The organism is Haloechinothrix alba (assembly GCF_900188115.1).
Taxonomy (GTDB): domain Bacteria; phylum Actinomycetota; class Actinomycetes; order Mycobacteriales; family Pseudonocardiaceae; genus Haloechinothrix; species Haloechinothrix alba.
This window is the reverse complement of record NZ_FZNW01000013.1, coordinates 56584-114254: the sequence shown is the minus strand read 5'-3', so window position 1 is coordinate 114254 and position 57671 is coordinate 56584. Positions and strand designations below refer to the sequence as shown.

At 66.9% G+C, this 57671-nt stretch carries 50 protein-coding genes (2 of these 50 only partly in view); 23 read left to right on the top strand and 27 right to left on the bottom strand.

Annotation, left to right across the window (positions count from 1 at the left end):
- The 5 genes in view from CHB84_RS14075 to tal are tightly spaced (at most 27 nt apart) and all read right to left on the bottom strand, a layout consistent with a single transcriptional unit that may run on beyond the window.
- Positions 1-975, bottom strand: the 5' end (the start) of a protein-coding gene (locus CHB84_RS14075; protein WP_245818739.1) for a bifunctional FO biosynthesis protein CofGH. 1401 nt of this gene lie to the left of the window's left edge; 975 of the gene's 2376 nt are visible here — the first part of the coding sequence; it begins with the start codon at positions 973-975; its stop codon lies off the left edge, out of view.
- On the bottom strand, positions 954-1970 hold the full coding sequence (fgd, locus tag CHB84_RS14070; RefSeq protein WP_089302102.1) for a glucose-6-phosphate dehydrogenase (coenzyme-F420): 1017 nt from the start codon (positions 1968-1970) through the stop codon (positions 954-956). Before fgd ends, CHB84_RS14075 begins: the two co-directional genes overlap by 22 nt.
- Positions 1948-3642, bottom strand: coding sequence for a glucose-6-phosphate isomerase (gene pgi / locus CHB84_RS14065; protein WP_089302101.1), 1695 nt, complete (start codon positions 3640-3642; stop codon positions 1948-1950). The genes fgd and pgi overlap by 23 nt, the downstream gene beginning before the upstream one ends.
- Complete coding sequence (gene gnd / locus CHB84_RS14060; RefSeq protein WP_245818737.1) at positions 3642-4655, bottom strand: phosphogluconate dehydrogenase (NAD(+)-dependent, decarboxylating); 1014 nt, start codon at positions 4653-4655, stop codon at positions 3642-3644. The genes pgi and gnd overlap by 1 nt, the downstream gene beginning before the upstream one ends.
- Before the next feature lie 27 nt (positions 4656-4682).
- Positions 4683-5789 (bottom strand): transaldolase, encoded by a 1107-nt coding sequence (tal, locus tag CHB84_RS14055; RefSeq protein WP_089302053.1) that lies wholly within the window; start codon positions 5787-5789, stop codon positions 4683-4685.
- A gap of 221 nt (positions 5790-6010) precedes the next feature.
- Between tal and CHB84_RS14050 the strand changes: the two genes are divergently transcribed.
- Positions 6011-6796 carry a DeoR/GlpR family DNA-binding transcription regulator gene (locus CHB84_RS14050; protein WP_089302099.1) on the top strand — a complete coding sequence of 262 codons (786 nt, stop codon included), beginning with the start codon at positions 6011-6013 and terminating at the stop codon, positions 6794-6796.
- A gap of 110 nt (positions 6797-6906) precedes the next feature.
- On the opposite strand, the gene CHB84_RS14045 is transcribed toward CHB84_RS14050, so the two are convergent.
- The gene (locus tag CHB84_RS14045; RefSeq protein ID WP_089302052.1) at positions 6907-7866 is read right to left on the bottom strand and encodes an AraC family transcriptional regulator; all 960 of its coding nucleotides are present in this window, start codon (positions 7864-7866) and stop codon (positions 6907-6909) included.
- A 202-nt stretch (positions 7867-8068) separates the two neighbouring features.
- Between CHB84_RS14045 and CHB84_RS14040 the strand changes: the two genes are divergently transcribed.
- The 5 genes from CHB84_RS14040 (at position 8069) to CHB84_RS14020 (ending at position 12817) form a co-directional block, all read left to right on the top strand.
- A complete protein-coding gene (locus CHB84_RS14040; RefSeq protein ID WP_089302051.1) occupies positions 8069-9043 on the top strand; it encodes an LLM class flavin-dependent oxidoreductase in 975 nt (324 codons plus the stop codon).
- A gap of 84 nt (positions 9044-9127) precedes the next feature.
- A complete protein-coding gene (locus tag CHB84_RS14035; protein WP_176439959.1) occupies positions 9128-9619 on the top strand; it encodes a cupin domain-containing protein in 492 nt (163 codons plus the stop codon).
- A 48-nt stretch (positions 9620-9667) separates the two neighbouring features.
- The gene (locus CHB84_RS14030) at positions 9668-11233 is read left to right on the top strand and encodes an acyl-CoA synthetase (RefSeq protein ID WP_089302049.1); all 1566 of its coding nucleotides are present in this window, start codon (positions 9668-9670) and stop codon (positions 11231-11233) included.
- Positions 11217-11642 carry a Zn-ribbon domain-containing OB-fold protein gene (locus CHB84_RS14025; RefSeq protein WP_089302048.1) on the top strand — a complete coding sequence of 142 codons (426 nt, stop codon included), beginning with the start codon at positions 11217-11219 and terminating at the stop codon, positions 11640-11642. The genes CHB84_RS14030 and CHB84_RS14025 overlap by 17 nt, the downstream gene beginning before the upstream one ends.
- A complete protein-coding gene (locus CHB84_RS14020) occupies positions 11639-12817 on the top strand; it encodes a thiolase family protein (protein WP_217898554.1) in 1179 nt (392 codons plus the stop codon). The genes CHB84_RS14025 and CHB84_RS14020 overlap by 4 nt, the downstream gene beginning before the upstream one ends.
- A gap of 506 nt (positions 12818-13323) precedes the next feature.
- On the opposite strand, the gene pgl is transcribed toward CHB84_RS14020, so the two are convergent.
- From pgl to CHB84_RS22940, 9 genes are all read right to left on the bottom strand, one after another.
- Positions 13324-14106: a 6-phosphogluconolactonase gene (gene pgl, locus CHB84_RS14015; protein WP_089302046.1), complete on the bottom strand. Its 783-nt coding sequence runs from the start codon at positions 14104-14106 to the stop codon at positions 13324-13326.
- 211 nt (positions 14107-14317) lie between these two features.
- Positions 14318-15304 carry an LLM class flavin-dependent oxidoreductase gene (locus tag CHB84_RS14010; RefSeq protein ID WP_089302045.1) on the bottom strand — a complete coding sequence of 329 codons (987 nt, stop codon included), beginning with the start codon at positions 15302-15304 and terminating at the stop codon, positions 14318-14320.
- Positions 15305-15353: 49 nt separating this feature from the next.
- Positions 15354-15959, bottom strand: coding sequence for an SRPBCC family protein (locus CHB84_RS14005; protein ID WP_089302044.1), 606 nt, complete (start codon positions 15957-15959; stop codon positions 15354-15356).
- On the bottom strand, positions 15956-16459 hold the full coding sequence (locus tag CHB84_RS14000) for a (2Fe-2S)-binding protein (protein WP_089302043.1): 504 nt from the start codon (positions 16457-16459) through the stop codon (positions 15956-15958). Before CHB84_RS14000 ends, CHB84_RS14005 begins: the two co-directional genes overlap by 4 nt.
- Complete coding sequence (locus CHB84_RS13995) at positions 16456-17406, bottom strand: FAD binding domain-containing protein (protein ID WP_245818736.1); 951 nt, start codon at positions 17404-17406, stop codon at positions 16456-16458. Before CHB84_RS13995 ends, CHB84_RS14000 begins: the two co-directional genes overlap by 4 nt.
- Positions 17331-19718, bottom strand: a complete 2388-nt coding sequence (locus CHB84_RS13990; protein ID WP_245818735.1) for a xanthine dehydrogenase family protein molybdopterin-binding subunit — start codon at positions 19716-19718, stop codon at positions 17331-17333. Before CHB84_RS13990 ends, CHB84_RS13995 begins: the two co-directional genes overlap by 76 nt.
- 200 nt (positions 19719-19918) lie before the next feature.
- Complete coding sequence (locus CHB84_RS13985; protein WP_217898552.1) at positions 19919-21481, bottom strand: hydantoinase/oxoprolinase N-terminal domain-containing protein; 1563 nt, start codon at positions 21479-21481, stop codon at positions 19919-19921.
- Positions 21465-22559, bottom strand: a complete 1095-nt coding sequence (locus CHB84_RS13980) for an S-methyl thiohydantoin desulfurase family protein (RefSeq protein WP_089302041.1) — start codon at positions 22557-22559, stop codon at positions 21465-21467. The genes CHB84_RS13985 and CHB84_RS13980 overlap by 17 nt, the downstream gene beginning before the upstream one ends.
- Positions 22556-22729 carry a hypothetical protein gene (locus CHB84_RS22940; protein WP_176439957.1) on the bottom strand — a complete coding sequence of 58 codons (174 nt, stop codon included), beginning with the start codon at positions 22727-22729 and terminating at the stop codon, positions 22556-22558. The genes CHB84_RS13980 and CHB84_RS22940 overlap by 4 nt, the downstream gene beginning before the upstream one ends.
- A gap of 113 nt (positions 22730-22842) precedes the next feature.
- Here CHB84_RS22940 and CHB84_RS13975 point away from each other — a divergent pair, with 113 nt between their 5' ends.
- The 12 genes from CHB84_RS13975 to CHB84_RS13920 all read left to right on the top strand — a co-directional run bounded on the left by CHB84_RS13975 (position 22843) and on the right by CHB84_RS13920 (position 37126).
- Positions 22843-24405 (top strand): PucR family transcriptional regulator, encoded by a 1563-nt coding sequence (locus tag CHB84_RS13975; RefSeq protein WP_176439956.1) that lies wholly within the window; start codon positions 22843-22845, stop codon positions 24403-24405.
- Between the two features lie 297 nt (positions 24406-24702).
- Positions 24703-26307 (top strand): purine-cytosine permease family protein, encoded by a 1605-nt coding sequence (locus tag CHB84_RS13970; protein ID WP_089302039.1) that lies wholly within the window; start codon positions 24703-24705, stop codon positions 26305-26307.
- Positions 26308-26404: 97 nt separating this feature from the next.
- Entirely contained in the window at positions 26405-27286 is an 882-nt protein-coding gene (locus CHB84_RS13965; RefSeq protein WP_089302038.1) for an AAA family ATPase, read from the top strand.
- An 18-nt stretch (positions 27287-27304) separates the two neighbouring features.
- Positions 27305-28486, top strand: coding sequence for a vWA domain-containing protein (locus CHB84_RS13960; RefSeq protein WP_089302037.1), 1182 nt, complete (start codon positions 27305-27307; stop codon positions 28484-28486).
- Between the two features lie 102 nt (positions 28487-28588).
- Positions 28589-29389, top strand: a complete 801-nt coding sequence (locus CHB84_RS13955) for an alpha/beta fold hydrolase (RefSeq protein ID WP_089302036.1) — start codon at positions 28589-28591, stop codon at positions 29387-29389.
- Positions 29386-30357 (top strand): DUF1028 domain-containing protein, encoded by a 972-nt coding sequence (locus CHB84_RS13950; RefSeq protein WP_176439955.1) that lies wholly within the window; start codon positions 29386-29388, stop codon positions 30355-30357. Before CHB84_RS13955 ends, CHB84_RS13950 begins: the two co-directional genes overlap by 4 nt.
- Positions 30358-30415: 58 nt before the next feature.
- Positions 30416-30976: a YybH family protein gene (locus CHB84_RS13945; RefSeq protein WP_089302034.1), complete on the top strand. Its 561-nt coding sequence runs from the start codon at positions 30416-30418 to the stop codon at positions 30974-30976.
- Between the two features lie 120 nt (positions 30977-31096).
- Positions 31097-32236: an XdhC family protein gene (locus CHB84_RS13940; RefSeq protein WP_089302033.1), complete on the top strand. Its 1140-nt coding sequence runs from the start codon at positions 31097-31099 to the stop codon at positions 32234-32236.
- 333 nt (positions 32237-32569) lie between these two features.
- Positions 32570-33430 (top strand): FAD binding domain-containing protein, encoded by an 861-nt coding sequence (locus CHB84_RS13935; RefSeq protein WP_141134690.1) that lies wholly within the window; start codon positions 32570-32572, stop codon positions 33428-33430.
- An 8-nt stretch (positions 33431-33438) separates the two neighbouring features.
- Positions 33439-33912: a (2Fe-2S)-binding protein gene (locus CHB84_RS13930; RefSeq protein WP_089302031.1), complete on the top strand. Its 474-nt coding sequence runs from the start codon at positions 33439-33441 to the stop codon at positions 33910-33912.
- Positions 33909-36221 (top strand): xanthine dehydrogenase family protein molybdopterin-binding subunit, encoded by a 2313-nt coding sequence (locus CHB84_RS13925; protein WP_089302030.1) that lies wholly within the window; start codon positions 33909-33911, stop codon positions 36219-36221. The genes CHB84_RS13930 and CHB84_RS13925 overlap by 4 nt, the downstream gene beginning before the upstream one ends.
- Before the next feature lie 188 nt (positions 36222-36409).
- Positions 36410-37126, top strand: a complete 717-nt coding sequence (locus CHB84_RS13920; protein WP_089302029.1) for a DUF6008 family protein — start codon at positions 36410-36412, stop codon at positions 37124-37126.
- Between the two features lie 26 nt (positions 37127-37152).
- On the opposite strand, the gene CHB84_RS13915 is transcribed toward CHB84_RS13920, so the two are convergent.
- The 5 genes from CHB84_RS13915 to CHB84_RS13895 are packed head-to-tail and all read right to left on the bottom strand — an operon-like array spanning position 37153 to position 44312.
- The gene (locus CHB84_RS13915) at positions 37153-38478 is read right to left on the bottom strand and encodes a lysine N(6)-hydroxylase/L-ornithine N(5)-oxygenase family protein (protein ID WP_089302028.1); all 1326 of its coding nucleotides are present in this window, start codon (positions 38476-38478) and stop codon (positions 37153-37155) included.
- Entirely contained in the window at positions 38475-39047 is a 573-nt protein-coding gene (locus CHB84_RS13910; protein ID WP_089302027.1) for a GNAT family N-acetyltransferase, read from the bottom strand. Before CHB84_RS13910 ends, CHB84_RS13915 begins: the two co-directional genes overlap by 4 nt.
- Entirely contained in the window at positions 39044-40852 is a 1809-nt protein-coding gene (locus tag CHB84_RS13905) for an IucA/IucC family protein (RefSeq protein WP_089302026.1), read from the bottom strand. Before CHB84_RS13905 ends, CHB84_RS13910 begins: the two co-directional genes overlap by 4 nt.
- Positions 40849-42420, bottom strand: a complete 1572-nt coding sequence (locus CHB84_RS13900; protein WP_245818733.1) for a pyridoxal phosphate-dependent decarboxylase family protein — start codon at positions 42418-42420, stop codon at positions 40849-40851. The genes CHB84_RS13905 and CHB84_RS13900 overlap by 4 nt, the downstream gene beginning before the upstream one ends.
- A 38-nt stretch (positions 42421-42458) precedes the next feature.
- Positions 42459-44312: an IucA/IucC family protein gene (locus tag CHB84_RS13895; protein WP_089302025.1), complete on the bottom strand. Its 1854-nt coding sequence runs from the start codon at positions 44310-44312 to the stop codon at positions 42459-42461.
- 177 nt (positions 44313-44489) lie between these two features.
- On the opposite strand from CHB84_RS13895, the gene CHB84_RS13890 reads away from it, so the two are divergent.
- A complete protein-coding gene (locus tag CHB84_RS13890) occupies positions 44490-45905 on the top strand; it encodes an MFS transporter (protein WP_089302024.1) in 1416 nt (471 codons plus the stop codon).
- Here CHB84_RS13890 and CHB84_RS13885 read toward each other — a convergent pair.
- Genes CHB84_RS13885 through CHB84_RS13875 form a run of 3 tightly spaced genes read right to left on the bottom strand, consistent with a single transcriptional unit; the run spans position 45866 to position 49760 of the window.
- Positions 45866-47908, bottom strand: coding sequence for an iron ABC transporter permease (locus tag CHB84_RS13885; RefSeq protein ID WP_089302023.1), 2043 nt, complete (start codon positions 47906-47908; stop codon positions 45866-45868). The two genes, CHB84_RS13890 and CHB84_RS13885, sit on opposite strands and share 40 nt — an antisense overlap.
- 19 nt (positions 47909-47927) lie before the next feature.
- The gene (locus CHB84_RS13880; RefSeq protein WP_089302022.1) at positions 47928-48911 is read right to left on the bottom strand and encodes an ABC transporter substrate-binding protein; all 984 of its coding nucleotides are present in this window, start codon (positions 48909-48911) and stop codon (positions 47928-47930) included.
- A gap of 45 nt (positions 48912-48956) precedes the next feature.
- Positions 48957-49760, bottom strand: coding sequence for an ABC transporter ATP-binding protein (locus CHB84_RS13875; protein WP_089302021.1), 804 nt, complete (start codon positions 49758-49760; stop codon positions 48957-48959).
- A 68-nt stretch (positions 49761-49828) separates the two neighbouring features.
- On the opposite strand from CHB84_RS13875, the gene CHB84_RS22415 reads away from it, so the two are divergent.
- On the top strand, positions 49829-50122 hold the full coding sequence (locus CHB84_RS22415; protein ID WP_141134689.1) for a hypothetical protein: 294 nt from the start codon (positions 49829-49831) through the stop codon (positions 50120-50122).
- Here the strand turns inward: CHB84_RS22415 and CHB84_RS13870 are convergent.
- Positions 50039-51517, bottom strand: coding sequence for an MFS transporter (locus tag CHB84_RS13870; protein WP_089302020.1), 1479 nt, complete (start codon positions 51515-51517; stop codon positions 50039-50041). The two genes, CHB84_RS22415 and CHB84_RS13870, sit on opposite strands and share 84 nt — an antisense overlap.
- 72 nt (positions 51518-51589) lie before the next feature.
- Here CHB84_RS13870 and CHB84_RS13865 point away from each other — a divergent pair, with 72 nt between their 5' ends.
- Entirely contained in the window at positions 51590-52528 is a 939-nt protein-coding gene (locus CHB84_RS13865; protein WP_089302019.1) for a LysR family transcriptional regulator, read from the top strand.
- A gap of 41 nt (positions 52529-52569) precedes the next feature.
- On the opposite strand, the gene CHB84_RS13860 is transcribed toward CHB84_RS13865, so the two are convergent.
- On the bottom strand, positions 52570-53595 hold the full coding sequence (locus CHB84_RS13860; RefSeq protein WP_089302018.1) for a TerC/Alx family metal homeostasis membrane protein: 1026 nt from the start codon (positions 53593-53595) through the stop codon (positions 52570-52572).
- 325 nt (positions 53596-53920) lie between these two features.
- Between CHB84_RS13860 and CHB84_RS13855 the strand changes: the two genes are divergently transcribed.
- Positions 53921-54181 carry an antitoxin gene (locus tag CHB84_RS13855; protein WP_089302017.1) on the top strand — a complete coding sequence of 87 codons (261 nt, stop codon included), beginning with the start codon at positions 53921-53923 and terminating at the stop codon, positions 54179-54181.
- A gap of 27 nt (positions 54182-54208) precedes the next feature.
- Here the strand turns inward: CHB84_RS13855 and CHB84_RS13850 are convergent, their stop codons facing one another.
- Positions 54209-55558, bottom strand: a complete 1350-nt coding sequence (locus CHB84_RS13850) for a DUF2252 domain-containing protein (RefSeq protein WP_089302016.1) — start codon at positions 55556-55558, stop codon at positions 54209-54211.
- A 137-nt stretch (positions 55559-55695) separates the two neighbouring features.
- On the opposite strand from CHB84_RS13850, the gene CHB84_RS13845 reads away from it, so the two are divergent.
- The gene (locus CHB84_RS13845; protein WP_089302015.1) at positions 55696-57375 is read left to right on the top strand and encodes an alkaline phosphatase D family protein; all 1680 of its coding nucleotides are present in this window, start codon (positions 55696-55698) and stop codon (positions 57373-57375) included.
- On the opposite strand, the gene CHB84_RS13840 is transcribed toward CHB84_RS13845, so the two are convergent.
- Positions 57341-57671, bottom strand: the 3' portion of a protein-coding gene (locus tag CHB84_RS13840; RefSeq protein WP_089302014.1) for a S1C family serine protease. Its footprint extends 1043 nt past the window's final position; 331 of the gene's 1374 nt are visible here — the last part of the coding sequence; the start codon falls outside the window, past its right edge; it ends in the stop codon at positions 57341-57343. The genes CHB84_RS13845 and CHB84_RS13840 overlap by 35 nt on opposite strands.

The window sequence follows — 57671 nt, the reverse complement described above, 5'->3', positions numbered from 1 at the left end:
GGTGACGCCGCGCAGCCGCTCCAGTTCGGGCCAGGGGCGTTCGGGGTTGACGTGATCGCGCGTGACCGGGGAGACCCCACCCCAGTCATCGATGCCGGCCTGCAGCAACGACTCGAGCTCGCCCTCGTCGGAGAGGTTGGGGGGCGCTTGCACGTGGATCTCGGCGGGCAGCACGAGCCGAGCCAGCGCGATCGCCTGGAGGAACTCCTCCTGCGGGCACGCCGGGGCGTGACGCATGGCTGTGCCGGGTTTGGGCAGGAAGTTCTGCACGATGACTTCCTGCACGTGCCCGTAGCGCCGGTGGGCCGCGGCGATGGCCTCCAGCGCGGCCAGCCGGTCGGCTGCGGTCTCGCCGATACCGACCAGGATCCCGGTGGTGAACGGGATCGCCAGCTTCCCGGCCTCCTCCAGGGTGGCCACCCGCCGCGCGGGGTCCTTATCCGGCGCCCCGCGGTGAGCCGCCAGATCGTCGCGCAGCGACTCCAGCATCATGCCCTGGCTCGCGGTGACCGGACGCAGCCGGGCGAGCTCGTCGGCGCTCAAGGCCCCGGCGTTGGCATGGGGCAGCAGCCCGGTCTCGGACAGCACCAGCCGGCACATCGCCACGAGGTAGTCCACGGTCGAGCCGTAACCGTGCTCGGCCAGCCACTCGCGCGCAGCCGCATACCGCAGCTCGGGCCGTTCCCCGAGAGTGAACAGCGCTTCGTGGCACCCGGCCCGGGCACCACGTTCGGCCAGTTCCACCACCTCGTCCGGACTCATGAACGGCGACTCGACAGTGCCAGGGGCGGTGGCGAAGGTGCAGTAGCCGCACCGGTCCCGGCACAGCGTCGTCAGCGGGACAAACACCTTCGGCGAATAGGTGACACGCGCACCCACACCCCGGTCACGGACCTGGCGAGCAGTGGCCATCAGCCGATCCAACGGCTGTTCCAGTAACCCAGTATTGCCGCTCATGCTTGCGTTCCTTCCCACTGGCGTAGCTTGGGCACGACGTCGGCGGCGAACTGTTCGAGGAACCGCTGCTGGTCGTGACCGGGCCCGTGCACCACCAGGTGGGTGAACCCCGCCTGCAGGTAGGGTTCGATCCCGCGCAGGGCCTCATCCGGGTCCGCGGCCACGATCCAGCGCTGCCGCACCTGCTCGATCGGCAGATCGTCGGCCAGTCGCTCCATCTCCTCGGCAGTGGTGACCGAGTGTTTCTGCTCGGCTGTCAGCGACAGCGGCGCCCAGAACCGGCAGTTCTCCAGGGCCCGTTCGTAGTCGCGGTCGTAGGAGATCTTGATCTCGATCATGCGGTCGATGCCCGCGGCGTCCCGCTCGGCGGCAGCCGCGCCTTCTTCCACGGCTGGCTGCAGCTTGTCGGTGTAGAGCTCCATGCCCTTACCGCTCGTGCAGATGAACCCGTCGGCGGCGCGACCGGCATAACGGGCGACCATCGGCCCACCCGCGGCGACGTAGACCGGCACCGGGATCTCCGGCCGGTCGAAGATGCTGGCGTGCGACAGCGTGTAGTAGTCGCCGTCGAAGGTAATGTCGTCGTCGGTCCACAGCTGTCGCATCAGGCGCACCGACTCGCGCAATCGGGCGAAGCGTTCCTTGAACTCCGGCCACTCACGGCCACTCACGGCCACCTCGTTGAGCGCCTCCCCCGTCCCGACGCCGAGCATGACCCGGCCGGGATACAAACATCCCATGGTCGCGAAGGCTTGGGCCACCACTGCGGGGTTGTAGCGAAACGTCGGCGTCAGCACAGAGGTGCCAAGCTGCACGCGCCGGGTGCGCTCGCCGACCGCCGTCATCCACGACAACGCGAACGGCGCGTGCCCTCCGGTACGGCGCCACGGCAGGAAATGGTCCGAGACCACGACGCTGTCCAGACCCACCTCCTCAGCCAGCACCGAGTACTCGACCAGGTCGCGAGGTGCGAACTGTTCGGCTGAGGCCTTATACCCGATCTTTAGTGGCATCGCCGGATCCCTTCCAGTTGGGGTCGACACCGCCCGCTGCGATCGCGGGCCGTGTCTGGTGTACATGGGTGCGGTAGTGGTCGATCAGGGCGTGGGTGGAACTGTCGTGCCGCGGCTGCGGTTGGGCGGACTGCAGGTCGGCCAGCACGTCGCCGGCCAGTGTCTTGCCGAGCTCGACGCCCCACTGGTCGAACGGGTTGATTCCCCAGATCCAGCCCTGGGTGAAGGCCTTGTGCTCGTACAGCGCGACGAGCTGGCCGAGCGTGTAGGGCGTCAGCCTCGGCAGAAGCAACGTAACGCTCGGCCGGTTGCCGGGGCACACCCGGTGAGGGCGCTGCCAGGCCGGCACGCCTGCCTCGGCGAGCTCGTCCTCGGTCCTGCCGAAGGCCAGTGCCTGCCCCTGAGCGAGGAGGTTGGCGATCAACATGTCGTGATGCTCGGTATGACCGTGAGCGGGCTCGAGCACCCCGATGAACTCGCACGGCACCAGGCAGGTTCCCTGATGCAGCAGTTGGAAGAACGCGTGCTGACCGTTGGTGCCCGGCTCGCCCCACACCACCGGGGCGGTATTCCCCTGCACCGGCCTGCCGGTACGGTCCACGGACTTGCCGTTGCTTTCCATCTCGAGCTGTTGCAGATACGCGGGAAAGCGAGCCAGCCGCTGATCGTAGGGCAGCACCGCGTGGGTGGTGGTGCCGAAGTAGTTGCGGTACCACACCCCGAGCATGCCGAGCAGTACGGGTAGGTTGCGTCGCAGCGGTGCGGTGCGGAAATGTTCGTCCATGCTGTGAGCGCCGGCCAGCAACCGGCGGAACTGGCCGGGCCCGATGGCCAGCATCAGCGACAGCCCGATCGCCGAATGCAGCGAGCAACGGCCACCCACCCAGTCCCAGAACTCGAACATCGCCTCGGAAGCGATACCGAACGCGGCGACCGCGTCGCGATTGGTCGAGACCGCCACGAAATGGTGCGCGACCGCCTCGGCATCGCCGAGGGCCTCGACCAACCATGCACGCGCCGTACGCGCGTTGGTCAGTGTCTCGGCAGTGGTGAACGTCTTGGACGAGACCACGAACAGGGTGTGGGCGGGATCGACCCGCCGCAGAGTCGCGGCGAGGTCGTGACCGTCGATATTGGAGACGAAATGCACCTCGATGTCGTCGCTGACATCGGCCGACAACGCCTGATACGCCATCGCAGGGCCGAGATGGGACCCTCCGATGCCGATGTTGACCACCGACCGGATCCGTCCACCGGTGTAGCCGCGCCACTGCCCGGCGCGCACCCGATCCGCGAAGGAACCCATGCGGTCCAACACACGGTGCACTCGAGAGATCACGTCGTACCCGCCAACCGTCAACGTTGCGTGCGCGGGCGTACGCAACGCGGTATGCAGCGCTGGTCGCGCCTCGGTACAGTTGACGGGCTGCCCGCTCAGCAGGTCCTGGATTCCCTGTTCGAGATGCCTTTCCCGCGCCATCCCGGCCAGCAGGTCGATCGTCTCGGCTGTGACGTGCGTCTTGGCATAGTCCAGGTACAACCCGTCGTACTCGGCCACGAGCTCCGAGCCACGCTCGGAATCCCTGGCGAACAGCTCCCGCAGGTGCCTCCCGCGCATCGCGTGATGATGCACCTGCAACCGCGCCGCGGCCGGCCCTGCATCCGGCCGCATCACGAGCCTTGCCTTTCCTGATGCCCGCCGAAGGCATGCCGCATCCCCGACAGCACGCGATCGGCATAGCCGCGGTCGCGACGCGAGCTGAACCGTTCGTACAGCGCCGCGGTCAGCACGTACGCCGGCACCCCCTCGTCCACCGCCGTTTGCACGGTCCAGCGTCCCTCGCCCGAGTCCGCCACATGCCCGGAGTACCCCTCCATCTGCGGGTCGTCCCGCAGCACCCCGGCGGTCAGATCCAACAGCCAGGAACTGATCACACTCCCGCGCCGCCACACCTCGGCGATGCGCGCTACATCCAGCTCGTAGCCGTAGAACTCGGCGTCGTCCGGCCGCACCCCGGCGCCGTCGCCGATGCCGGCACGCTGCAGGATCTCCAGCCCTTCGGCCAGCGCGGCCATCTGACCGTACTCGATACCGTTGTGCACCATCTTGACGAAATGTCCCGCTCCCGCGGGCCCGCAGTGCAAGTACCCCAGCTCGGCCGTGCCGACGCCGTCGACCTGCCCGTTCGACCGCGACCCGGCCGCCCCGTCCACGCCCCCGGGGGCCAACGCGCGAAAGACAGGATCCAGCCACCGTACCGTCGCAGGCTCGCCGCCGATCATCAGGCAGAAACCCCGTTGCAGCCCGTACACCCCACCGCTGGTGCCCACATCCACGAAATGGATCCCACCGGTATCGAGCTCACGGGCACGCGTCACGGCATCGCGATAGTAGGAATTACCACCGTCGATCACCACATCACCGGCATCCAGCGACGCCGCCACCTCGTCGAGCACTCCGCCGGTGTGCTCCACCGGAACCATCAGCCACACCACCCGCGGGGTGGTCAAACCGGCCACCAGCTCGGCAAGCGACGACGTCGTTGGAACCCCTTCGGCTCGCAACGGCTCCACTGCCTCAGGATCCGAGTCATAGACCACGCACCCGTGCCCGGCCCGCGTCAGCCGCCGCGCCAGATTCGCGCCCATCCGGCCCGCTCCGACCATGCCCACCTGCATCGCCATCTCCCAACTACCGTTCTCGCCGATGTGTCACCGCACGCGGGCGATCGTCTTGTCGACATCCTCCAGCAGCCCGTTCCACGACTCCTGGAACGCGGCCACACCTTCGCTTTCCAACCGACGCACAACCTGGTCGTAGTCGACACCGGCCGCGGCCAGCCGCCGAAACACGCTCCGGGCTTCGTCATAGCTACCCCGAACGCGATCACCGCCGATCACACCGTGGTCGGACACCGCCCGCCGCGTAACCTCCGGCATCGTGTTCACCGTCTGCGGCGCCACCAGCTCGGTCACGTAGCGCGTGTCGTCATACGCCGGATCCTTCACCCCTGTCGACGCCCACAACGGGCGCTGCGGCCTCGCACCGGCCCGCTCGAGGTGCCGCCACCGATCACTGCGGCAGACATGCTCGAACCGCTCGTAGGCCAACCGTGCGTTCGCGATCGCAGCCTGCCCCCGCAACGCCGCGGCCTCCGTGGTGCCGGCCGCATCCAGCCGCCGATCCACCTCGGCATCCATCCTGCTGACGAAGAACGACGCCACCGACCCGATCCGCGACACATCCCGGCCCGCCTCGTACGCGGCCTCAAGGCCCTCCAGGAACCGCACCAGCACCGCCTGGTAACGATCCACCGAGAAGATCAACGTGACATTCACGCTGATTCCCTGACCCAGGCACGCCGCGACAGCAGGCAGTCCCGCCGCCGTCGCCGGAATCTTGATCAACACGTTCGGCCGGTCGACCATCCACCACAACAGTCGCGCCTCAGCCACCGTGCGCGCCGTATCGTGTGCCAGCCGCGGATCCACCTCGATCGACACCCAGCCATCACGGCCATCACTGACGTCATGCACCCCACGCAGGACATCGCACGCCCACCGCACATCAGCCGTGGTCAACACGCGCACCACCTCGTCGGCCGAGAACCCCAGCTGCGCCAGGTCGACGAGTTCATCGGCGTAGGCGACATCCTCGCTCAACGAGCGATGAAAGATCGTCGGGTTCGTCGTCACGCCCGTGATCTGGCCACTCCGTACCAGCGCCTCCAGGTTGCCGGACCGTAGACGCCTCCGGCTCAACTCATCCAGCCAGACCGCCACACCGTTGGACGCCAGCTCCCGCAACGCCTCACCCATCCGGCGACTCCCTCCACACTCGCACAGCTCGACCACGATGTGCACGATTTCGTGCATGCATGTGAGCTACAGTGTGCATCAGTTCATCAGGTTCTTGTCAATATCGCACACAAAAGCCAGGGAAAACAGTCCGAACAACCGTATCCCAGGAATTTCTCCCTCCTGCACAAGCTGATACGGTGTGCACGAAACCGTGCACCATGGTCCGCTGGAGGGACTCCATGCTCGCTAGTACGCGTCGACGCGAGATCCTGCACCGGCTCCTCGCCGACGGCTATGTCGAGGCCAGGGAACTCGCCAACCGCATGGGAGTCGACACCTCGACCATTCGCCGGGACCTCGACGCTCTCGCCCGCGCCGGTCAGGTGCAACGCACCCACGGCGGCGCTCGCCCGACCCCCGGCGTAGCAGGCGAGCTGCCCTACGCCATGAAAGAGACCGAACGGCGCAGCGAGAAGACCGCGATCGCTGCTGCCGCCGCAGCCCTCGTACGGCCCGGCGACACCGTCATCCTCGACAGCGGATCGACCACCTACGAGGTCGCCGCCGCCCTGCGCACCCACGAGAGCCTGACCGTGATCACCAACGACCTGCGCATCGCCAAGTTCGTCGCCACCGTCCCCGACATACGGTTGCTGGTCACCGGCGGTGAACTGCTCGGATCGGTATACACACTCGTCGGCGACCGCGCCGAAAGCTTCCTGGCCGACTACGCCGCCGACTGGACCTTCCTCGGCGCCGATGCCATCCACCCTGCGGCCGGCATCACCAACACCAACACCCTCGAAGTCCCCATCAAACGCGCGATGATCGCCGCGGCCGTCTCCACCATCGTCGTCACCGACAGCTCCAAGTTCGGTCACCATACCCTGGCCAAAGTGGCCGCCCTCGACGAGATATCCCAGATCATCACCGATTCCCAGCTGCCAACCGGCACAGCGGAACAGTACGGCGACCAGCTCACGCGCACGTCCTACCTGACCGAAACAGAGTCCAGCGCCGGATAGCTACACAACGGCACCGTGCGGGAACACACGCCACCGGCAGCGCCCAACGGCACCGGAAACGTGCCGGCACAGGTGTACCCCCCGGTGCCCGCAGCGCCAGGAGTGCACGCCTACCGCGGCTTCTCGTGACGGATCTCGCGTGGTGCGACGCCGTAGCGCTTACGAAAAGCGATACTCAGCGCGCTGCCGGACGAGAAGCCGGCAGCGTGCGCATGCCGGGTGATGGTCCAGTCCTGGTATGCCGGGTTCTGTAGCCGTTCCCGTACCAGTCGCAACCGCTCTTCCCGGATGAGATCCCTCGGCGTTGTACCGGCCAGCTGCAGGGATAGCTGCACCTGACGCAGCGACCAGCCGAGCGCGTCGGCCACCGTGCGACCCGACAGATCGGGCCTGGCGGAGTGTTCGCGAACGTAGCGTCGCACGGCCTCCGCGACATCGACCAGATGGTCCGGGGAGTCCGGCCGATCGTCGCCCGTCACGAGCATGCACAGCAGCTCGGCCAGCCGGTCACAAACCGCGTCGAACTGGCACGGAGTTACCGTGTCGCGTTCCTCGATCAGCCCGATGATCAGGTCGTGAACGACTCGGCCGAGCCCTCGACGTAGATCCACCGGTGCCGCCACCGGCGCGGCTCTGTTCAATCGCCGGTCGATCTCACGGCCGGGGATCGTCATGATCAGACCCCGGCACGCCGAGTCGTGCCAGATCTCGAACGGGGCATTCATGGTGAACAGCGCGCCGGTCCCTACGCGCATAGCAGCCTGCCGACCGTTCTGGCGCACGAGCAACTCGCCGCCGATCGGAAGCGCGAACCTGTAGTGCTCGTCCGGGTCATACCTGATCTGCTGAGCCGTGCGGTGTAGCCGCTCCTCCGCCGCATGCCACCCGGCCAACTGGTAGTTGACGCTACGCAGTCGAACCGATCGACCGCCGAACCCTTCCGGGTAGGCGAACTGATAACCCATCCGGCAGTGGTACGAGTTCACCAACTCGCTCCAGTAGTCGGTGCGCTCCTGAAAGGCTACATCCTCGGTGGAACTCGACTCCACTACATACGCATCACATGTCATCGGCATCATCCTTCAGCGAGGCCGTTCAGTTCCGGACTACGAGTACCTCATTGTATCGCTGGCTTCCAGCACAGCACGAGTTCCGCGTGCGTTCGCCGCAGGTTTGCGCGTCGAGAAAGCACCTATGCGCGTATGAACAGGCACCGGTACCCGATGCAGGCCTACGTTCGTACCAACTCGGCAATTCGAAGGAGGCAATTCGATGTCGTTAACGATGTCGTGCGCATTCACGACGTCTCTGCAAACTCCCGAGCATGTGCGGATCGCGGAGGAACTGGGCTACGAGCGCGCATGGCTCTACGACTCGCCCGCCGTGTGTGCCGACGTGTGGACACAGCTGTCTCGCTCGGCAGAACGCACCGAGAACATCTCGCTCGGGCCCGGCGTACTGGTCCCCTCACTGCGCCACCCCATGGTAACGGCGACCGCGATCGCCGAACTCGTCGAGCACGTGGGACAGGAGCGTGTTGTGGTCGGCGTGGGCAGCGGTTTCACCGGCAGGCTCGCACTCGGGCAGCGGCCGTGCACGTGGGCGTACGTCGCGGACTACATCAGGGCACTCAAGGCACTGCTACGGGGCGAGCGCACCGAGTGGGACGGAAGCGTGATCGAGATGCTGCACCATACCGGTTTCGCCGCGCCCCGGCCGATTGACGTTCCCTTCGTCGTCGCGGCCTTCGGCCCCAAGGGGATGTCGGTGGCGAGCGAGCTGGGCGACGGTGCGATCACCTTGGCGGCCATGCCCTACGATGGGTTCGACTGGGTGACCCATATCGTGTTCGGAACGGTGCTGGAACCCGGCGAGAATCCCGGTTCCGACCGGGCGGTGGACGCGGCGGGACACGCCGCCAGCGTCATGCTCCATTTCGCGATCGAGTTCGACAAGCTCGACATGATTCCCGGTGGACGAGAATGGGCATCCGCCTACGACGACGTTCCGCCGGAGACACGCCATCTCACAGTACATGACGGTCACTTGTGGGCAGTCTCGGAGCGTGATCGCCCATTCGTCACGGGGGATGTTCTTGCGTCGCAGGGACTTGCACAGGACGAGTCCGCTTGGCGCGACAAGATCGCCGAGTGGGAGGAAGGTGGGGCCACTGAGATCGCGTACCAGCCTGCCGGTCCCGACGTACCGCGCGAACTAGAAGCATTCGCCAAAGCGGTCCGAAACTGATTGATCACGTGAGACGACGAAGAAGGGATGGGCACTGTGAAGGCGCGACGTATTGTTATGGGACATGACTCGGCAGGCTGTTCGGTGGTTCTGGAAGACGATGACGTAGAACCGTTCACGGCTTCACTCCTTCCGGGCGTCGAGATTCACCGCCTGTGGGAGATCGACGAACAACCAAGCCTGCCAGTAACCGGGGTCAAGCCACCCTCAAATGGACCGTTCTACCCGCTGCCGGGCGGCCTGCGATTCGGTTTGCTCACGATCCCGTCCGGCCTCGACTACGTGCCGCCCGAAGGCGCCGACGTGACCGCAGCCATGGCCGAAACCGAAAGGACGTTTCCCGGCATGCCGGCCGCGTTCGATCCGGATCGACCGGGTATGCACACGACGGAGACCGTTGATTTCATCATCGTCGTCTCCGGTAAGGGCCGCATGCGCACGGACGACGGGGTCGAGTTCACCTTGAGCGCGGGGGATTGCCTTGTCCAGAACGGAACCGCCCACGCCTGGTTCAACGACTCAGCCGAACCGTTCGTGCTCGGCTTCGTGCTGTGCGGAGCAACCTCGGCATCGTGACCGTGACTTCCGTGGCACGTGCGTCGCTCGGATGACAAGGAGTAGTCCATGTACGTTACCCAGGCGCTCCACCGGACGCTACAACAGCAGCCCGGCGACATGATGACGATATTCGCTGATCGCGTACGTACGGTCGCTGAATCAGCGGAACGCGTCAGTCGGCTTGCGGGAGCGCTCCGCGAGGTGGGTACCGGACCCGGCGAGCGGGTAGGGATCCTGGCACTGAACTCCGATCGCTACCACGAGAGCCTCCTCGCCGTCCCGTGGGCCGGCGACGTCGTCGTCCCGATCAACACCCGATGGAGTGCGGACGAGATCGCCTACGCCCTTCGCGACTCCGGAACGCACGTGCTGCTTGTCGACAACGAGTTCGTCTCCATGCTCCCCGAGTTGCGTCAGCGACGAGTCGATCTATCCACGGTGATCTACTGTGGCGACGTCGGCGTTCCGGACGGTGCACTCGATTACGAGCGTCTGATCGAAGCAGCCGACTCCGTTCCGGACGCTCGCCGGGGCGGCACCGACTTGTTCGGTGTTTTCTACACGGGAGGTACCACGGGGCAGCCGAAGGGCGTGATGCTCAGCCACGACAATGTGCTCATCTCCGCGCTGGGAACGCTCGCCGGTGGCGACTTCGTCTCGCCGCTGGGTAGATACCTGCACGCGGCGCCAATGTTCCACCTCGCCGACATCGTGGGCTGGATCGGGGGCATGCTGGTCGGTTCTACGCATGTCATCGTGCCCGCATTCACCCCGGACGGGGTGCTTTCGGCGGTCTCCCAGCACCGCGTCACGGACTGCCTGCTCGTTCCCACCATGCTCCAGATGGTGGTCGATTCGCCGGAGCTGGCAGAGCACGACCTCTCCAGCGTGCGCAACATCGTCTACGGTGCCTCCCCGGTATCGGAATCGCTCCTGGAACGGGCGCAGAAAGCCTTCCCGGAGGCGGGGCTGATGCAGGCCTACGGCATGACCGAACTCTCGCCGGTGGCGACCGTGCTCAGCCAGTCCGACCACAGGGAGCCGGGCTTACGACGTGCCGCGGGCCGTGCCGCGCCCCACTCCGAGGTTCGCATCACCGATGATGAGGATCGCGAGGTACCTCGCGGAACCGTCGGCGAGATAGCGGTTCGAGGCGATCATGTCATGGTCGGTTACCTCAACCTACCCGACGAGACGGCGCGGGCGCTGCGCGATGGATGGATGCACACCGGGGACGCGGGCTACATGGACGAGCGCGGCTACGTCTTCCTCGTCGACCGCATCAAGGACATGATCATCACCGGCGGTGAGAACGTGTACTCGGCCGAGGTAGAGAACGTGCTCGCCAAGCATCCCGCCGTGGCCTCGTGCGCGGTGATCGGCGTGCCGGACGCGGTACTGGGCGAGCGAGTGCACGCAGTCGTCGTCCTACAACCCGGCCGGAGCGCATCCGAAGAGGAGCTTCGGGGACTATGCCGTGATCACATCGCGCGCTACAAGACGCCACGCAGCGTCGAGTTCACCGACGCGCTGCCGGTATCCGGCGCAGGCAAGGTACTCAAACGCGCGCTGCGTGCGCGGCACGTGACCGACGGACAGGCTGAAGGGGGTACGGATGACGGCGACACATGAACCGGTGGCCGAGGGCCTCATCACCGAAGTCGACGGAAGACCGCGACTACTGGGGGCACGTTGCGACGGGTGTCGGACCACCATCTTTCCGGTACAGCGCTCGTGCGCCCGGTGTGGCGGCCGCGCCGTGCGCCAGATACCGCTGTCCTGCACGGGAACGTTGTGGACGTTCACGGTACAGGAGTTCCCCCTCAAGGCTCCGTACGCCGGCCCGTCCGATCCCGACGAGTTCGAACCGTTCGGCGTCGGCTATGTGGAACTACCCGACGGGATACGCGTGGAGACGGTACTGACCGAGCGCGACCCGGAGAACCTGGTGTTCGGCATGCCGGTCGAGCTCGTCCTGACCCCGTTCCGCAGGTCGGATGGCAGCGAGCTCACAACGTTCGCGTTCCGCCCGCGACAATGAGAAGGAGCATCATGGATGTGGCGATCGTGGGTGTAGGGCTGCACCCCTTCGGCCGGCATGACGGCGTGTCAGGTCTGGCTATGGGAGTCCAGGCAGCGCGGAACGCGCTGCACGACGCGGGGGTAGGATGGTCGGACGTGCAGTTCGCCGTGGGCGGGAGCATGGGTGGCGTGCTGGGGGAGCCGCAGGCGCCCACGCCCGACGCGCTGGTCGGCGAACTCGGACTGACCGGGCTGCCGTTCGTGAACGTCACCAACGCGTGCGCCACAGCGGGAACGGCGGTGGATGTGGCTGCACAGTCGCTCATCTCCGGGAAGTACGACGTCGTCATGGCCCTTGGCTTCGACAAGCACCCGCGCGGTCACTTCAATCTCGGGTCGAGTTTCGCCGGGCTACCCAGCTGGTACGCGGAAACAGGCATGATGGTCACCACACAGTTCTTCGCCATGAAGACACATCGCTATATGCACGATCACGGCATATCGCATCGTTCGTTGGCGAGAGTTGCTGCCAAGGCGTACCGGAACGGGGCCGCCAACGGCAACGCGTGGCGACGCAAGCCGTTCACCGAGGAGGAGATCCTCACCTCGCGCATGCTGAACTATCCGCTCACCCAGTACATGTTCTGCTCGCCGGACGAGGGGGCCGGTGCGGTCGTGCTGTGCCGTGCCGATCACGCCCATCGTTACACCGATCGTCCGATCTATCTCAGGGCAGCCACGACACGCACCAGACGGTTCGGCACGTTCGAGGTGTTCAGCCCCTCGCTCGCACCGGACAGCCCCGATAGTCCCACTGTCGAAGCCGTTCGGGCGTGCTATGAACAAGCGGGCGTCGGTCCCGAGGACATCGATATCGCTCAGGTTCAGGACAGCGATTCCGGTTCAGAGATCATTCAGATGGCCGAAACGGGACTGTGTGAACACGGTGAGCAGGAATCAATGATCGAAAGACGCGAGACCGACATCGGCGGGCGCCTACCCGTCAATACCGACGGCGGGCTGCTTGCCAACGGCGAACCCGTAGGGGCATCGGGCATGCGACAGATTCACGAGATCACCCTACAGTTGCGCGGTGACGCCGGCTCCCGCCAGGTTCCAGGCACACTCCGCACCGGTCTGACCCAGGTGTACGGCGCGCCCGGCATCGCGGGCTGCACGATCATGTCCACGTGAGCTACCGGCGTCACGTTGGCAAGGCCGGTTGCAGCAACCGAAGCCGAGTGTCCGCGAGACGTGTCGTCGACCTTCGTCAAGCAGGGACCGACCTGATCATGGGATCCGGGGCGGCACCTTGCAAGTCGTTGCTGGTAGTACTTTGTCGGCTCGTGTCCGGGTGACCAGTCCGGCATTCAGCGGAACGGCAAGGTACTACAAGCCGTCGGTACACAACGGCGGCAAGTCCGGTTGAAGAGCAATGCCGGTTGTACCCTGACCAGCGCGCTGCAGCGAGGCTGCGCCTTGTCGCAACGTCCCGTTGAGGCTGGTGTCCGGCTCATCTGCCCGGAGGTCGACGCCCAACGTCCCCGCCTCCTGTGTGACTACACGATCACCGATCCCGGCGACAGCGTGGCTCACCAACCGTGCCATGATCGCGGCGGCCACGGTCGCCGGTGCGCGCCGGAACTTTACCCGGGCGAGAACGTTTCGCGGGAACACGCAAACCGATCGTCGTCGCAGGTTCACTGGTGCTCGACACGGCTCGCTGCTTTCTCATCCACGAACCAGAGAGTGCGAGTCCGGCCACACGCACCAGCGGCGGGCAGTGCCTGCGAGTCACGTGTCGTCAGCGCCGTAGCCACCGCGTCCGCCTTGGCGGCGCCATCGGTGATCAGCCACACCTCATCGGCGCGACAGATCGAGGCGAGTGTCAGGGTGACGCGTGTCGCAGGCGGCTTGGGACAGTCCCGCACGCCCACTGCGCCCGCCTCCCACTCCGCTGCCGCGTGGGTGTGCGGAAAGAGGGACCCGATGTGGCCCTCCTCCCCTACTCCGAGCAAGCAGACGTCGAACAAGGGACGTCCCGCGTCCTGCGAATGGGCAGCGAGAATGTCTCGATAAGCTGCCGCAGCAGCCTCGACGTCGGTACCGAACCGGCCGCCGCTTGCCTCCATCGCGTAGATCCTTTCCGGATCGACCGGAACGTGATCGAGGAGCGCCTCACGCGCTTGCTGCTCGTTTCGCTCCGGATGTGCGCGATCCACGAAGCGCTCGTCGCTCCAGAACACATTCACTCGACTCCAGTCGACCGCGCTGTGAGTGCACATGTCGTACACCTGTCGAAGGACGCCGATCCCGGTCCTTCCGCCTGTGAGTACGACAGACGCCGCCCCCCGAGTCGCTTGCACGTCCGCGATGCGCATGAGCAGCCGTGCGGCCACTGCCGCCGACAGTTCATCGCCATCGGCATGCACGAGCAGCTCTGGACGGTCGCCTGTCCGCGCCTGTGCTGGAGTGTGTGCCATCAAGAAACTCCTTCGCCGGACCGATGGTCACGCCACCGTAGGTGGGGGCGCGTCGACGTCGTTGTGCGGTGTCGATGCCCGCCGCACCGGCACCCGGCGGCGGAACGGCTGATAGCAGGTCGAGTACGGAATCCCGGTGACGTGGCAGACCACACCAGACCATCGGTCGGCATGCAGGCCAACGTACCGGCGCGTGTCCGGTCTTCGCAGCTCACAGATGGGGCAGAACTGCCGACGCCGTAAGCCGGAGCTCGTCCTGGACAGTGTCACCATTGACAGGAGCGAGCACGACGCTTGTGGCCCCTGCGGCGCGCAGCTCGGTGATCCGAGCAGCTACTTCGTCCGGATTCCCCGCAACGGCAAGCGTATCGATCCACTCGTCGGGCATTGCCTCGGCGAATCGGTCCGGTTCCCGCTCGAGCAGCTCCGCGACGTGGTCGTTGTAGCCGAACGCTCCGGTCAGGGGATTCTTCGGACCGAGAACGGTGATGTACTGGGCAACCACCTCACGTACTGCATCTCTGGCTCGCTTGCTGTCCTTGTCAATGCTGAACAGCGCCAACGTGGGAGTGAGGTGATTGGTGCGCCCGGTTTCGGCCATGCCCTCGTGAATGTGTTTCGTGGCACCGTCCAGGTAGGCAGTGCCAGTCAGGACGCTCATGACAGTGCCGTCGGCAATCCGGCCGGACAGCCGCAGTGATTTAGGTCCTACCACCCCGGTCAGCAGGGGCACCTCTTGTTCGGGGCAATGAGTGGCGGCCACTGAGCGGAACGCGAAGTAATCGCCCTCGACGTCGAGAGTCTCGCCCGCAAGCAGACGACGGACACCATCGATGCACTCGGTCAGCGCGGTCAACGGTGACTTCGCGGTCAGCCCCATCTGGTGCGTCCAGAACGGGACACCGTGCCCAATGCCCGGCAGGAACCTGCCAGGATAGGTTCGGGCCAGGGTGGCGATCTCCATGGCGGTGACGGCAGGATGCCGGGGCGTCGATGCGACTACCCCCAGCCCTACCTTGATTCGTTCCGTGGCCTGCAGCGCGAGGGCCGCGCCGGTGAATCCGCCGTAACAGAAGTAATCCTCGGCGACCCACACCTCCCCGTATCCGAGTTCCTCGGCCGCGGCGGCCACCGACGGAATCTTCTCCGGCGGGGTCGATGTGGTGACGAATACACCGACAGGTGGCTCGTTCGACATTGGCTGCTCCTTGATGCTGGTCTGGACTCGATGTCCGAGTCTGATGGGCTTACTCGCGCTCTCGTTGGTTCGGATCCTGTTTTGTTCGCTCCGTCGCAGCGCGGGAGCGACGTGGCGCGATGAGGCGCTTCAGCCGTGCCCACAGGCTCTTGAGAATGATGCTTATTCCTTGCGGCTCGGCAGCGACAGTTTTTGCTGCCGTTTCGGGTGTGGCGTTGAGTTTGGTTTCGACGCAGGTGGCGAACTCGCCCAGCATGCGTTGTGATATGTCGTTGATGAGGCCCGTTCTCCCGAACTGGGCAGCGGACCCGGACAACGTAACGTCGGTGTTGATCCCGACGTGTGTTCCGGCGTCGGTGTCACTGATGTCGCCAACCACAGTGATTTCCCCGCGGCTACCGCCCTTGCGGTCGACACCCGTGCCGTGGATGGTCACCTGTGATGCGTGCTCGTCGAACACGACGGTGGCCTTGCCTTCGAACTTGATCGCGATCGGCCCGAGTTTGGTGGCGAGTTGACCACGGTAGTTTCCTTCGTCGTCCTGCTCGGTGATCTCGGCCCCCGGCAGGCACTCCACGACAGACGGAACATCGTGGAAGAACTGCCACACTTCAGCCTTGGGAGCGGGCACCACGATCTCTTGCTCGATTTTCAACTGATGCTCCCACTCTCGGAGACCCCGTCGCGCTGGCTGTCAGCTGCGGCCATGACCGACTTGACGATTCCGTCATAGCCGGTGCACCGGCACAGCACTCCCGAGATTCCTTCGCGCACCTCGGTCTCGGTCGGGTTCGGGTTGTCGCGCAGCAGCTCGGTTGCGCATATGAGCATTCCGGGCGTGCAGAATCCGCACTGCAGGCCGTGATGCTCCTGGAAGGACTTCTGCAGTGTATTGAGCTCGTCGCCTTCGGCGAGCCCTTCGACTGTGCTGATACGAGCGCCGTCGGCTTGGACGGCGAAAGTCAGGCACGAACGGACCGCGACGTCATCCAGGAATACCGTGCAGGCGCCACAAACCCCGTGCTCGCAGCCGAGGTGGGTGCCGGTGAGTCCGCACTGGCGGCGCAGGAAGTCCGCCAATGTCATCCGCGCCTCGCAGTCGTCGGTGTATACATGCCCGTTGACGGTGACGGTGATCGTGTGTTTGTCGCTCATCGGTGGCCTTCCTTCTGGTGAGTGATTGCCGAACGGATCGCGCGAGCGACCAGCACTCGCACCATCTCGAGCCGGTATGAGGCCGAACCATGGACGTCGTCGGTCGGGTGAACGGAATCCGCCGCGGCTACGGCAGCCGCGTCGATCCCGGCGTCGTCCAACGCGGTTCCCGAGAGTTGTGCCTCGGCCTCGTGCAACCGGATCGGTGTTGAATCGACACCGCCGGCCGCAATGCGCACAAGGTCTGCACGTCCGTTCGAGTCGAGATGGACCGCTGCCATCACGGACACGATGGCGAAATCGCCGTGGCGGCGAGCGAGTTCTTCAACTCGGACACCGGTGCCCTGCGGTAGCCGAGGCAGCCGCGCCGAGAGCAAGATCTCATTGTATTCCAGGCTGGTCACGAGCGGAGCGAGGAAGAAGTCCTCGGCGGGAACCGTCCGCTTTCCGGACGGACCTTGCACGGTCAGCTCCCCGCCCAGTGCCACCAGCACGGTAGGCAGTTCCGCAGCCGGGTCGGCGTGTGCCAAACTGCCGCCGAACGTGCCCCGATTGCGGTTGGTCGTATGGCCGCTGTGGGCCAGCGCAGCCGGCAGGAGCGGAACGGCGGAGCCCGCTGTCTGATCGCGTTCGAGGACACGCTGACGGGTCATCGCACCGACGACGAGGTGGCCGTCGTCCGCACGGATATGCGTCATGTCGTGCGTCTGATTGATGTCGATGAGCACCGATGGACGCGCCATCCGGAAGTTCATCAGCGGGACGAGACTCTGCCCACCGGCGAGGATCTTGGCATCGTCGCCGTACTCGGTCAGCAGATTCACGGCCTCGGCGCTGTCGTGGGCGCTGCGGTATTCGAACGGCGGTGGTTTCATGTCGTTGCTTCTCCTGACTGGGCCGCACGGATGAGTTCGAGCAATCGGGGCGGTGTCATCGGAAACTCGCACACGGTCACCCCGAGATCGGACAATGCGTCGTCGATCGCGCTTCCCACCACAGATACCCCGGCAATGGTCCCTGCCTCCCCCAGGCCCTTCATACCTCCCGGGATGTGCGGGGCCGGGGTTTCCTGGTGATAGAAGTGAAATGGCGGAATGTCCGTGGCACTCGGGATCAGGTAGTCCATGAAGCTCGCAGTGCGGATCTGACCGTCGTCGTCGTAGACGAACTCCTCGAACAGCCCGCCACCGAAAGCCTGCGCCAAGCCGCCTGCGAGCTGCCCGTCGGCAAGCAACGGGTTGATGATCACACCTGCATCGTGGGCCTGCAGGCAGTCCAGCAGCTTGACGGCCCCGGTCTGCCTGTCGACCTCCACCAGCAGTGCGGTACAGGCGTAGGACGTTGTCATGTTCGCCGGGTCGAAGACGTCCACCTCTTCCAGTGTCGGCGTCTCGGACTCGGGCAGCCGCCCGTTCAGCATCCGGTACGCGGAATAGCCGATATCGGCGGTCGAGACAGAGGAATCGGCAGCGCCGCGGACCGATACCCGGCCGTCCTCGAGCTCCAGATCCTCAGGGTCCGCCTCGAGAAGTTCGGCGCCGATGCGCAGGATCTTCGACTTCAGCCGTCCGGTAGCGTTGACGATAGCCGCGCCACCCAACGTGGCTGCCCTGCTGCCGCCGGTGCCGTAGCCGGTGTAGGGACAGGACTCGGTGTCGCCGGTCACGACCGTAACGTCCTCGATCGGGACGCCGAGCCCCTCGGCGACCAACTGCGCGTAGGTCGTGTGCGTCCCTTGTCCCGTCGAGATTTGCCCCGACAGGACCGTTACCTTGCCTGCGGAGTCCATGCGGACATACACCTCGTCGAAGCCCGAGTGATCAAGACCGACCATGTTGAGGACACGGCTCGGACCGTACGCACCGGGCTCGATGTGGAAGCCGTATCCGATTCCGATCGATCGGCCTGCCTCGCGCCCTTCACGCTGCAGCTCATTCCAGCCACGCTCTTCGACGGCGGACGTAGCGAGATCCAGGCAGTCGGCGTACCGTCCGCTGTCAAAGGTGAATGCCGCTCCGCTGAAGTACGGGAACTCCTCCGGCGCGGGGAAGTTCATCCTGCGTAGCTCGATACGACTCATCCCGAGCTTGCGTGCGGCGAGTTCGATGAGCCGCTCGTGCACGATATTTCCCTTGGGCACACCCCAACCGCGGTAGGAACCGTAGGGCGATCGGTTCGTCATCACCGCCTTGAGCGTCAGCTCCTGGTTCGGGATCTTGTACGGCCCCATGGACGTGAGCACCGACGCCCACGGGGGGCCGGATCCCACCGTGCCCAAGGCTCCCCCGAGAACGCCGTAAGCAGTACCGCGCAGGCCGAGAATCGTCCCATCCGAGCGCAGCGCCATCTCGAAGTCGTGCCGCATATCGCGTGACCGAGACGAGGCGACGAAACTCTCCTGCCTGTCCTCCAGCAGTTTCACGGGCCGCTTGCTGCGCCGGGACAGGATCGCCGCGATGACGCCTTCCGGGTAGAAGTCGAACTTCAAACCGAATCCGCCACCGATTTCGGGTGTGCGCACGCGAACCTTACTGACGGGCACCGAGAGGACCTGAGCGAACAGCTCCCTGGCGAGATTCGGCGACTGGGTCCCCAGCCACACGTCCAGCCGGCCCGAGAAGACGTCCCAGTTCGAGATGCACCCGCGAGTCTCGATGGGACATCCGTAACCCGGGTGGTGCCGAAAGCTCGCCCCGACGACGACATCGGCCTCGGCGAAGGCCGCATCGGCGTCGCCCGCCGTCAACGTCATCGATCCACTGATGTTGTCCGGCCAGTCTTCGTACAGCTTCGGCGCGTCCGGCGCCAGCGCTTGCTCGAGGTCGGCGACGACGGGCAACGGCTCGTAGTCGACCTCGATCAGTTCGAGTGCGTCCTCGGCCACGTAACGGTCGACAGCGGCAACCGCAGCGACACCCTGGCCGACCCACCGCACGGTGTCGGTCGCCAGCGCATGTGCGCGAGCGATGCGCTGCTCGGGTATCGGATACCAGATGACGGGCTGCTCGCCCGCGATCTCGACCAGATCGTTGCCGGTGATCACGTCGAAGACACCGGGCAGTTCCAGCGCCTTGCTCACGTCGATACGGGTGATACGCGCATGCGCAACAGGACTACGCAACACCGCGCCCTCAATCATCCTCGGCACGGTGATGTCATCCATGTATGTGCTACTGCCGGTCAGCAGGCTCGGGTCATCGATACCTGGCTGTGGTTTGCCTGCATACTTGGTCGACTTGGGTTCTGTAGTGGTCGTCACAGCAACTCCTCGATATCGGATTGGTGAGCCGAGCCGAATCCGGACCCGGCTGCGTCAGAGGGCGTGGTGCTGCATTGAACGGATCCGTCCTCAACCGCCGTAGGCGATCAGCCCTCACTCGCCGGCGCGGCTCGAAGTCGGAGACAGATGTGGGTTGATCCGGACAAGTCAACGTGCTTCCTTCGTCATCGCGACCGGCCTCAAACCGTGCTGAGGGGACCGGCAGCCTTGGCGCGGATTCGGATTACTGGTTCGGTCAGGTAAGCCATGGGAACCTCTTCGATCTCGACGATCTCGACGGCCGCCGGGTCAGCACCTGCGCTGATCGCCTCATTGCGCGCGTCGGTCGTCGCCTCATCGGTAACCTCCTGACGGGTGCGTCCGGCTAGTTTGAACACTTTGTCGACCTGGCCGGAAACCGAGGCGATCGCCGCTCCGATGGCGTTGGCCACGTCGTAATGCTCGGGGTGGAGCACGACGCTGGCTCCCTCGAGTTCCGGCGGTAGCACGACACTTCCACCCCCGACAGCAATGACTCGTGCCTCGCCTCGGGTGGTCTTCATCTGATCTATCGCGATCGCTACACGTTCATCGGCAATTCGCAGCGCCCCGGCCAAATCGACTGCCGTATCGGCTAGCAGGTCACGCTTGCCCATCTCGGCCCGCTCTGCGCTCACCGCGGCGTCGGACAACGTGGGAGACGCTCCGCCGAATACGAGACTTTCGGTCACCAGGCGGTGGCCGACGCTTTCGGGACCGACCTTGATGCCGTCGCCATCCTGGGCGATCTTGGTACCACCGCCCACGGCGATACTGTTGAGATCGGGCATCCGGAAATTGGTACGGACTCCCCCGATGTTCACCGCCGCCGACGATTCCCGCGGGAATCCGTTCACCAGCACTCCGATGTCGGTCGAGGTTCCGCCGACGTCGACCACGAGTGCATCGGTCTCCTGGGTGAGATAACCGGCTCCGCGCATACTGTTCGCCGGTCCACTGCCGATGCTCAGCACAGGGAAACGCAGCACGTAGTCCAAACCCATCAGAGTTCCGTCATTCTGGGTCAGATAGGCGACCGCGTCGATCCCGTTGCGCTCGAGAGCGTCCGTCAGACCGCTGACCACCTTACGGGCTACACCAACGAGCGAGGAATTGAGCACACAGGCGTTCTCACGCTCGAGCAGTCCCAGAGAGCCGATTCGGTACGAAAGAGACACCGGCACGTCCCCGAGTACCTCATGGACCACCTGCTCCGCCTCCAGCTCATGCTCCGCGGATACCGGCGAGAAGACCGAGGTGATCGCGACCGCTTCGATCGTGCCCGCGTGCTCCTCGAGGAAGCGAACCAGCTCCTGCCGCCCGAACGGCACGATCGGCTCCCCGGAGACCTCGCTGCCGCCAGGTATGATCACCTCACCGGCCGACGCCGCGGCGCGCAACTCACTGGGCCAGTCCAGCAACGGCGGAATCGACAACGTCGCGGGCGCACCGATCCGCACGACCGCGGTTTTGAGCAGCTCGCGGCCCTCGAGGATGGCATTCGTGGCGTGCGTCGTCCCGAGCATCACATGGGTCACTCTGTCGAGTGGCGCATCGAGCACCGAACTCACGCCGGCGATCGCCTGGTGAATGCCCGTGCCGAGATCGAACGTGGTCGGGGTCTTGAACTGGGCGAGCAGTCGCTGATCGTTGTCCACCACGACCGCGTCGGTATTGGTACCACCGACGTCGATGCCAATTCGCAGGTCAATGGGTCGGGGCATGGCGTTCCTCCACCGGCTTGAACTCGACGTCGTAACCGAAGGCCCGCGGGCCTACCACCCGCAGCCCTGCCTCACTGCGCCACTGGGTCGGACCTCGGAATACCGAGAGGACGACCCGCTGCCCGTAGCGGATGTGCTCGGTGACAATGCCATGGGCAGTGTGCCGATCAAGTAGCGTGATGATGTCGGGCACCGTGGCGATCGGCTCGCCGTCCTCCAGCGCGACCAGATTCTCGTTCTGGAACTCAACACGCACCAAACGCCCGGAGTCGGCCTCCGTACCCTCGATCACGACCGATCCGCGCACGAACCCGCCTGCGGTGTTGCGCTCGACATCGATCACCTTTCCGGTGATCAGCGGGTAGACCTCTGCCTCAGCATCCAACGCCTCGAATGGGCTGGCTCCCGCGGTCCGGATCGCACGGCCGATCCGGACCGCCGTGCTGACCGTTCCCCGGATCACCGGCCCTCGCGCTACCGCGCCGGACATCGGGTAAAGACCCGCGGACGCGCACCCGCCCAGCACCGACACCGTGTTGCGCATCAGGCGTTCCAACCACACGTTCCCAGCCGTATCGAACGTGATCGCCTGTGACCGTTCGTCGACGAGGACGCTCGGCCGGGACGGGATGTCGTGCAGGTGCGGGGTGCACATCTGAAGCTCGGGAAACGCGCGACCCATCAGGTCCCCGTCGACGAGTGGTAGCCCGGCATTGACGGCCCACGCCACCGGAAGGACACCGTTGATGCCGCCCATCTCCAGTGGCATCATCGCGGAGATCCGCGTACCGAGACGGGCTTGCAGGGTGTCTTGGATGACCCTGCCCTCGCCGCCGTTGGCTATCTTCTCCATCATCACCGTGGGTGCACCGATCATGCCCGCGGCGAAGACGGTGTCCGAATCCGCCACGTCGTCGAGTTGAATCACCGAAACGGGGCCGTGGCGTTGCACGGCGTTGATGGCCATCATCAATCCGACGCGGGGATCGCCTCCCCCTCCGCCTGCGAGCACCGTGCAGCCAACGGCCAGGTCGGCCAGTTCGCGCTCGCCGAGAGTCGTCTCGATCTCCTGACTCATGATGCGTCCTCGATGGCCAGTACCTCATCTCGCGCGTGCCGCCCGCCCCGCAGGCCGGACACCACGTTCGCTCCGCCGGTGAGTATCCGACCACCACGACTCCGCTCGCTCAGGCCGGCCATGCCACCGTCCGGAGGACGCATGGTCGAAATGTTCGCGAATCCGCTCATCAATCAAACCTCCATTTGTCGGGATGAATCTACGGTTGCCGAACAGGACAAGGAAGGTGCATCGTGAACCCATGCCAAGCCATTCGGTGCGTGTTGCACAAGACCGCCCCCACGTGGCGGTCGAACTACCGTCCGGCACGTCCCGTCGGTCACTGCGCGCGATCCTGGCCGAGCTACAGCTGAACCGGCCCGAGGACGCCATCGCGCTCGACGGCGACATCGACCGCGACATCGCCGAGGTTCGGCTGATCGATTCGACAGATCAACTCGATGAGGTCGGTGCTGGGGCGCTGGTGGTTCTCGATCGCAGGCTGTCACACATCGCCGACGGGTACCTGATGGACGTGGCGGTACGTCGCGCGGTGAGCCGCGAGGTAGCCGGCCTGATGCTGACCGCACCCGAAGGCGCCAACGTCTCCCTGACAGCTCGCAGCATGTGCCGCAAGAGCGGGCTGGCGCTCGTCCGGTTGTCGCCGGATCGTGACTTGAACACCGTGCTGAACGTCGTCGCGCAAGAGATCGCCGACGAACTGCACCTCACGATGGAAAGGGTGCGGCGGGTTGTCGACGCTATTGACCGGCTCGCCGGCGAGGGCAGCACACCTACCGACCTCGCGACGATTGGCTCGAGCCTGCTCGGCTACGAAATCCGGGTCACAACCGAGCCACCCGAGGAGGGCACCGAGCTGTTGGCCGTACCGGCCATCGTCAACCAACCCGAGGGTGAACAGTTCGTCTCCGCACGGCTCCCCGACGCTGACGCCAACACGTTGCTGGAGATGGTGCTGTGGCGCCTCGCAGCCGAGACCAGCCGAACGGCGTTCATCACTGAACAAGCCGAGCGCACCAACATGCTGTCCGTGGATGAGGTGCTCAGGCAGCTCCTCGGAGCCAGCCGCGAGACCCGCGACGACTTGTCACCACAAGCCCGCAAACTCGGTATTCCGGTGGATGCCTGGCACATCGTGGGTCGTTTCGAGCTGGACATCCCGCAGGAGGGGATCGCGGACGGCCTGCTGGCCTACGAGACCCGGGAGCGCCTGGCCCGGATCGCGCTGACGACCGCATCCACCTCAGGTGGTATCTGGCATACGGCGCAGGAACCGGCGGCACTGTGGCTGCTGCACAGCCACCATTCATCATCCCCGCCGCGCGATCTGGGACTGCGCGTCCATCGACTGATGGGCTCGGTCCTGGCCGCCCTGCAGCATGCCGTGCCGAGCCTGCGAGCCTATGTCGGGATCGGCGGAGTGCACGCTGCGATGACCGGCATTGCCGGCAGCGCAACCGAGGCGAAGGTGGCCGCTACCCATGCGCGCTCGCTGCGGCGCGCGAACCATCCGATCAGCTTCGACGCCGTCGGGATCCGGAGCACGATCGTAGAGTGGTTCGGGTCGCCGACGGTGCAGGAATCGGTCGATGCCTTGTTCGCGCCGTTGGACAAGGTGTCCCAGGCGCGGCGTGACGAGACCATCGAGATCCTGGGTACGTACCTCGATTTCGGCGGTTCGGTTGCCCGTACCGCCGAGGCGATCCATCTGCATCGCAACGGCGTCCGCGCACGGCTGCAGCGGGCGATTGACCTGATCGGAGTCGACATCGACGACCCCGACCAGCGGCTGTTCCTGCACCTGGCGTGCCGCGCTCACCGAATTGTCGGCACGTCCCACTCGTGACCACCGGAGTCACAAGCGACTGTCGGCGGCGGACGATCCATCCGGTGACGTACCGTCGACCACTCGGGACACGGTCGGAACGCTCACCCACGCCAACTCGACGCACCCCTTCAGGGCTGCCTGCAGGGGCTCCCTGCAGACAGGCGCGCTGGTTGACTCAACTGGATGGCTCAATCGGGTGCATTCTGTCCGGAACGGTGGATGTTCATGTGCCTGCTGCACATACTGAACGATCCGCGGGCTGCTCATACTCGCATCGGCGCGTAAGTCCCTATCGAATGCGAGGAGCCGTCCGATATGAGTACCGACGTCCCCCGAGTCCCCCCACTCGAGGTCACCCACGCCGACGACCCACAGGTCGTACGCGAAGCCGCGACCGAGGACTACACCGCGCACGTCGTGCCGCGCGAATGGCGCCTTCCCCCGCGGTCGCTGTTCGGCGCCTGGTGGGCGTTGGGCACAGCGATGTTCTGGGTGATCCTTGCCGCGCTGGTCACGCTCACCGTCGGCACCCGGGACGCCATCATCGGCATGGTGCTCGCGGTCGTCGTGTACGGCGCGGTCAACTACGTCCTGTCGGTCTACGCGGCACGCACCGGAACCACGGTGAGCCTGTTCTCCCGCAGCCTCTTCGGTTCGTCGGGTGCGGTATTCGCGCCGTTGACGATCGCTGCCATCGCCATCTGGTTCGCGGTGTTCGAAGGCTCGGTGATCGCGGTGGCCTTCGAGCACTACTTCGGCGGCCTCGACCTGAGTCTGTGGTACCTGGTCGTCGTGCTGTACAGCATCCCGCTGGCGATCGGCGGCATCCGGGCGTTCCTGGACAAGTTCAACAGATTCCTGTTCCCCTTCTACGTCCTCGGGCTCGTCGCGGTCGTCGTCTGGACCGTCGTCGAACTGGACGCCTCGTCGGGCTGGCTGACCTACCAACCCGAAATGCCATCGGTAGCCGGCCCAGGCTGGTTGTTCGCATTCGGCGTGTACATGGGCGACTGGGTGCTCATGATGGCGACGTGGGACTTCGCGCGCTTCGGTCGCACGAGCAGGCGGGACGTCCGGACCAACGGATGGTTCACCTTCGGCCCCGGGTTCTACCTGTTCACCATCGTGGTCAACGGCCTGATCGGGATCTTCGTCGCGCTGACGATCCCGACGGAAGGGCCGCTATCCGAGATATCGAGCGTCATCGGGATCGTCGAACTGATGGGCATCTGGGGCCTGCTGTTCGTCTGGATCAGCCAGACCCGAATCAACACCGCCAACTTCTACCTGGCCACGAGCAACCTGGCCAACGTCTTCGCACAGACATTCAAGCTGAAGCTGCCCCGCGTGGCGTGGGTGGTCATCGTCGGGGCGATCGTCTACGTGATCATGCTCAGTGATGTCTTCAGCTACCTGCTGATCGCGCTGCGGTACACGTCCGTCCTCTGCGTAACCTGGACCGCTTGTGCCCTCGTGTTCGTCCTCCGCCATAAGGTGCGCGATCGCGCCACCCGGCCCGAATGGCGCTCCGGCCGCGTGGCCGCCGTCAACTGGCAGTCCCTGCTCGCCTGGGGCCTGGGCACCGGGGTCGGCATGCTCATGATCGGCATCGACGAGCAGACCTCGTGGTCAGCGACCTTGGCGCTGCCGGTCGCGTTCGTGGTGTCGGCGATCACCGAACTGATCGTGCTGTCCACCGGCAAAACGGATGCATCGGGACTGTCCCGTCCGCACGACCCGAGGCACGAGGTGGACGACCCGTGGGAAGCGCGCGTGCGCTGCCACCGCTGCGAGAAGGCCTACATCGCCGTCGAGATGGACCGGGACCCGAGCAACGAGCATCGGGCGATCTGTGCCAGTTGCGCACAGACCAGCCCGACGTTCGTCAGGCAGGCCCGCCGAGAGGCTGCGGAGTACTGAGCCGAGGCGCTCCGGCGGTGCAGACTGCCGGACGTAAGGGTGGTCCGAGTGCGCTCTGCACACACTGAACGATGCGTCGTCCCCCCATAATCGCATCATGGCTATGTGTTCGACACCCGACGCCCTGAGCTCCGCGTTGTCGCATGCCGGGTATCTGCCCGACGCAGGCATCAGTGCGGCGGCGTTTCTCGCCGACAACATGGCGCGGCCATTGTTCCTCGAAGGCGAGGCCGGTGTCGGCAAGACATCCCTGGCTGCGGCGCTGGCGCAGACACGCGGCAGCGAGCTCATCCGTTTGCAGTGCTACGAAGGCATCGACGCGTCCCAGGCGCTCTACGACTGGGACTTTCCCCGCCAGCTGCTGCACCTGCGTGCGATCGAGGCTATGGGCAATGGGCATATCGACGTAGCCGCGGCTGAGTCGGAGCTGTACGACGAGCGCTTCCTGCTGGCTCGTCCCATCCTGCGCGCACTGCGTACACCGCGATCGGTTCTGCTGATCGACGAGATCGACCGTGCCGACGATGAGTTCGAGGCCTTCCTGCTCGAGGTGCTCTCGGACTTCACGGTGTCCATCCCCGAGCTGGGGCAGGTGCAGGCCGAGGTCGCGCCACTGGTGGTGCTGACCTCGAACCGCACCCGTGAAGTGCACGACGCGCTCAAACGACGCTGCTTCTACCACTGGGTGCAGCACCCCTCACTCGAGCGGGAGGTCGCGATCCTGCGGCGCAGGCTCCCGGAAATCACCGAACGCCTTGCCAACGACGTCGCGACCGCAGCCTCCCGCCTGCGTGCCGCCGAGCTGATCAAACCGCCAGGTGTGGCCGAGTCGCTGGACTGGGCAAGTGCACTACAGGCGCTGGGATGCGAACAACTGGACCAGGGCTTCGCAGCGCTCACCTTGGGAGCCGCCCTCAAGTACCGCGAGGACATCGAGCGAGTGGAGCAAGAGGGACTCTCCCAGGTTATGGCGTACTGAAATCGAAGCGAGGCAGCGATGACGACGTCCAGCCCGGACTCCGGAGACTTCCGTGGCGCGGGAGTGGTAGCGGAACGGATCGATGATGCTCCCACCGCTCTCGTCGGATTTGCCCGCGCTCTCGACGCCGCAGGCGTCGCGGTCTGTTCGACCCGTACAGCCACCTACGTCGCGGCGGCGACGGTGTTGCGATCCGATCAGCCAGGCGCGCTCTACTGGGCCGGCAGACTGTCCTTGACCTCGTCACCGGACGACCTGCCAATCTACGATGCGGTGTTCGAGACGTACTTCTCCCTCGAGCTCGAACACGAACAGTCCACGATACACAGCCAGACACCGGTACTGCACGCAAGCGTCCCGTTCACAGAGGACGGCGACCCGAGCGAGGATCCGACGGGGGAGGACAGCGACGTTCTCCCACCGGTGGTACGGGCCAGAGCGAGCGCGGAGGAGGTGCTACGCAACCGTGACCTCGCCTCCCTCAGCCGTGTGGAGAGGCAGGAGATGGCGCGCCTCATGCAACTGTTGCGACCCGGGTTGCCGGTGCGACGGTCTCGGCGCAGACGCTCACGTGCGACCGGACAGGTCGACGCGCGCCGGACCGTACGCGCCATGCTTGCCGCCGGCGGTGAGCTGGCCGCTCCGCGACGGCATCGACCCGATACTCGCCCACGCCGGATCGTCCTGCTGATCGACGTCTCGGGTTCCATGGCCCCGTATGCCGATGCCCTGCTGCGCTTCGCACACGTGCTGGCCCGATACCGGCCCAATGCGTGCGAGGTGTTCACGATCGGCACCCGGCTGACACGGATCACCAGCGCCATGCGCATGCGTGACCCGGATTCCGCGCTGAGGGCAGCGGCGGAGACGATCGCCGACTACTCCGGTGGGACGCGGCTGGGGGAGGTGCTGCATGCGTTCCTCGACCGATGGGGGCACAGAGGTACCGCTCGTGGCAGCGTCGTGGCGATCTTCTCCGACGGATGGGAGCGGGGATCAGCCGACGAGCTGGCCGAGCAGGTGGCACGCCTTGCTCGTTTGGCGCGGACCGTTGTCTGGGTCAATCCGCACAAGGGCGCAACGGACTACGAGCCGGTCCAGGGCGGAATTGTCGCGGTGTTGCCCTACGTAGACCACTTCGTGGCCGGACATTCGTTGGCTGCTCTGGAGGAACTTCTGGGCGTGATGCGCAATGCGTGACGCGATCATCCGGCTACCGAACTGGTGGCGCTGCAAACGCCCGGTCACGACGACGGGACCGAGCGCCGCTGCGGTTCGGGATCAGTAACCCGAAGGAGCGCGATGAAGCTGCAGGAACTCGACATCAGCGGCCCGGCCGGCCGCATCGCAGGCTGGTCGGCTGGTGAACGCACGCCGGACGAACCAGCGGTGCTACTGATCCACCCCATCAACACCCAGGGACGGATCTGGGCCGAAGTGGTCGAACTGCTGGACCCGCGAGGCCACTGTGTTATGCCCGACCTACGTGCCCACGGTGGTTCCGATGCTTCCGGCGAGTTCTCCCTGGCCGCATGGACGGCCGACTGCCTCGCGGTGATCGAGCGGGAACTGCCGAGCGGACCGTTCCACGTCGTCGGCGGATCTCTCGGGGGGCCGTTGGCGTGCTGTGTTGCCGCTGCACTGCCGGAAAGGGTCGTGTCGGTTACCGCGATCGGCAGTTCGCTGAACTTCGACGGTGTCGAGGTGTCCGGTGTTCTCGACATGTTCGACCGATTGGGGGTCGAAGGCACCTTCCGGACGGTATTCCCGACGCTGACCTTTGGCCCCGGCTGCTCACAAGAGGTCATCGACAAGGCGCTCGAGCTCGCCAACCCCAACGATGTGGAGACGGTGAAGCGAGTATGGGCAGCGACGATCGAAAGCGACGCCACCGAACCGGCGAGCCGAACCCATTGCCCGGCCCTTGTGATCAGCGGTGAGCACGACGTCACGTGCACTCCTGCCCTCGGCCTCGAGATGGCCAGAGTCCTGCGAACAAGCCAGGTCATCCTGCCCGATATCGGACACATGCCGATGCTGGAATGTCCCGAGCGCATCGCCCGACTACTCGACCGACAGTTCGCCGGGAACGGATCCGTATGACTTACTCACTGCTTGCACGTGACCCTACTACCGGAGACATCGGAGTCGCCGTCCAGTCGCACTTCTTCGCGGTCGGACGCCTCGTCCCGTGGGCGACCGCAGGTGTCGGTGCTGTCGCCACCCAGGCGATGGTCGAGCCATCCTACGGGTCGCACGGACTGGAACTCATGGGACGCGGCTACGCGCCGAACGACGCGCTCGCCCAGTTGTTGGAGCAGGATCTCGGCTCCGAGCACAGGCAAGTCGCGCTGATGGCTGCGGACGGAACCGCAGCCGTCCACACAGGCTCTGCGTGCATTTCCGCGGCCGGCCACACCACCGACCACGGCCTCAGCACCCACGCCAACCTGGTCGAATCCGAGGCTGTGTGGCCGCCGATGTCCGAAGCGTTTCGAACCGCGGACGGCAACCTCGCGCACCGGATGCTGGCCGCACTTCGGGCCGCGGAGCGTCACGGTGGCGATATCCGAGGTCGCCAATCCTCCGCCATGCTCATCGTACGCGGCACGCCGACCGGTCATCTGGCCGAGGATCGTGTGGTCGATGTTCGGGTCGACGACGCCGCTCACCCGCTCGACGAGCTGGAGCGACTCATCGACCATGCCGAGGCATTCGGCGGGCTCTTACGGATGCTGCAGACCGAGGGGCTGCTCAGCGGAGAACACACTGCCGATGCGGAGCTCGTCAGGCAGGCTCTCGCCGAGCTCGATGCCGCGCAGAGAGTGATCGGTGAGAAGAACGTGGAACCGACAGTCTGGAAGGGTCTGCTGCTGGCCCGCAGTGGCCATCAGGACGAGGCACGGCGCACGTTTCAACAGGCCATACGTACCGAACCCCGCACGGCGACCCTCGTCCGGCGACTGGCTCGTGCCGGGACGTGGCCCGGCGACCCAGCCACCCTCGACACGCTGCTCACGCCGAGCGACTCACCGGCTGTGCCGGACCCGCACAGTGAGCCGGACCGCTGACCGGACGGTTCCGGAATCAACCGTCGTCCGCCGAACGCAACGCAAGAAGGGAGACGAAATGTCTACCGAGAAGCAGGACCGGAACGAGATCCTCGAACTACACCGGATCTGGTGGGAGTCCAACCACAAGCTGGTCATTCCTGACATGCAGTCGGTCTTCCCGGCCGGAATGTCCTACCTGATGTTCAATCTAAACGGGCATCCGTACTTCGGGATCGACGAGAAGACCAAATTGTGGGAGCACTACAAGAAGGAAATCGACATCGTTATGTATCCCGACATCGAGATCATGCGGCTAGCGATATCGGGGGACATGGCTTGGCTGGCCTGCGAGGGCATCTTCCCGATTCGCCGGATCGGCGCGGACGGCACGGGTTCGGCTACCTGGGAGCTGTCGGACGGCGACTACGACAACTTCCGACTGCGTGCCACGGAGGTCTACCAGCGCGACGACGGCGCCGGCAATCCGATCTGGAAGATGTGGCATTTCCACGCATCGCCGATGGCCCCCAACGACGAAGAGCGCCCTGGTGTCGGCGGAACTCAGGACGGTCGCGGCGTCGGGTACGGCCCTGGAATCACGCCTGAGCGGGTCACCCGCAGCGGAACCCGCAGTTGACCTCGAGCCGAACGCTGCCTGCGCTCACGTTCCCGTTCCGACAGTGAAGCCGGACATTCGCATGATCCGGCTGTTGGCCGCAACAACTCGAACTCGGAGAAGATCGGTCAAGAGGTCCACATGCGTGACATCCTCCAACAGATCCAGCCATGGTATGCCGGACGTAGCCGCTTCGCCGTCGCAACCGTGATCGACACCTTCCACTCCGCACCACGCCCTCCCGGAGCGTCAATGGCGGTCTCTTCCGACGGTGAGGTAGTGGGCAGCGTCTCCGGCGGTTGCATCGAGGGTTCGGTATACGACTTGGCTCAAGAGGTACTCGAAACCACGCAGCCTTCGGTGCAACGCTACGGTGTCGCTGACGACGACGCGTTCGCTGTCGGCCTCACTTGCGGTGGAACCATCGACATACTGGTCCAACCGGTCGATCCGGCATCCAATACTGGTCTCGGTGGGTTGTTCGACTCGATCTACGCTGGTCAACCAGTCGCTACCGCGACCGTAGTGACCACGGGAGCAAGCCTGGGTAAGGAAATGGTTGTCCGGCCGGATCGAGTACGCGGCAGCTTCGGTGACCCGCAACTGGATGCCGCGGTAGTCGAGGACACGCTCGCCATGCTCGAGCAAGGCACCAACGGCATTCGCCACTACGGCGAACACGGTGAGCGCAGGCGTGACGATGTCGCCGTGTTCGTCCACGCATTCGCACCCCCGCCGCGTATGTTCGTATTCGGAGCCATCGATTTCGCCGCCGCGGTCGTCAAGGTCGGAAAGTTTCTCGGGTACCACGTCACGTTGTGCGACGCGCGTCCTGTTTTTGCCACGAACAAACGCTTCCCCGAAGCCGACGAGGTCGTGGTTTCCTGGCCACACCAGTTTCTCAGCGACGCTGTGCACGGCGACCTGATCGATAACCGGACAGTACTGTGTGTGCTCACGCACGACCACAAGTTCGATATTCCCTTGTTGGAACTGGCGTTGCGCACCCGTGCGGGATATATCGGCGCCTTGGGGTCGCGCCGTACCCATCAACAACGGCTCGATCAACTGCGGGAGCTGGGGCTGTCCGACGCCGAGCTTGCACGGTTGTCCTCGCCTGTCGGACTCAATCTCCGAGCGCATACCCCTGAGGAAACCGCCATCTCCATTGCGGCAGAAATCATCGCGAAGCGAGGCGGCGCAGACGCCCTGCCGCTATCGCAGACCACAGGGAGCATCCATGGTGCGACCGGGCAGCGTCGTTCCCACATCGCCGGCTGAACCGCTGACCACGGATCAACTGCGATCACATGGCTTCGCAGTACGGCAAGCGGCGCCGGAGGAGAGTGCTCTGCAGGCCGGTGTCGAACCGAGTTACTCGACAGCTGTGCATACCGGCACGGATGCCGGGTGGTCTTGTGCGTATTGCACACACCGTGCGCCTTGTGGTTTGTTCATACTCGGATCATGGTACGGCGAAGCCGGCGTCGGCAGCACAGCCCCAGCCCCGGCGCCTGCGCACGTCCGTACCAGCGAACCTGATCGACCGCAATCCTGCGAGGGCACGACGCGTGCCATGCGCGTGCACAGTTCGCATGGAGTTGGAGGTAGCGAGTGTCAACAACATTGGCCCCGGGAGAGGTCCATCTCGCGACGTCGTTGGCCGAGGCCACCGCGATGCTCGCCGAGCTCGGTAAGGATGGCGAAGCGATTGCGGGCGGAACATGGACCATGCGTGCGGCACAGCGACACGACGTCCCGCGGCGAGCGTACGTGGCGCTGAGGCGACTCCCCGAATTGCACGGTATTGTCCCAGGGGACCCCGTCGACGTAGGGGCACTGAGCACCCATACCGAGCTGGCCGCCGTCGACGCACGACCGGCATTCGAATGCGTGCGTTCCGCCGCACGCCAGTCGGCGTTTCCGCAGGTGCGCAACGTAGCCACGGTCGGTGGGAACATCAACGCGATCGGATTCCCCGAGGCTGATCTGGTACCCGCGTTGCTGGCCGCCGAAGCACAGCTGGAGCTGCACTCACCCGAAGGCAACGAGGTGGTTGCCCTTGCCGATTATCTCACCTCTCGCGATGCGCGGCCTGCCGGAGAACTGATCACGCGGGTGCGGGTACCTGCGCCGAGTCACCGTAGATCCGCTTTCGAACGCTTGACGGTCCGTACGACAGGTGAATATCCCATCGTCAACGTGGCCGTATCGGCCGATATATCGGATGGTGTCGTGCGCACCGCGCGGATCGCCGTCGGCAGCGTGGAGCCTGTGGCCAAACTCTGCTCGGCCGCGACCGAGCTGGTCGGGCGCGCCGCTGACGACCGTACGGTTACGGAAGCCGTAGGGGAGGCTGTAGCCGCGGAACTCACTCCCCGGAACGGCCGAGACGCTCCGGCCTGGTATCGAACGGCCGTGCTTCCCGCCCTGATTCGACGTGCACTCGCACGTCTCACCACCGACTCGGACTAGGAGGGGCCGTGTCCCATTCCTTCACCCTGAACGGACAACCCGTCGATGTCGCCGTAGCCGGCATGACGTCGCTGTTGTCAGTCCTGCGAGACCAGTTCGGTCTGCTGGGCGCCAAACTCGGATGCGGCGAAGGGCGCTGCGGCGCCTGCACAGTTCTCGTCGACGGCGAACCGGTCGACTCATGCATCTACCCGGTCGCCAACGCCGAAGGAGCGGCGGTCCGGACGGTCGAAGGCCTGGAATCGCACGGTGAGCCGCTGACCCGGATCCAGGATGCCCTGTTGGAACACGGTGGAGTGCAGTGCGGTGCGTGTATACCCGGAGTGGTTATGACGCTTACAGCGCTACTCGAAACCGAGTCCAGTATAGATGACTCGACCATACGATCGTCGCTCAGCGGAAACATTTGTCGTTGCACGGGATATCAGAAGATCATCGATGCGGCGCAAGCGGCTGCGAACGCGAATGGAGGGCCGCAATGACTCTCGTCGGAACGTCGGCACGTCGGGCGGATGGGGAAGACAAGGTCCGCGGTGCTGCCCGATACGGAATGGACTATCTCGAACACGGCACGCTCGTCGCGAAGGTACTCCGGTCCACCGTGCCCGCCGCGCGTATCACCGAACTGGATTGCTCGACGGCCGCCTCGATGCCCGGTGTCCGCGCCGTCGCGACCGCCGCTGACGCGCCAGGGCTATCCGGCCTGGTGATCGTAAAGGACCAGTCACTGTTCGCCACGGATGTGATCCGCTACGTCGGCGAGCCGTTGGCTGCGGTGGCGGCCGACACGGCCGAGCAGGCCGAGGCCGCTCTTGCGGCGATCGACGTTTCGCTCGAACCGCTCGAACCCGTCCTGGACCTCGAGCAGTCTCTCGCGGAGGGATCTCGCTTGATCCACCCCGATTGGGAGAGCTACGAGACCGCTATGCCTGGCACACGCGGCGGCAATCTGGCCTGGGAATCGCGGGTCGAGCGCGGCGACGTGGACGCGGCTTTCGACAGAGCACATCTGGTCGTCGAGGACGAGTTCCGAACGCAACGCCAGCACCAGAGTCCCATCGAACCGCACGTCGCGGTAGCCCGCTACGAGCAGGGACGGTACGTCGTACACACACCGACACAGTTCCCGTTCAACGTGCGCGGTCGTATCGCGGAACTCCTTGGTATCCGCATTTCCGATGTGCGCGTGATCGTACCCCCCATCGGCGGTGGGTTCGGCGGCAAGCTGGACGTCATGGTGGAGCCGTTCGCCTGCATCCTCACCCGCAAAACGGGGCGTCCCGTGCGGATCCTGAACAGCCGCAGCGAGGAACTGGCGACGTGTGGGCCACGGGAGAATGCCATCGTGCGGTTGCGCACTGCCGTGGCAGCCGACGGCACGCTCCTGGCGCAGGACGGGGAGGTCATCGCCGATAATGGCGCGAACAGCAGCGGCGAGACCGTCTTGGTTGCCAACGTGGCACCGCTTGTCCTCGGCGGCACCTACCGGATCCCGAACGCTCGCTACGCCAGCAAGGTCGTCTACACCAACACACCACCGACTGCGGCGTTCCGCGGGGTCAACGGGCCCTACTGCGTGTATGCCCAAGAACAGCACTTGGACCGCATCGCGCGTGAGCTGGGCATGGATCGCAGGACACTGCGGATGAAGAACCTGATCCGCGCCGGCGAGTCGATGGTCAACGGCCAGCAACTGGACGACGCCTTCCTGACACAGGCCATGGACAAGGTTGACGAGATCAGGCCATGGCAGGATGCACACACCGAACGGAAGCCGTTTCGCGGTGTGGCCGTGGTGCCACTGACGTGGATAACCAACCCATTACCGGCAGGCGCCTCGATCAAGCTGGAAGAGGACGGCACGGCGACAGTGACCTGCGCAGGCGCCGAGATCGGCACAGGGGCCGTTACTACCGGGGTTCTGCAGATCGTCGCCGAACAACTTGGTCTGCGGCTCGAGGACGTGCGCGTGAGCCCCACGGACACCGATACGGGCGGCTACGACGGCGGCGCACAGGGCAGTAGAACAACGTACGGCATGGGCAACGCGGCCCTGGACGCCGCGACAAAGGTCCGGGATCAGGTCCTCGAAGTCGCCGCTACTATGCTCGAGGCCGGGTCCGACGATCTGGAAATCGTCGACGGGACGGTGCGTGTCGCAGGGGTTCCCGATCAGCAAGTAGCCGTGGCCAGCGTGGTAGCCACGGCGATGTTCGACTCCGGCCCGATCGGGGCCTCCGGCAAGTTCGCCACCCCGCCGATCCCGTTCGACTCCGGCTGCATGGCCGGCGCCGCGGTCACCAGCTTCGCGGCGCCGCTGTACCAGGCACACATGGCAGAGGTGGAGGTCGATCCCGAGACCGGCCGGGTGACTGTGCTGCGATACGTAGTTGCTCAAGATGTCGGCAGAGCGATCAATCCGCAGATGATCGAAGGGCAGATCCAGGGAGGCGTGCTGCAGGGCATCGGCTACGCCCTGTTCGAGAACCTCCGACTCGGGGACAACGGTGAGGTGATCGACGACGACTTGGAAAGCTACCGGCTCCCCACTGCCGCCGACGCACCTCCGATCGATGCCGCCATTCTGGAAAACCCCTGCTCCTACGGCCCACTCGGCGCGAAGGGAGCAGCGGAGCCACCGATCATTCCGGTCGCCGCGGTGATCGGGTGCGCCGTATCCGACGCAATCGGCAAGACCATGAACGAGTTGCCACTCACACCGTTCTCCGTACTGCAAGCGATAACTGAGGACCAGGACAGAGCTGTCCGCTCTGACCAGCGCCACCTGTAAACGCGACGACGACCGCGGCACCGTGCACCGGAGACCATTCACCGGCCCGGACGAAAAATCAGAACACACCAACACAGGAGCAGAAGACCACTCGACGACTGCCTACCGTGGGACGGGATCCCGGAGAACCGGCTGTTCCCGATGCGGCGCGGCCCGCCGCGCCTATCGCCCGAAGGAGATGGACGTCGATGGGTATTCCCACCCCGCTGTGGAGCATCGCTGCGGCCCTGCTCGTGCTGTGGGCCGCAGCGATGTGGACAGCTGTCGCGGTCCTCGCCCGCGCCAACCGAAACCCCGTACGTCCCTGGCTGTACCGGGCGTCGGCGGGTGTGATCGTCCTCGGCGTGCTCGGTCAGCTCGGGCACGTCCAGGAGCACATCGCCCAGGTCGCTTACTGGACGGCACACCCGAACTCGCCCGCCTGGATGACACCGTGGGGTGACGGGCTGGCCGCCGCTCTTGGCCGGGTGAATCCCGCCGAGCCCTCCCTCGGCATGGAGATCCTGCACCTGACCGGCAACGTCGTCTTCCTGGCCGGACTCGCCGGGATCATGCTGATCACCCGTCACGCACTGCGCAGCAGGTCCCGCACCTGGGCACGGATGGGTGTGTGGATGCAGGGCATCCACGGCGTCGAACACCTGGCGCTGACCCTGTCGGTGGCGCTCGGAGCAGGCCGGGCGATCGGGCTGTCCACCTGGTTCGGTCTGCTCGATCCCGGTCCGGGCCTGTGGACCTACCGCATCTGGTGGCACTTCATCGCCAACATTGTGGGCACCGTCATCTTCGGTATCGCGCTCTACCACCTGTGGCGGGAGCGGCGCGAGGTCGAAGCCGCTTACCGGACTCCGGCAGGCCCGGCCTCGGCGGTGCCGGGACGGCGACGCGAACCGCAGCCGACCTGATACCTACACTGCCGGGCGCACCACGGTCACGTACGACCGGCCGGTGCGGCGAAGCTGGTGAAGGCGGTGTTCTTCGGCAGCCGGTACACCTCGCGGCCGGCGATCGCGTTGAGGATCGTGGCGTTGCGGTACGCCCCGATGCCGAGGTCCGGCGCCGCGACGCCGTGACTGTGCAGGTCCGCGTTGGCCACGAAAACCTTTCCTGTCACCGTAGGATCCAGCTCGACGGAATGGTCCAGCCGCACGCGATACCGGCCCCGCGCGTCCCGCTCGACCAACGAGTCCATCGGATCGAGGAACCGGGGCACACGCTGCCGGTACCCGGTCGCGGCGACGACGATGTCGGTGCGGTGGTCGAACCGCTTACCCGTGTCCCGCTGGCGACAGGCCAGCACGACCTCCCCGGTGTCGGCGTCGACGGTCGACTCCTCGACTGCCACACCCGACCGCAGCTCGACCGGTGCCAACCCCTCGTCGAGCTCCCGCCGGTAGAGCGCGTCGTGGATCTCCTCCAGCGTCTCCTCGGACACTCCCTTGTAGTGCCGCCACTGCCGGGCGACCAGCTCATCCCGGGTCTCCTCCGACAAGCCGTGGAAGTACTCGACGTAGGCCGGTGTGGTCATCTCGAGTACCAGCTTCGAGTAGTCGAGCGGCGCGAACGACTCGGTCCTTGTCAGCCAGTTCACTGCCGGTCCCCCGGATGCGTTGCGGCGGAGCAGGTCGAGGGTCACCTCGGCACCCGACTGGCCCGAGCCGACGACCGTGACCCGGCCCGCACTCGTGACGTCGGCGAGCCGGTGCAGGTACTCCCCGGTGTGCAGGATCCGGTCGGCGGGCAGTTCCCCGAGCGCGCCCGGTACCGCCGGTTCGGTCCCGATGCCGAGCACGAGGTGGCGCGCGTACACCATCATGGCACCCGCCTCGCCCCGCTCCACCTCGAGTACGAAACGCTGCTCCGCCGGCTCCCACGACACCGTCCGTACCCGGTGCGAGAAACGAACGGTGTCCAGTTTGGACGCCGCCCATCGGAGGTAGTCCTCGTACTCGCGGCGGGTGGGGTGGAACTGCTCACGCACGTAGAACGGGTACATCCGGTCCACGTCACGCAGGTAAGCCAAGAATGACAGCGGATGTGTCGGTTCCACGAGCGTGACGAGGTCGGCGAGGAAGCTGACCTGCAACAGTGCCTCGTCGAACATCAACCCGGGGTGCCAGCTCAGCTCGGGGCGTTCCTCGAAGACCATGAGGTCGATATCGTCGACGCCGTCGGCGAGGGCCGCGAGACCGAGGTTGAACGGCCCGCACCCGATGGCCACGACGTCGTGTTCGGTTCGGTCGTCAGTGGTGGTCACCGTGGTCCCCTCCGCTCGTAGGTCATGACGACGGCCGTCTTGTCGGGCAGCGCGACCTCCCTGCCCTGGACGAAACCCGCGACGCGGAACGCGGTCACCGAGGCCGCGTTGTCGCGGTCCGGCTCGGCGACGACCCGGTCGCACTCGGGCTCGGCGGCGAGCAGGCCTTCCGCGAGCGCGGCGAGCAACGCCCTGCCGAGCCCCCGCCCGGTGCGGTCGCGGTCGCCGATGGCGATGTGCACGCCGAGGTCGTGTGGCTCGTGCGGGACATGGTCGGCCAGACCGTCCCTGGCGACCCGGTAGACCTCGATGTAGGCGACGTCGACCCCGTCGTGGGCGACGAGACAGGGCAGCGAATGCGAACCGGCGAGCTGCTTGTCGAGTTCGGCCCGCCATTGCTGCGGTGTCCACGCCTGGTGCCAGTACTTCTCGACGTGCGGCTGGATCATCCAGCGGTGAATCAGCTCCAGGTCCGCGTCGCCGGAGGCCACGCGGACCGACCACGGTTCGAGGAGCCGCGGAACGGGCGGCGCCCCCGCTTCCCCGTCGCCCGACTGCCGCGCGCTCATCGGCTCACCGCCGCCAACGGGTTGGGCGCGTCGAGATACACCGACTGCGCGTCCAGCGGGGCGAGTACCTCGTCGATCCCGTGCAGCCGGGTGAGCAGGTTCCCCTTGCAGGGCAACGTGTCCGCCTCCAGCCAGCGGCGGGCCAGCCGGTCGCCGTCCCTGCCTGCCTCGGCGAGGTCCGGCAGCGCGGCACGCAGCCTGCCCGACATCACACCGAGGAGCTCGTTCTCCCCGGCGAGCCCGTCGACGGCCAGGCACCCCACCACGGCGAGTGCCTGGTTGCGCAGCAGGTAGTAGGACAGGCGCTCGTCCACGACCTCGTCGTCGACCACCGCCAGCGTCGACGACCCCGCGTCGAGCACGTCGAGGACGGCCCGCTCGTGGGACGCGGCCAGGTAGTAGCCCTGGTTGTCCCGGAAGGTGGCGCCCGCGACTCCGCCGTTCGCATCGAGGCGGACCAGCGTGTTCTGCTGGTGGGCCTCCAACCCGATACCGGTGGATGCGTACAGGTGCAGCATCGGCACGAGCACCTTGTCGGTGTAGTCCGCGACCCAGCGCTGTGCCTCGCCCGACTCCGCGACCAGCTCCCCCAGCCTGCTGCGCCCTTCCCCCGGCCTCGGCGCCACCAACCCGGCGAGGCAGCGCAGGCTGCCGATACCGTCCGGGACCTCGCGCACCGCGACATCCAGCCCGGTCACCTCCGGCCCCTGGGGGCGGTCCGGCTCGTCGACGGCCAACCACGCCGGGTCCCTCGTGATGTCGAAACCGGGGTGTTCGGCGAACGTGCTGGCCGCGTACCCGGCTGCGAGCAGCCGGTTGATCTCCAAACCCCTGCGGAGCTCGGTGCCGGTCGACTCCCGCTTCGAGTTCGTCAGCCTGAGCCCGAGGGAGAGCTTGAGCATCACGTCCGCGTCCGGCCGGTACAGGGTGCGCACACTCGACGTCGCCCACCACTGTGGACCGAGCGGGCCGAGCGGTTCGAGCAGCCCTTCGTCGATGAGCGCGGCGATCCGTGGCCGGTGCACCACGTCCCGTGCCTGCCAGGGGTGTGCCGGCACGAGAACGCGGCCGTCGTCGAGCCTGCACTCGGCGAGCTCGGCGAGCAGCGCGGTGGTGTCGCGTCCGGCCACGCAGGCACTGCCCGTAACGGCATCGTGTGACACGACGGACTCGTCCGCGGCGAACCAGTGCAGCCGGAACGCCCCGCGCTGCTCGGGTGAGTAGAGCGCGGACTCGCGTTCGGACAGGCCGTCCCTGCTCTTGGGTGCCGGATGCTTCAGATGGCCGAGTACCAGCGCCTGTTCGGCGTCGAGGAACCCGTCGACACCCTCCGGCGCCGCAGGGTACCGGCGCCGGTGCCCCAGGAACGTCGTCACCCTGCGCACCGACTCGGCGGTCCGTTCGACAAGGTCGGCGACCTCTCCCGAGGGCACTCCACCGTCTCGGGCGCCGCCCCTCGCCGCGGCTTCGGCCGCCAGCAGCGCGATCGCCACGACCGGGTCGGCGTCGCCGCCCAGCCGCCCGGACGGCCCGTCGACGGACACGGGGCCGAACCGGTGCCACCCGGTCGGCGAGCAGTGCCGCACCTCGGTGACCAGCGCGAGCCCTGTGGCGGGGAACGGGATCCGCAACGGCCCCGCTGTCACCTGCGTGCCGGTCTCGGTGAGCCAACACCGCAGTAAGGCTTCCAGGTGCGCGTGTTCGGCTGCCCTTCTGGTGTCGTGCGAGTGCAGCGGGTCGGCGGCGGCGTCCCCGTATCCCGCGTCCGACGCCGGTGCCCGGCCGGTATCCGTGGTCACCGTCATGCCGCACCCTCCTCTGTCCGTCGTGCACAGGCCCTGCCCGCGAGCAGCACCTTGTCGATCAGCTCGTCGATGTCGCCTGCGGTGGCCGTCTGGTTGAGCAGCGTGAACTTCACGCAGACGCGTTCGGCCTCATCCGGGCGCCCGCCCCGCACCGTCGTCCTGCCGATCAGCGCCACACCCGATTCGAGCAGGCCGCGCCGCAGGTCACTGTTGATCCGGTCGAGGCGGTCGGGGTCGGCGTGCGACCGGTCCCTGTACCGGAACACCACCGTGGTCAGCTCGGCCGGGGAGATCAGCTCGAGCTCGGGTTCGGCCGCGATGCGCCGCTGGGCGTGCACTGCGAGCTCGTGGCAGACATCGACCATGCTGCCGAGTCCGGCACGGCCGTGCGCGAGCAGGCTCGCAGCGACCTTGATCGCATCCGGCCTGCGCGTGGTCTGCAGGCTGCGGCCGAGCAGGCCGTCGTAGCCCGCCTCGCTGTCGTCGACGGGGTTCAGATACGACACGGTCCGGTCGAGGGCGCTGAACGCGTTCGCATCGGCCACGAGCAGCGCGCTGGTCGCTGCGGGTTGCCAGCCGAGCTTGTGCAGGTCGACCGTCACCGAGTCGGCCAGCTCGAGACCGGCGAGCCGGTCGGACAGCCGTTCGGAGAACAGCGCACCGAAACCGTAGGCGGCGTCGACGTGCAGCCACACGGCATGTTCGGCGGCGATCTCCGCCAGCTCAGGAAGGGGGTCGACCGAGCCGAAGTCGGTGCTGCCCGCGGTCGCGATGATCGCAACGGGAGTCCGGTCGTCGTCGAGCCCGCGCAGCGCCGCCGCCAGCTCCTCAGGGCGCATGCGGTGGTGCTCGTCGACCGCGACCGGCTGCACGGACTGCTCGCCGAGACCGAGGGCCGCACAGGCGCGGTGTACCGAGAAGTGCGCCAGCTCGGAGCAGAACACCACGGGACACCGCAGCGCGGCGACGCCGCTGCGCCGCACGTCGATCCCCCTGGCCTGTCCGGCGGTGTCGCGCGCGAGCAACAGCCCGAGCAGGTTGGACATCGAACCACCGGGAGTGAGCACGCCATCGGCTCGCTCGCCGAGACCCGCCAGCCGTGTCAGGCTGCGCACGACCCACCGCTCGACCGCGATGGCCGACGGTCCCGAGTCGTAGGTGTCCAGCGAGGCGTTACCCGCGCTGGCCAGGGTGTCGGCGGCGACGGCGACCGTCAGCGGCGGCGGCTGCAGGTGCGCTGCCGCACGCGGATGCGCGAGATCGAGCCCGTACTCGACGAGCATGGTCGCAAGGCGGCGCAGCGCGGCGTCCGCGCCGATCCCGTCGGCGGGCACGTCGGGTGGTCCGAGTGACTCGGTTGCCGCTGCCAGCACGTCACCCGGCGCCCCCCGCGGCGCGGGACCGTCCTCGCGTCGTGCCGAGCGTGCCGACGCGATCGCACCGGCCAGTGTCGTGACGACCTCGGCCATGCCCTCGCGCGACCCGGCCAGTACTGATGCGGGGAACGCGCTCGGGTGCTCACCGGTGACTCTCGGAGCGCTGTGCGCTGCCTCGGCAATCTGGGTCAACAGAAACTCCCTCGTTGGTCGGCGTCACGCCGACGGGATCAGTGGTTCGCCAGCGGGTTGGGCAACGTCCCGTTCGGGTGCAGCGCGTGCCTCAGCGCCCGGTCGTCGTAGCGGGTGACCACGATGCGGTCCCGGTTGAGGGCGTACCGCGGGATCTCCGGCGAGAGCAGGTCGTACTCTCCGAACCGGTCGGACAGCTCGGGGTGGTCGGCCTGGAAGTCGAGGATCGCCTGCCGCGCGAGTGACCAGAACCGGCTTTCGGGCACGCCGAGCTGGTCGGCGCACAGCGGGGCCAGGTAGCGGAAGTGGCCGACGAACACCTGGTCCATCACGTGCTGGCGGATCACCGAAGGATGCTTGCGCGGCAGCACGTGGTCGTGGCCGTCCGGCTCCGGGCCGCGTTCCGGCACGTCGGTGAACGACACGCAGACATCGTCGACGAAGTCCTTGAGGTAGAGCCGCCGGGGAACCTCACGCTCGTCGAACCCGAGCAGCGTGTTCTGGCCGTGCGGGTTGAACGTCACGCCGTAGCGATAGAGCACCTGCATGATCGGGATCAGCACGGTGTCGAACATCCGCCGCAACCAGTCCTCGGCCCGCAGGCCGGACGCACGGACCAGCTCCGCTACGAAGGCGACCCCGTCGTCATCGACGTGCAGCAGCGCGGCGAACGTACGGATACGCTCGTCCGGGTCCGCATACGATACGGCCGACTCGCGCCAGATGCAGCCCAACGTCTCCAGGTGCTGGTACGGAACCTCGTCGACCTGGGACAGGTAGGGGTGCCGCACAGTCACGGACGCGACCTCGCCCAGCAGAACGGTACGTGTCCGTTCGCTCAGCACCGGGTCATCGGCGAGCATTCCGTTGAGCCACTGGGTGACGACGGGTGCGCCCATCGTGCAGTGTGGCGGTATTCCCCGCCACACCAGGGTGTTGAGGATCTTCAACGGCAGCTTGACATCGAACCGGCCCGGAGTCGTGATGTTGGCCATCGTCCGGATCGACTGCCCGGGGAGGTACTCGTCGGGGCTCGGTCCGAGCGGCACGATGCGGCGCTGGGCGATGTCGGCGGCATGCAGCACCTGCACGACGTGGTTCCACTGCCACGGGTGTGTCGGCATCCAGACGAACGCACCCGGGTCGAGGCCCTCCGCGCGGAGGGCGGCTTCCCAGTCCGCGCGGACGTCCTCGGGCAGCTCCCTGGCCAGCGTTTCCTGTTCGGATAGTTCGGAGGTCCCGCGGAACTCGGCAAGACCACGATGTATCGCGATCCACTGCAGCCGTACCGGCCTGCGGGCTTCCGGCGCGTAGCGGCGGATGTCCGCCGCAGAGAAGCCGATCCTGCCCTTGTTGGCGACGAGCAGGTTGTGCCCGGTCATCCGGCAGTCCAGCTCGGCATGGTCCAGCTCGCGCAGCTGCCGTGCCGTCTCACCGCCGCGCGCGATACGCGCCGCGTCCACGCTGAGCGTGGACTCGAGCTCGGTGAGGTAGGTCGCCACAGTGGACGAGTCGGTGCCGATCGTGCCTGCGGCGTCGACGAGGAACTGCAGCGCGTCCCAAGCGGGCTGGCCGATCTCGTCCCCGAGCATGCCCGCGGCCACCCTGGTCACCGAATCCGGCTCGACAAGCAGCCAGCCGAAGGCGCGTGGCTGTGCCCTGAAGCGGTAGCAGACACCGCTGTCGAGATCCACGCGGTACTCGCCGTCCCCCGTCTCGACCGCCTTGAGCATCGCCTCGAAGGTCCACTCCCCCAGCGCCTTGGCGAGCAGGCGACGGTTCGCCTCCCGCCAGGCACCCGCGCCGACATCGGGCAGCTCCGGAACCGGATGGTCCACGGGCGACTGTTCCGCGTCGGTGTCGTTCTCGCTTGGTGTGGTGCGATCAGGCATCGGCCTCTCCGGGTGTTCAGCGGTCCAACGACACCCAGAGATTAGGCAAGGCTTGCCTAATTCGCAACCGGTCGGGTCGGCTGGTCACCATGGCAAGCATCACAGTGCTCACCGTAGTGAAATTAGGTTAGCCTTACCCAACCAAGACGCGCAACCCAGGCACCGATCGGAGGAAGTGTGCCGCGGAGCGAAGCCACCCGGCGATGGGCGTTCGCGCTGGTCAGCGTGTCGGGAGTGATGCTGACGCTCGATGTGACCGTGATCAACGTGGCGTTGCCTGCCATCGGGGCACAGCTGCAGGCGGGTCCCGATGTGCTGCCGTGGACGGTATCGGCCTACTCCCTCGCGTTCGGCACGCTGCTGCTCACCGCGGGGACGTGGTCGGACGCCGCCGGCCATCGCACGGTGTTCGCTGTGGGGATGGCGGTGTTCACGCTCGCCTCGCTCGGGTGCGCGACCGCGCCGACCATCGGGGTGCTCATCGGAGCGCGGGCCGTGCAGGGAGCAGGCGGCGCATTGGCCTTCGCTCCGGCCATCGCGCTGCTTGCGACCACCCACAACGGACGGTCCAGGAGCTCTGCCATGGCCTCCTTCGCCGCGCTGTCCTCGCTGGCGGGCGCACTCGGTCCCGTGATCGGCGGCGGGGTGGTCGCGGCACTCGACTGGCAGTGGATCTTCCTGGTCAACGTGCCGGTCGGCGCGTTCGTCGTACTGGCAACCGTTGCCACCCTCCCGCCTGGCGCGCGGCCCTCCGGTCCGCGGCGCACGGACGTGTCCGGCACGGCCCTGGGTGTCGCCACGCTGCTTGCCCTGCACGCCGCGCTGACGACCGGTAGCTCACTCGGCTGGACGTCGCTTCCCACCGTCGCGGCGTCCGGCCTGCTGTGCGTGCTGCTGCCCGCGTTCGCCCGCAGCCAGCGCAGGCCGGACGCCATGTTCGACGTCGGCGCAGGCGACCGCGCCGCGTTCGCCGGTGCGGCGACCCTCATGTTCACCGGGAGGATGGTGAGCCTCGGTACCCTCGTGTATCTCACGCTGTGGCTGCAGGAGACCGTCGCCAGCTCGCCCCTGCACACCGGGATCCTGCTGTTGCCGCTGACCGGGAGCCTGGCTGTCGCGGGCACGATGGTCTCGGCTGCCCAGGCGCGCCTGGGGCCGGCCACGGTCGTCGCGGGCGGCTTCGTACTTCAGGGCAGCGGCCTGTCCACCACAGCCATCGCGGCGAGCGCGGGAGGCCTTCCGTTGTCCTGCGCCGGAATGGCGCTCCTCGGCGCGGGGACCGCGCTGATCTTCCCGCCGCTGCTGACGGTCACGGTCACCGTCGTCCCCTCCGAGCGCACCGGCATGGCATCCGGGCTGACCAACGCGTGCTCACCGCTGGGTACCGCGACCGGGGTGGCCGCTTTCGGCGCGCTGTTCACCGCGCTGGACGGTAGCGGGGCCGGCACAGCGCTCACCGGTGTCTGCCTGGCCGCGACCACGATCTGCCTGGCGGGTGCCGTGCTCGCACACCGGCTGCTCCCGGCAGAGCTGCCCGGTCAGCACGCACCCGATCAGCCCGACGACCGCCGGCGCAGCAGCCAGATCAGGTAGGGCGCACCGACCAACGCGGTCACCACGCCGACCGGTATCTCGAGCGGGGCGAGCAGCGCACGCCCGAGCCCGTCGGCCGTGACCACGAGAATCGCCCCGAGCAGGGCTGCTGTCGGGACCAGCCGCACCGTCGAGCTGCCCACGATCCTGCGTGCGAGGTGCGGGGCGACGAGGCCGACGAAACCCACGGTACCGACGACGGCCGCCGCGCCGGAAGCCAGCAGGGCCGCACTACCGAGGATCAGTATCCGCGCGCGCCCGAGCGCGAGCCCGAAGGCGCGCGGAAGGTCCGTGCCCAGCGTGAGCATGTCGACCGGCCGCGCGCTGACCACGAGTAACAGCCCGACCAGGATCGGTGCGATCAACCACCCCAGCACCGAAAGGTCACGGGCATAGGTGCTGCCGGACAGCCAGGTCAGCGCCGCCGAGAGGTTCATGTGAGCCCCGACCACCATCATCTGCACCAGGGCGGATCCGGTATAGGAACACCCGAGGCCGACAAGCACGACCCGGGTGGGGTCCAGACCACCACCGGCACGGGCGATCAGCGTGACGAGAGCGATGGCGAGCACGCCGCCGACGACGGCGGCCAGCGGCAGCGCGGCGGCGGGAGCACCCGGTACGACCACGATCATCAGGACGGCACCGACGGCCGCCCCCTGGGTCACACCGATCAGGTTGGGCTCCGCGAGGGGGTTACGCACCACCGCCTGTACGGCGGCGCCCGCGGCGGCGAGGCACGCCCCCGCCAGCGCCGCAACCAGGATCCTGGGCAGCCGGTAGGCGATCACGTCCCTGGCAAGCGAGTCGCCCGCTCCACTCAGCACAGCCGCCAGCTCGCCCCAGCCGACGTGCACATCGCCGATGCGCAGCCCCACGACGATCACCGCGGCCAGCACGGCGAGGCACAGCCCGACCACGACGGCATAGTTGCGTGTCGCCAGTGGCCTGATCGCGGTCACGGCAGCGCCCACATCGGCGTCCCCTGTGACGATCCGGCGCGCGAGCAGCACGAACACCGGCCCCCCGATCAGCGCGGTCACCACGCCGACAGGCAACTCCCCGTACCCGGCCGACGGAGGCAGCACCAGCTGCGCTCCGGCGTCGGCGGCGAGCACGAGCGCTGCGCCGAACAAGCCGGCGATCGGCAACCGCGCGGCGTGCCCGCCGACACCCAGCATCCGCACGCCGACCGCGGCGACCAGCCCGACGAACGCCACGGGGCCTGCGACGCTGACCGCCGCGGCCGACAGCACGACGGCCAGCAGCAGCGCGGCCGGCCGGACGCGGCCGACCCGCACTCCGAGCGACTCCGCTGTCTCGTCGCCGAGCGAGATCAGGTCGATCGGGCGGGCGAGCGACGGGGTGAGCAGCAGCGCGCAGAGCACCACAGCACCGAACGCGAGCGGTCGCTCGATCCCCGTCTGCAGTAGTGACCCCTGTCCCCAGAAGTACAGGCCCCGCGTCGAGTTCTCGTCCAGGATCTGCAGGAAGTCGGCGGTGGCAAGGCCGGCGAGCGTCACAGCGGCACCCGCGAGCAGCACCCGTCCAGGGGTGAGTACGCCGCCGACGGTCAGCAGGTACACCACGACCATGGCTGCCAGCCCGCCGACGAAGGCCACCCCTCCCCCTGCGAGCAACCCGACGTCCAGCCCGGTGAACGCCACGGCGACCACGGCGAGGTACGCCCCCGCGTTGATGCCGAGCGTGTCCGGCGCGGCGAGCGGGTTCCGTGTCACACCCTGGATCAGGCTTCCGGAGGTGCCCAGCGCCGCACCCGCCACAAGGCCGGCGAGGGTGCGCGGTATCCGCGACCCCCACAGCATCGCCTCGGTGTGCGGGTCGGGGTTGCCTGCCAGCACGCCCGCGATCTCGGGGATGCCCACCCCGGACGCTCCGATCCCGAGATGGACGACGGTGACGGCGATCAGCGCGCACGCGGCTGCGCCGCCCACCAACAGGACGGGTGGACGGCGCAGCGGAGCGCGCTTGGCCTTCAGCACGGCGGTCGGGTCCCCTCCGTCACGCGTCGAAGGCGGCCGCGGTCTCGTCGAGCAGGTGCATCGCCGAAAGCGGCCCACCGAAGACCCAGGTGCCGGGATCGAGCGCCCGCACCCGATCCTCGGCGACGAACGGCAGGTCCGTCCACACCTCGTTGTCGGCCAGGGCGCCGGTGAACGGGTCGTCCTGCTCCAGCGCGATGTAGAGGAAGGTCGCCTCGGAGTCCACCTGGGTCAGGCTCTCGACACCGACGGTGGTCATACCCCAGTCGTCCGGTTCGCCGGACCAGCCGTTCTCCAGACCCACCGACTCGATCAACGTGCCCGCGAGGGACTCGCCGGTGAACATGCGGATGCCGGGCGAACCTTCCGCGGTGAAACCTTGGGCGAGCGCGAAGGTGCTGCCTGCCTCGCCCGCGTCGTCGAGCCTGCCCTCGACCTCGTCGACCTTGTCGTCGAGGTCGGCGAGTACCTCGTCGGCCTCGTCCTGCTTGCCGACCGCCTTGGCCAGCTCACCGAAGTCCTGCCGCATCGTCTCGAGCGCGGGCCCGTCGGTCGGCTGGAACGCGAGTACGGGCGCGATGTCGTTGAGCTGGTCGAAGTTGGCCTCCAGCCGGTCGAGGTCGGAGACGATCACGTCCGGGTCGAGTTGCTTGATCTTTTCGATGCTCGGCTCCTGCCGCGAACCGACGTCGGTCACATCGTCCGGTATCTCGGCGCCGGGGGCGGAAACCCAGTCGCCGTACGCCTCGCTGTCGGCCACACCCACGGGTGTCACGCCGAGCGCGAGCAGCTCCTCGGTGTAGGACCATTCGAGGGACACCACATCCGTCGCGGGCTCGCTCAGCTCCACGTCGCCCTTGGCGGTGGCCACAGTGATCGAACCCGACTCGGCAGTGGTGTCCTCGGCGCCGGGATCGGCGACCGTCCCACTGCCGCAGCCTGCCGACAGTGCCAGCGCGACGGCTGCTCCACCAGCCGTCACCGCACGTACGAGCATGTTCATCTAGTTCCTCCTTCGATTTCCGTCGTTCTACGCCCGAACGACCGGTTACAGCGCGACCGGCGGCCGCTGGGGGAAACAGGTCAGGTACCCCGTGCCCGGGTCACGAACCACGCTGACGCTGAGGCCGAACGCGCGCTCGATGGCGTCGGAGGCCAGCACCTCCTCCGGAGGCCCCGACCGCAGCACCGCGCCCTCGGCGATGACCACGAGCCGGTCGCCGTACGCGGCCGCATGCATCAGGTCGTGCAGCACGACGCCACACGCGATGTGATACTCGCGTGCCAGCCTGCGCACCACGTCGAGCACGTCGAACTGGTGCCGCAGGTCGAGATAGGTGGTCGGCTCGTCGAGCAGCAGTATCCTCGTCCGCTGCGCAAGCACGGTCGCCAGCCAGGCGCGTTGCCGCTCGCCACCGGACAGCTCGTCGAGGCACTTGTCGGCGAGCGGCTCGGCATCGGTGACGGACAATGCCCACCGGATCGACTCGCGGTCCTCGTCCGTGTGCCTGGCGAACGCTCCGCGATGGGCGTAGCGCCCGTGCCGGACGAGCTCACGGACGGTGACGCCCGCCGGGACGTGCGAAGCCTGTGGCAGGAAGGCCAGCCGTTGCGACAGCGCACGGCGCGACAGGGAGTGCAGCGGGGCGCCGTCGACGTGCACCGCGCCGTCGAGGGCGGGCAGCAGCCCCGCCACCGTCCGCAGCAGCGTCGACTTGCCACAACCATTCGGCCCGACCAGCACCGTGACCTCGCCGGCAGGCAACGTGAGATCCACGTCGTCCACGACACGGCTCTTGCCGTACCCAGCGGCGAGCTTGTCGGTCGCCACCCGCACATCACCAACAGTCACAGAACACCTCCCGCGGTCACCGGATAGTGACCCTACCGCATTAGGTAAACCAAACCTAACTACGAGAAGTGGGCGAAGCAGTTGCCCTGATCACATCCGGGGGACACAGCACTGTCACCTTTCGCCGTACCGGGCCCGGCGCCACCCGGCCGCTGGTGTCCTATGCGGTAGGCACGCACGGGCTCGGCCCGGAGTGCGCGCCGTCGTACCTGATGGCCAAGGGCGAGGAGTCCGAGTACGGCTTGTTCGAGCGCTTCGCCGAGCAACACGGCCTGGACCTACCGTTCGACGGGGAAGAGGCAGCCGTCGTCGTGCTCGCCCTTTCCAACGGGCTCGCGATGGAGTCCAGTCTCGACGAGTAGTCCGTCCCCGAGGACCTGTTCGGCCGCGTACTGGCCACACTGGCCGGACAGCGCTGAAGCGCGACCGGGCGAACGGACGTACACCCGCGGCCAACCCGTCTCCCGCCGGTTGAGCGGGCCGCGGACACGCCGGTTCCGCACCGACCCTGACCAGGCGAGTCGCCGGCCGGGTGCACGGTTCGCGACCACGACGGCGACACCGACGAACGGGACGAGGACGGCCGCGGCGGCGCTGAGCCAGGACACCGCGGTGTGCAGGGGATACCAGAGAGTCAGCAGCCCGACCGCGACGGCCGGGCCTCCCGCGCCGCAGTAGAAGGCGATGTACAGCGCTGAGCTGATCTCGCCCCGCTTGCTGTCGGGTGCGAGCGCACCGACGGCAGCGGCGGCCCCGCCATAGGCCAGTCCGTGTCCGATCCCGGCTGCCACGGCCGCGCACACGGTCACAGCCACCGAACTGCCGCCGGTCAATGCGAGGGCGCCGAAGCAGGCCAGCAGGGCTATGAGGCCGGCGAGCTGCGCGCGGTGCGCACCGCATCGCGCCACGACGAGTTGAGCCGGCGCGGAACAGGCCAGCACGGCACCGACGATGCCGCCGATGATAGCCAGGTCGCTGATCCGGGCACCCCGGCTGAGCACGGTCGGGACCACGGCAAGGAAGAGCCCGGCCACGGTCCAGGCGAGAAAGCCGGTCGCCGCTGCCGTGCCGAACACCAGGCGCATACCGCGCGGTATGCGCGGTCGGGTCGGCCGCCATCGACGCGACCGCGACACAGGAGTGGTCAGAGCGGATACGCGCCACCACCCGATCGCCAGCAAGACAAGGTGCACCAGGTACGGCAGTACCCGCGGCGCGGGCGCGTACTGCGCCAACGTACCCGCGGCGATCGGGCCCGCCGCCGTTCCCGCAACGAACGCCACGCTGGCCAGCACCGACGCCCGTAGCCGGTCGCCTCCGGGGGCATGATCGGTGATCAACGCGGTCGCCGCCCCCGTGGCCGCACCCAATGCCAGTCCCTGCGCGGCGCGTCCGGCCAGCAGCCAGCCCGGGCCGTGGGCGAGGGCGAAGCAACCGGAGGCGAGCGCGGCCACCACCAGGCTGGTCCGCAGCACGGCCCGGGGACCGACCGCGTCCGACGCAGGCCCGAACAGCACCAGCGCGGGCGCACTGACCAGCGCGAACATCGCGTAGATCAGCGTCATCGTCAGGTCGCTGAACCCGAAGGCGTGCTGGTAGTCCGGATGCAGCGGGCTGGGCAGGTACACCCCGGCCGTGAGCACCACCAGCAGGTACACCGCCGTGCGCACCTCACGCCTGCGGTCGCGGGTCCGGCGCACACGCCGGATGTGGGAAACGCCGGCACAGCCATCGTCAGAGAACCCCTCGAGCAGCACGCGTCCAGCGTGGTGTCCATGACTGGTGAAGAGAAGCAAACGTTTACGCACGGAACCGTGCAAAATGATGACATGATCGATCCGAAGCTGCGAGTCCTACAGATGGTCGCTCACCACGGCACGGTGACAGCCGCTGCGGCGGCGCTGCACTACACGCCCTCTGCGGTCTCGCACCAGCTGCGGCAGCTGGCAGCCGAGCTCGGCGTCGAGCTGCTGACCCAGTCCGGCCGGGGCATCCGGCTGACCGCGGCCGCGGCCACCGTGCTGCGCCACGCCGACGTGCTGTACGCGCAAGCCGAGCGCGCGCAGGCCGAGCTGGCTGCTACCGCCGACGAGACCGGCGGCTCCATCACGCTGTGCGGCTTCTCCACCGCGGCCACGCACCTCCTGCCTCCTGCAGCGGCTACCCTGCGGGACCGCTACCGGCAGCTGACCGTGCGCGTCATCGAGGCCGAGCCCGCCCGCTGCTTCGACCTGCTACTGGCAGGCGACGCCGACCTCGCACTGCTGATAGCCACAGCCGACACCCCGCCGGCCTCGGACACCCGCTTCGACCAGCAGCCCCTGCTCGACGATCCCCTCGACCTGGTCGTACCCAGCGAGCACCGCCTGACCACCCGCCCCACGGTCACCCTCGCCGACGCCGCCGACGAGCCATGGATCCTGGGACGGCCCGGCAGCACGTACCACCACCTGGTGCTCACCGCCTGCACGGCCGCCGGGTTCACCCCCAACATCGCCCACTACGCCGACGAGTGGGACACCGGCACCGCACTCGTCGCCCACCATTTCGGAATCATCCTCGTGCCCCGGCTCGCCCGGTTGCACGACGACTGGCCCGTCGCACGCATTCCCCTGCACGGCGAACCCGCTCCCGCGCGCCGCATCCTCGCCGCCACCCGCCTCGGCAGCCGCGAGCACCCCGTGATCGCGACCGCGCTGACCAGCATCACCACCACAGCCACAGCACTGCTCCCACCGCCGAGGCGCCCCGGAGAACGCGCGGAATGACGCGGACCACCGCCGGGCACGAGGGCCACCGCGGCGGGCGCCTACCGCCCGCCGCTGCGGCCCGGGCGGGAGGTGTCGGTCTGGGCGGCGTGCGCCCGCAGCGAGCCGGCGTGCGCCTTGGCCGTGGGGTCGCGCCGGGTCTTGATCAGGCTCGCGACGACCACCACGAGCAGAACCACGACGATCACGACGAGGCTGACCGGTGTGGAGATCTCCGGAACGCGCCCGTCGATGTCGACATGGGCCCAGTGCAGGATGAGCTTGACACCGATGAACCCCAGGATCAGCGCGAGGCCGGTCGAGAGATACACCAGCCGGTCGAGCAGCCCCTTGACCAGGAAGTACAACGCACGCAGCCCCAGAAGCGCGAACGCGTTCGCGACGAAGACGATGTAGGGCTCCTCGGTGACGCCGAAGACAGCGGGAATGGAGTCGACCGCGAACAGTACGTCGATGCTGCCGATCGCGATCAGCACGATCAGCAACGGGGTGACCATCCGGCGGCCGTCGACGCGGGCGACGAGCTTCCCGCCGATGTACTCGTCGGTGACGGGCAGCACCCGGCGTGCGGCCTTGACCAGCACGTTGTCATCGACATCGGGGTCCTCGTCGCGGTGCCGGAACAGCTGCACCGCCGTGTAGATCAGCAACAGACCGAACAGCAGGAACACGAACGACAGCAGCGAGAGCAGCGTGGCACCCACCGCGATGAAGAACGCACGCATGACCAGCGCGAGCACGATGCCGAAGGTCAGCACCTTGTGCTGGTGCCTGTCCGGGACGGCGAACGTCGTCATGATGATGACGAAGACGAACAGGTTGTCGACCGAGAGGCTCTTCTCGACGATGTAGCCTGCGAAGTACTCGGTGCCGAACGTGCCGCCGTGTTGGATCGTGAACCAGACACCGAACGCGACAGCGACGAGTATGTAGAACACCGACCAGATCGTGGCCTCGCGCAACCCCACCCGGTGCGGGCGCACGGCTGCCGAGATCAAATCGACGGCGAGTAGCGCGATGATCACGCCGATGGTGAGACCCCAGGTGAGCGGGCTGATGTCCAGCACAGGTTGCTCCGTTTCGATGCCGTTCCGGGCCGGTTGCCGCCACCGCTCCGGCCAAGCATGCCGATCACGGTCGGGCGGGGCCGGCACCACACCAGCGGGCCGACCCGACGTCACCAGGAATCCTATCGACGACGGTACCGGGGTACGCGGCCAGCCGCGCCGGCGTCCGCCGGGCCACCGCCCGGACTCGTGCCGTGACCGCGAGCGTGCATCGGCTTGCGGACTTGACGAGAAGGAGTTGAATGAAGGGTGGGCCTGCTCAGCAGGAACCACAACCCACTCGGCTCCTGTGACCGAGTGCCGCACGCGAGGAGAACCAGACGAGATGGACCTTCGAAAGCTCACACACGCCGCGAAATCCACGCTCCGCAAACACAGCGACAAGATCGACAAAGGCATCGATCAAGCCACGAACTCCGCGAAGTCGAGGTTCGGTCAACACTCGGACAGGATCGACGGCCTGGCCCAGAAGGCGAAGGGGATGCTGGCCGATGAGCCACGCGACCAGCAGGACGGCGGGCAGGCGAACCGCGACGACGACCAGGACCGTCCGGATGGCCGTCACGGCGGTCACGAAGGGAGCTAGTCGGCGGCGGACGCCCCGGCCGCCGTGTCAGTGCGGGCGAGTGGCCGTGACGCCGGGAATCTCGTCATGGCGGAACGCGTCGACGAACAGCCGGTGATCATCACGCACCACATCCGAGTAGTCCCGCGCGAACTCCCACAACCATTGCGAGAAGTCCTCGTCGCGGCCGTCGATGACGTCACGGATGGCGCTTTCGACGTTGGCCGACACCGGCGCCTGGTAGGAATCGAAGTCGGAGACACAGTGTGCCTTGGCGACAGCGCGACCGAGGTAGTCCAGCACGTGCCGGATCTCCTCCGGATCGGTGAGCTCGGTCCAGGATAGATCGCATTCGTAGGGCGAGACCTCGGAGACGACGTAGCCGACGCCACCGATCTCGGTATAGCCGAGCATCGCATCGGCATGTGCCTGCAGCGCACGCTGGGACACCGCCGTCCGCTGGCCGTGGTGCAGGAAGTACCGGCGGATATGCGCATCCGGGACGACCTGCGACAGCGCCGCCACGTTGCCCTGCTTCACCGACAGCAGGATGTCGTTCTCCAGCGCCTCGTTGGCACCCTCGATGAGCACGCTGTACGCGGGTAGTCCCGCACTGCCGATACCGAACCCGCTGCGTCCGACCACATCCTTGACCGTGTACGCGAGGTCATGCATCCTCTTCCCTTGCGGGATGGTCTCCAGGTACCGGTGGAAAGCATCAAGGACGCGCGCGTACTCGCGTTCGTCGAGGCGGCGGATTCCGGGCCCATCGCGGAACCTGCGGTCGTACCCTTCGATCTCCGTCTCCGCATCGAGTAGTGTCTTCCGGCTGTGCAGGCGCGCCCTCTGCAACACTCCGCGAATCGGCCCGTCGGTCGTGGCCAGGTTCAGCGAGAACGCCGAGTCCTGCTCGCCCGCTGCGAACCGGCGTACCTGGTCCAGGTAGGCGTGCGTGGCGGTCCGGACGAACTGCTCGATGACCGCGTCAGGCATGGCCTTGCTCCAGCCCAGCAGGGCGATACTCGCGGCGAATCGTTGCAGATCCCAGGTGAAATGCCCGAGATAGGCCTCGTCGAAGTCGTTGACGTCGAAGACGAGCACGCCCTCGTCGTCCATGTACGTACCGAAGTTCTCCGCATGCAGATCGCCTTGGATCCACACGCGATCGGTCTGCTCGTCGACCCAGGGATCGTGCAGTTGCGTCACATCCGCATAGAACAGGCATGCGCTGCCACGGTAGAAGGCGAACGGCGACGCGGCCATCTTGCGGAACTTCGTACGGAACGCGACCGGGGCCGCCTCCATCAGGTCCGAGAAGGCTTCGACAAGTGTTCCGACGATGCGTCGACGGCGCCGAGCCGGATCGTCGACATCCAGGACACTGGAAAGCTCGATCATGCGCTGATACTTCGCTGGCGAATGGGCGGCGTTTCGCTGCCACAATACCCGTGGACCGAACGGCACCACAGACGATTCCCGCCGCGGCTGCGAGGGCGCACGCGGACCGGTGACACGCAGGCGAGAGGGACCGTGCGATGGCTAAGGCACATCTGGTGTTGGGACCGATCCTGCGGTACGTCGACACCACCTCGGCGACCGTGTGGCTCGAAACCGATCGTTCCTGCATGGTGGAGGTCGCGGGCGCGAGCGCCCCGACGTTCTGTGTCGGCGGGCACCACTACGCGCTCGTCGTCGTGACGGGGCTGGCACCGGGTACGAGCATCCCGTACGACGTGCGCTTGGACGGGACCCGCGTCTGGCCACGGCACGACTCCCGATACCCGCACAGCCGGATCCGGACCCACAGCCGGGATCAGGGCTCGGCGATGCGGCTGCTGTTCGGTTCCTGCCGTTACGCCGCTGACCGGGATGCTCGAGGGCGTCGCACGCTCGGCGCGGATGCCCTCGATGCCTACGCCGTCCGGATGGGCAGCATGCCCGAACCCGACTGGCCCGATGCGCTTCTCCTGCTCGGTGACCAGGTCTATGCCGATGAGACCTCGGAACGGATCCGTCAGCTGATCCGGGCTCGTCGCGACACCACTCGCCCACCCGGAGTCGAGGTCACCGAGTTCGAGGAGTACACCTGGCTCTATCAGGAAACGTGGACCGATCCGGACATCCGGTGGCTGCTGTCGACGGTCCCCACGGCGATGATCTTCGACGATCACGACGTGCACGACGACTGGAACACCTCGCGCGCGTGGCGCCAGCGGATGGCGCGGCATCCGTGGTGGGCCCGACGGGAGTGCGACGCGCTGGTCTCCTACTGGGTGTACCAGCATCTCGGCAACCTCACGCCGGACGAGCTGGCCGCCGACAGAGTCTTCCGGCAGGTGCAACGCGCCGGCCGTACCGGCGACGCCATCGAGGTACTCCGGCGGTTCGCCGAACACGCCGAGACCGAGACCGACGGTGTCAAGCCGGTCCGGTTCAGCTACAGCCGCGACTTCGGCTCCGTGCGTCTCGTGGTGGTCGACACCCGCTGCGGGAGGATCCTCGACGGGCGCAGGCAGATGATCTCGGATTCCGACTTCGACTGGCTCAGCGACACCACGCGGGGTGACTACCAGCACCTGGTTATCGGGTCCTCCCTGCCATGGCTGATGCCGCACGCCATCCACCACATCGAGTCCGCCAACGAGCGTGCCTGCGATCAACGTGGCTGTCGCGGGCTCCTCGCCGAACGCGTCCGGCAGGCCTTCGACCTCGAACACTGGCCGGCGTTCAGGCAATCGTTCGACCGGCTGGCGAGGCTGATCGGGGCGATCGCGCGCGGTGAGCACACCGGGCGGCCACCGGCCACCGTGAGCGTGCTCTCCGGCGACGTGCACCACAGCTATGCCGCCGAAGCCCACTACCCGACCCGCGTGCCGGCCAGAGTGTGGCAACTGACGTGCTCACCGGTGCACAATTCCGTGCCTGCCGTCGTACGGCTCGCCTTCCGGCTCGCTTGGACCTCCGTCGCCGCCACTGTCGCGCGGCGGCTCGCCCGCCGACGCGGCGTCACCTCGTTGCCGTTGCGATGGACGAAGACCGCCGGGCCGTTGTTCCGCAACCAGATCGCTTGCCTCGACATCGACGGCACCGGCGGCCACGTCACCTTTCACCCGGCCGAACCGTCGGCACACGCGCTCACCGTGCCCCTCACCGGAGGGGACCGCTCCGTGAGGGCATCCGCTACCCGGTCTCCACCGGCTTGCCGCCCAGGGTGATCTCCAGCGTGGAGTCGTCCTCGAGGGTCAGTGTGACCGTCTCACCCGGTGTGCGTGTGCGGATCTCGGCGATGAGCGTGTCCGCGTCGCCGGTCCGCCGATCACCGATCTCGGTGATCACATCGCCCGGCTCGAGACCCGCTTCCTCGGCCGGGGTGCCCGACTGGACCTCACGGATCTGGACCCCGCCGTCGGGGGCGTCGCTGACCAGCGCACCGATGTAGGTCTGGGTGGCCTGACCCGTGTCGATGATCTCCTCTGCCGTGCGGCGTGCCTGGTCGATCGGGATGGCGAAG

What these genes read in the sequence shown, in the direction of transcription:
- CHB84_RS13910 (WP_089302027.1), bottom strand. Translation starts at nt 39,047, where the DNA reads ATGAGCGCGCGGCAGTCGGGCGACGGGGAAGCGGGGGCGCCGCCCGTT.
- CHB84_RS13980 (WP_089302041.1), bottom strand. Translation starts at nt 22,559, where the DNA reads ATGAGTCAGGAGATCGAGACGACTCTCGGCGAGCGCGAACTGGCCGAC.
- CHB84_RS13920 (WP_089302029.1), top strand. Translation starts at nt 36,410, where the DNA reads ATGGGTATTCCCACCCCGCTGTGGAGCATCGCTGCGGCCCTGCTCGTG.
- CHB84_RS14030 (WP_089302049.1), top strand. Translation starts at nt 9,668, where the DNA reads ATGTACGTTACCCAGGCGCTCCACCGGACGCTACAACAGCAGCCCGGC.
- tal (WP_089302053.1), bottom strand. Translation starts at nt 5,789, where the DNA reads ATGGGTGAGGCGTTGCGGGAGCTGGCGTCCAACGGTGTGGCGGTCTGG.
- CHB84_RS13880 (WP_089302022.1), bottom strand. Translation starts at nt 48,911, where the DNA reads ATGAACATGCTCGTACGTGCGGTGACGGCTGGTGGAGCAGCCGTCGCG.
- CHB84_RS22940 (WP_176439957.1), bottom strand. Translation starts at nt 22,729, where the DNA reads ATGAGCGGATTCGCGAACATTTCGACCATGCGTCCTCCGGACGGTGGC.
- CHB84_RS14040 (WP_089302051.1), top strand. Translation starts at nt 8,069, where the DNA reads ATGTCGTTAACGATGTCGTGCGCATTCACGACGTCTCTGCAAACTCCC.
- CHB84_RS13850 (WP_089302016.1), bottom strand. Translation starts at nt 55,558, where the DNA reads ATGATCGAGCTTTCCAGTGTCCTGGATGTCGACGATCCGGCTCGGCGC.
- CHB84_RS13955 (WP_089302036.1), top strand. Translation starts at nt 28,589, where the DNA reads ATGAAGCTGCAGGAACTCGACATCAGCGGCCCGGCCGGCCGCATCGCA.
- CHB84_RS13905 (WP_089302026.1), bottom strand. Translation starts at nt 40,852, where the DNA reads ATGACGGTGACCACGGATACCGGCCGGGCACCGGCGTCGGACGCGGGA.
- CHB84_RS13945 (WP_089302034.1), top strand. Translation starts at nt 30,416, where the DNA reads ATGTCTACCGAGAAGCAGGACCGGAACGAGATCCTCGAACTACACCGG.
- CHB84_RS13940 (WP_089302033.1), top strand. Translation starts at nt 31,097, where the DNA reads ATGCGTGACATCCTCCAACAGATCCAGCCATGGTATGCCGGACGTAGC.
- pgi (WP_089302101.1), bottom strand. Translation starts at nt 3,642, where the DNA reads ATGCGGCCGGATGCAGGGCCGGCCGCGGCGCGGTTGCAGGTGCATCAT.
- CHB84_RS13965 (WP_089302038.1), top strand. Translation starts at nt 26,405, where the DNA reads ATGGCTATGTGTTCGACACCCGACGCCCTGAGCTCCGCGTTGTCGCAT.
- CHB84_RS14025 (WP_089302048.1), top strand. Translation starts at nt 11,217, where the DNA reads ATGACGGCGACACATGAACCGGTGGCCGAGGGCCTCATCACCGAAGTC.
- CHB84_RS13985 (WP_217898552.1), bottom strand. Translation starts at nt 21,481, where the DNA reads ATGCCCCGACCCATTGACCTGCGAATTGGCATCGACGTCGGTGGTACC.
- CHB84_RS13950 (WP_176439955.1), top strand. Translation starts at nt 29,386, where the DNA reads ATGACTTACTCACTGCTTGCACGTGACCCTACTACCGGAGACATCGGA.
- CHB84_RS13925 (WP_089302030.1), top strand. Translation starts at nt 33,909, where the DNA reads ATGACTCTCGTCGGAACGTCGGCACGTCGGGCGGATGGGGAAGACAAG.
- CHB84_RS14050 (WP_089302099.1), top strand. Translation starts at nt 6,011, where the DNA reads ATGCTCGCTAGTACGCGTCGACGCGAGATCCTGCACCGGCTCCTCGCC.
- CHB84_RS14045 (WP_089302052.1), bottom strand. Translation starts at nt 7,866, where the DNA reads ATGACATGTGATGCGTATGTAGTGGAGTCGAGTTCCACCGAGGATGTA.
- CHB84_RS13970 (WP_089302039.1), top strand. Translation starts at nt 24,703, where the DNA reads ATGAGTACCGACGTCCCCCGAGTCCCCCCACTCGAGGTCACCCACGCC.
- gnd (WP_245818737.1), bottom strand. Translation starts at nt 4,655, where the DNA reads ATGGCGATGCAGGTGGGCATGGTCGGAGCGGGCCGGATGGGCGCGAAT.
- pgl (WP_089302046.1), bottom strand. Translation starts at nt 14,106, where the DNA reads ATGGCACACACTCCAGCACAGGCGCGGACAGGCGACCGTCCAGAGCTG.
- CHB84_RS13960 (WP_089302037.1), top strand. Translation starts at nt 27,305, where the DNA reads ATGACGACGTCCAGCCCGGACTCCGGAGACTTCCGTGGCGCGGGAGTG.
- CHB84_RS14000 (WP_089302043.1), bottom strand. Translation starts at nt 16,459, where the DNA reads ATGAGCGACAAACACACGATCACCGTCACCGTCAACGGGCATGTATAC.
- CHB84_RS13865 (WP_089302019.1), top strand. Translation starts at nt 51,590, where the DNA reads ATGATCGATCCGAAGCTGCGAGTCCTACAGATGGTCGCTCACCACGGC.
- CHB84_RS13845 (WP_089302015.1), top strand. Translation starts at nt 55,696, where the DNA reads ATGGCTAAGGCACATCTGGTGTTGGGACCGATCCTGCGGTACGTCGAC.
- CHB84_RS13855 (WP_089302017.1), top strand. Translation starts at nt 53,921, where the DNA reads ATGGACCTTCGAAAGCTCACACACGCCGCGAAATCCACGCTCCGCAAA.
- fgd (WP_089302102.1), bottom strand. Translation starts at nt 1,970, where the DNA reads ATGCCACTAAAGATCGGGTATAAGGCCTCAGCCGAACAGTTCGCACCT.
- CHB84_RS14010 (WP_089302045.1), bottom strand. Translation starts at nt 15,304, where the DNA reads ATGTCGAACGAGCCACCTGTCGGTGTATTCGTCACCACATCGACCCCG.
- CHB84_RS13895 (WP_089302025.1), bottom strand. Translation starts at nt 44,312, where the DNA reads ATGCCTGATCGCACCACACCAAGCGAGAACGACACCGACGCGGAACAG.
- CHB84_RS14020 (WP_217898554.1), top strand. Translation starts at nt 11,639, where the DNA reads ATGAGAAGGAGCATCATGGATGTGGCGATCGTGGGTGTAGGGCTGCAC.